We start from the raw sequence: 57,671 nt of genomic DNA on the forward strand, positions 1-57,671 counted from the left end.
CCAGCTTATCAGATGTTTTCCGTGCCGTTCCCGGCGCTTCCTTCGTCCAACTCGCTGGTGTCTTCTGCGGCTTGACGCCCCGTCCGACGTTTCAAACTCTAGCCGATCCCCGCTCCGAAAAGCGAATCCGGCCGCAATCCTTGAAAACAGGCACACCTAATAGACCCTGAGCCGGAACGTATCGAAAGAAATAACGACACGCCTCGGCCCGCGATGCGTGTCCGGTGCTCCCTGCCGAGCGACTACAGAACACTACGCCCGTTCGGAGGCAAAGGCAAACAGTCCGTCCGGACGATGCGGGTGCAGACGGCACGGCCGGCCTTCACGTACTCGCCGTTGGGGTGGTCGTTGCCGGTGACCCAGCGGCGGGCGGTGGCCTCGTCCCGGCCGCCGGCGCGGTGGCGGCCGAGGAGGCGGGCCTCCCGGACGGCGTCGTCGGCCTCGACGTACCAGAGTTCGCGCAGCAGTCGGCGGGCCTCCGGCCAGGGGTGGTCGGCGGAGGCGAGGTAGTTGCCCTCGGTCACGACCAGGCGGGCCCGCGGGTGGACGACGTGGCGGGCGGCCACCGGTTCGTCGAGGTCGCGGTCGAAGTCGGGGACGTAGATGTCCTGGAAGCGCTCGGTGGCGACCCGGCGCAGCAGGGCGACGTAGCCGTGCGCGTCGAAGGTCGCGGGTGCGCCCTTGCGGTGGCCCAGGCCGAGGCGGTCGAGCTGGGCGGCGGAGAGGTGGAAGCCGTCCAGGGGGAGGTAGGCGGCGCTGCCCGGGCCCTCCCGGCGCTCGACCTCGGCGACGAGGTGCCGGGCCAGGGTGGACTTGCCGGCGGCGGGCGGGCCGGCGAGACCGAGGATGGTGCGGGCCTCGCTCCCGGGGCCTCGCAGCAGGCCGAGGGCGAGGGCCGTCAGGCTGTCGGCGCCGGGGGTGTCCCCCGTGCGGTCCCCGGTGGTGCGGTCCGCGTTCATGGGCGAACCCTACTCAGCGGGCGAGCGCGGCGGGCCGACCCCGGCGACCGATCCCGGGGGACGGTCCTGCGGGCGGCCCCGGCTACACGGGGCGTTCGGCGAGGGCGGGCAGGTCCAGGGTGAGGGTGCCGGCGTCGGCGTCGAGCAGGGCGGGGACGCCGAGCGGGACGGTGAGGGTGGACGGGCAGTGGCCGAAGCCGAGCTCCCAGACGACGGGGACGCCGAGCGGGCCGAGCCGGTCGAGCATGACGTCGCGGACCCGGTCGAGCGGGCCGCAGCCCTCCCAGGAGCCGAGGGCGATCCCGGCGACGCCGTCGAAGGCGCCGGAGCGCAGGAACTGGGTGAGGAGCCGGTCGAGCTGGTACGGGTGCTCGTTGACGTCCTCGAGGACGAGGATGCTGCCGGCGTAGGAGGGGCGGGCGGCGGGGGTGCCGCGCTCGGCGGCGAGGACGTGGGTGCAGCCGCCGGCGGTGACGCCGCGGGCCCGGCCGGGGACGAGGGTGGCGGCGGTGGGCGAGGTGATGACGGTGGTGGCGGCGGGGTCGAAGAGGGTGCGGCGCAGGTGTTCGGCGGTGCGGGCGTCGCCGATGAAGCCGGCGGTGGCGCTCATCGGTCCGTAGAGGGTGGCGAGGCCGAGTTGCTGGGCGAAGGCCTCGTGCAGGGAGGAGACGTCGCTGAAGCCGATGAGGATCTTGGGCGGGACGGCGCGCATTGCGTCCCAGTCGAGGAGGTCGACCATGCGGTGGACGCCGTAGCCGCCGCGGGCGCAGATGACGGCGTCGACGGTGGGGTCGAGCCAGGCGGCCTGGAGGTCGGCGGCGCGGTCGGCGTCGGTGCCGGCGAGGTGGCCGAGGACGGGGTGGGTGTCGAGGACGTGCGGGGCGACGGTGACGCGCAGTCCCCAGGAGCGGAGGACGTCGGTGCCGGCGCTGAGCCGCTCCGGGTCGATGGGGCCGCTGGTGGCGACCACGGTGATGTGGTCCCCGGGGCGGAGGTGCGGCGGGCGGGTCAGCCCTCGGCCGGGGGTGGTCGGGTGCTGGTCCATGGCCGGGTTCCTTCCGGGACGGGGGGCTCTCGGGGCCGGCGCGGGACCGGCCCCGAGAGGTTACGCCCCTGACGCGTTCACAGCGATCCCATGACGGCCCGCACTTCGGTGAGGGTGGCGTCGGCGATCGCGTTGGCGCGTTCGGAGCCGGTGCGCAGGACCTGGCGGATGTGGCCCCGGTCGGCGGCGAGTTCGGCGCGGCGGGCGCGGATCGGGCGGAGGTGTTCGTTCACGGCCTCGGTGACGGTGCGCTTGAGGGCGGCGGCGCCGCCGTCGCCGATCTCCTCGGCGAGTTCCTCGGGGGCGCGGTCCTGGCAGAGGCCGGCGAGCAGGAGGAGGTTGGCGACCTCGGGGCGGCCGACGGGGTCGTAGGTGATGCGGCGGTCGGCGTCGGTCTTCGCGCCCTTGAGGAGGCGGGCGGTGGTGTCCTCGTCGGCGGCGAGCGGGACGGAGTTGCCGCGGCTCTTGCTCATCTTGCCGCCGTCGGTGCCGAGGAGCAGCGGTGCGGCGGAGAGCAGGGCGCGGGGGCGGGGGAAGACGGGGGTGCCGTCGGGGTGCGGGTAGCGCTCGTTGAAGCGGCGGGCGACGGTGCGGGCGACTTCGAGGTGCGGCAGCTGGTCCTTGCCGACGGGGACGAGGTCGGCCTTGCAGAAGAGGATGTCGGCGGCCTGGTGGACGGGGTAGGTGAGCATCAGTCCGTTCACGGCGGCCTGGCTGGAGTGGGCGATCTCGTCCTTGACGGTGGGGTTGCGGTGGAGTTCGGCGACGCTGACCAGGCTGAGGAAGGGCAGCAGCAGTTGGTTGAGGGCGGGGACGGAGCTGTGGGTGAAGATCGTGGCGCGGTCGGCGTCGATTCCGGTGGCGAGGTAGTCGACCACGAGGTTCTCGGTGTGTTCGGCGAGGCGGTCGGCGAGGTCCCGGTCGGTGATGACCTGGTAGTCGGGGATGACGAGGAGCATCTCGACGCCGAGGCGCTGGAGGTGGACGCGGTTGCGGAGGCTGCCGAAGTAGTGGCCGAGGTGGAGCGGGCCGGTGGGGCGGTCGCCGGTGAGGACGCGGTGGGCGGCCGGGTCGGCGCGGATGCCCTCGTCCAGGTCGGTCAGGTGGCTCGGGTCGGCGGGGGCGGTCGCGGCGGTCGCGGCGGTCGCGGCGGTCGCGGTGGTCACGGTGGTCACGGGGTTTCTCCTCGGTACGGCGGTGGTCGCGGCCGTCCGGGGCTCGGGGCCCGTCCCGTCGGAGAAACGCAGCAGGGCCGTCCATCCCGGACGGCCCTGGTCAGGCGTGGCTGGTGGCCGTCCTAGGACGGCCACCAGTCGAGACCTGCGAAGCGCTTCATGGGTTCGAGGGTAGCGGTCGCGGGTGCCGGACCGCCGCCGGTTTTCCGCTTCCGCGCCGCGGCTCTCCGTGCTGCCGCTTTCCGCGCTGCTCCGTCGCCCGTCAGTCCTCGACGACGAGGGCGGGGGTGTCCTGGCGGAGGGTCTCGCCGCGGAAGAACGCGGGCCGGTAGGCGCTGTACACGAACATGAGGACGGCGCCGAGCAGCAGGATTCCGACGCCGATGACGAACACCGAGCCGATGCCGAACACGGCGCCGCTGCCGTACTCCGGGTCCCAGGCGTCGGTGAGGGTCTGCAGGAAGACGCCGGCGAGCAGGAGGCCGCCGAGCAGGGGGGCGAGGCCCTTGAGGACGAGGTCACGCAGGCTGTCCCGGAGCGAGTGGCGGAAGTACCAGACGCAGGCGAAGGCGGTCAGCGCGTAGTAGAAGCAGATCATCAGGCCGAGGGCCAGGATGGTGTCCTGGACGACGTTCTCGCTGATCACGCTCATGCCGACGTAGAACACGGCGGTGGCGGCGCCGGCGGCGAGGGTGGCGAAGCCGGGGGTGCGGTGGCGCGGGTGGACGGTGCCGAAGCGGGGCGGCACGGCCCGGTAGGCGCTCATCGCGAGCAGGGTCCGGGCGACCGGGATGAAGGTGGTCTGCAGGCTGGCGGCGGCGCTGGCGACGACGGCCAGGAAGAGCAGGATGCTCCACGGCGAGCCGAGGACCGGGCGGGCCAGGGCGGAGAAGACGTTGTCGGCGGTGTCCGGGTTGCCGAGGCCGTTGCCGGTGCTGCCGACGCCGGCGAACATCTGGGCGGCGACGGCGACCAGCAGGTAGGAGCCGACCAGGGTGACCATCGAGATCATCGCGGCCCGGCCCGGGGTCTTGGCGCTGCCGCTGGTCTCCTCGTTCATGGTGAGGCAGGTGTCCCAGCCCCAGTACATGAAGATCGAGAGCGACAGGCCGGCGGTGAAGGCGCTGAACGAGCCCACCTCGAGCGGGTTGAGCCAGGAGGCGGAGAAGCCGATGGAGTCGGGCAGGTCGCCGGTGGCGGCCTTGCCGATGGCGATGCCGGCGAACAGCAGCAGGACGGCGAGCTGGAGCCCGACCAGGCTGTACTGGAACCACTTGGTGGCCGTCATGCCGCGGTAGCTCATCGCGGTGGCGGCGGCGATCAGGACGACGACGGTGGCCAGATGGACGGCCTTGTTGTCGTTGAGGTCGGCGACGGCTCCGCTGCCCGTCATCTCGCCGAGCATCAGGTAGAGGAAGTCGGTGGCCACCCCGGCGAGGTTGGACAGCACGATGATGGTGGCGACCGTCAGGCCCCAGCCGGCCATCCAGCCGACGCGGGGGCCGAAGGCCTTGACCGTCCAGGTGAAGGACGTGCCGCAGTCCGGGAAGTCCTTGTTCAGTTCCTTGTACGCGAACGCGACGAGCAGCATCGGCAGGAAGCCGGCCAGGAAGACCGCCGGCATCTGGACGCCGACGGCGGTGACCGTCGGTCCCAGGGTGGCGGTCAGGCAGTAGACCGGGGCGACCGTGGAGACGCCCAGGACCACGCTGCTCAGCAGGCCGACGGAGTTGCCCCGTAGGCCCTTGTCCCCCGCTGCCCCCGTCGCCCCCGCCACCCCCGGGTCGGGGGCTCCACCACTGGCACCACTGACCGGGGCACCCTGCGGAGCGGCGGGCGCCGTTGCCCGGCCGCTGCTTCCGTGCTCTGAGAGCTGCTGATCAAACACCTGCGCACCCTAGGTGCGGGTACCGAAGGTTGAGTAGGCCAACCCTTGGTGATTTGAACCACTCCCTTCGATTCACCCCTGCAGAGCCGGACGTTGGCCGATGATGCATGGGGTGTTAAGGCGTGTACCTTTATTTCAAAGGGTTGTTACCGAATTGATTTGCCCGCTGTGTCACGTTTTGAGACGTTTTGCCATCGGCCCGGCGGGCCCGGTGGACGCGGCGCGGGATCGTTCGGGGACGTCGGATAGGTTTGCCTTGCCTCACCACATTCCGCCCCCGAAGGAGCGCCGCGTGTCCCCCACTCCCGGCCACCCGACCACCCCCCGCCCCGGCCGACGGGCCCTGCTCACCGCGGCGCTCACCGGCGGCGCCGTCCTCGGCCTCGGCGGACTCCTCACCGCCTGCGGCGGCTCGGGCGGCTCCGGCGGATCGACCGGATCGGGCGGCTCCGGCGGCGGCGCGGCGAAGCCCTCCGGCGGCTCCGCGCCCGACCAGAAGTCCGTCAAGCAGGGCGGCGACGACTACGCCACCGTGATCGAGAAGATGAAGGGCTTCGGCACCGACGCCGCACCCGGCGTCTACCCGCGGACGATCAGGCACGCGCTGGGCGAGACCGTCCTCCCGGCGAAGCCGACCCGGGTCGTCGTCCTCGACACCGGCGAGCTCGACAACGTCGTGTCGCTGGGCATCCAGCCGGTCGGCGTGGTCCACACCGACGGCTCCAAGAACATGCCGTCCTACCTCAAGGACAGGGCCGGCAGCCCCGCCGCCGTCGGCACCATCAACAGCCTCAACCTGGAGGCCATCGCCGCACTCAAGCCGGACCTGATCCTCGGCAGCCAGCTGCGCGCCCAGGACCAGTACCAGCAGCTCTCCAAGATCGCGCCGACCGTCTTCTCGCTGCGCCCCGGCTACCCGTGGAAGCAGAACTTCCTGCTCAACGCGAGCCCGTTCGGCCTGGAGGCGGAAGCCAGGGCCCAGCTGGACGCCTACCAGGCGGCGGCCGCGGCGATCGGCGCCGCGCTCGGCGACAAGCGGCCCACCATCACGCCGCTGCGCTTCATGCCGGGCAAGACCCGGCTGTACGCGGAGCTGTCCTTCATCGGCACCGTCCTCACCGACGTCCGGCTGCCGCAGCCCGCGATCGAGCAGGTCAAGGAGCTCGCGGTGGAGATCGGCCCCGAGCAGATCGACAAGGCGGACGCCGACTGGATCTTCTACGGGGTCTACGGCACGCCCAGCTCCACCAACCAGGACGCGGTGCTCGGCGGGGCGCTCTGGAAGACCCTGGGCGCGGTCAAGTCCGGCCAGGCGCGGCCGGTCCCGGACGAGACCTGGTTCCTCGGGCTCGGCGTGGCCGCCGCGAACGTTGTCCTGTCCGACCTGAAGGGCTTCGTGGCACCCGGCGCCTGACCGGCACCCTCCGGGGGGAGGGCCGGGCGGGAGGCCGGAAAGGCAGACCGGGCGTGGGAACCGGGGAGCCCGATGGGACGTCAGGGTGTTGTGCAGGTGGGACCGGTGGTACGAGGGGGACTCGTGGGGCGTGACGGTGTTGTGGGGCGCAGGGGGCGGAAACGCGCTTGGAGCACGTCGCCCGGTGCGGGAGGATCGACGGGACCGTACCCCGAAGGGCCCGTGCCAATGACCACGCTCGACCGGACCGCCGCCGACCGGCTGCCGTCCGCCCCACCCGCTCCCCCGGCGCTCGACGCCGCCGCCCCGGTGGACGGGGCGACCCGCTGCTCGATCACGGCGACGGGCACCGACGGCCGGACGGGCGGCGCGACCGGCGTCCTGCCGGGCGGCTCGGTGCCGCGGCCGCGCGCCGGGGACGCCGACGGCGGGTCCGAAGCGTCCGACCCGTCCCCGGCTGCCGAGGCGGGCGGGACGAGCGCGACGGGCGGGTCGGCCGGGGCGGGCAGGTCCGGCGAGGCGTCCCCCTGGCTCCGGCAGCCGCCGGCCGTCCAGGAGCGGACGGTCCCGGTGCTGCGGGCGCCCCACGAGGAGCCGCGCACCGCCGTCAGCCGGCGGCCCTCGCCGTCGCGCCGCCTCCGCCTGCTGCATCCGCAGACGGTGGCCGCCCCCGTCCGGCCCGACAGCGCGCGCACCGGTCCGGCGCCGGCCACCGGCGCGCCGGTCGTCCCCGGACCGCGCACCGACGGCGACCGGGACGCTCCCCGACCGAGGACGGCTGCGGCCGAGGCCCCGTTGGGCGTGCTGATCGGTGGCACCCCCCAGCTGCCCGACGCCGGCGGGCGCCCGGGCCGCGCCGAGGAGCGGCCCGCCGTCCGGGCGACCGCCGAGCTCCTCCGGCTCGGCCGGGGGACCTGTCTGGTCGTGCTGCCCGCCTGGCGGCCCGCGATCGCCGTCTCGGTACCGACCGAGCTGCTGCTGAGCGCCACCGGCCTCGCCTTCGACCAGCTCACGGAGGCGCGGCTCTCCGTCGTGATCAACCCCGGCGCCCTGCACGACCGGGAGCTGGAGCTCCGGGACTGGCGGGTCGGCCCGCCCGGGCGGCCGGGCCGACGCGGCCGGCGGCGCCCGCTCCAGGCGTTCGGGGCCGACGGGACCGCCGCTCAGGAGCGGACGGACCCACCGTTCGGGATGTAGCCGAGATCGACGGGCCGGGGTTCGCGCCGCTCGGTGAGCCAGCCCTCCCGCACCTCGGCCAGCAGCTCCGGCAGCCGGGGCGGCCAGAGGGCGTCCGCGTTCTCGTCCGCGAGGTCCGCCGGGGTCCACCAGCGCCAGTCGAGGATCCGGTCGGCGGCGTGCACCGCGCTGACGTCGCCGACCGGGCCCCGGTGCGGGCCGTCGGTGAGGTAGATGTGCTCGTGCTGACGGACCGGCGTGCCGTGCCAGGTGAAGTCGTGTTCCCAGGTGCAGAGCAGCGGACCGGGTTCGAGGTCCGACCAGCCGGTCTCCTCCCAGAGTTCGCGGCGCGCCCCCGCCCACGGCGTCTCGTCGGCCTCGATGCCGCCGCCCGGCATGGTCCAGTGCACGCCGACCTCGCTGTTGTCCGAACGCAGGAGGAAGACGGAGCCGTGCTCGTCCAGGACGACCGTCCTGGCGGCCCGGCGTGGGGTCCTTCGCGCGTTTCGCCACAGGTTTCGCATCGGGTCACTCTGCCAGCGGTGCGCTGCGGCCGTCGAACGGATTCCGCCGCCCTCCCGGCCGGTGGCGGCGGCCGGTGGCGACGACGGCCCGGCCGGGCCGGTCAGGGCCGGTCAGGGCCGGTGGCGTCGGGGTTTTGACGGCTCGACGGGCTGCCCCTGGCCGTACCCTGACGCCCATGCCCGCACCCGCGTTCCTCCTCCCCTCCCATCCGCTGGACCCGCGCCGGATCGATCCCCAGTTCGTCCGGGAGGCCCGGCTGCTGCGGGACCTGGGCGGTGAGCACCACCTGGTCGACCACGACGCGCTGCTCGCCGGTGACGCCCGCGCGGCCGTCGACCGGGTCCCGGCGGGCCGCGGACCGTTCTGGTACCGGGGGTGGATGCTCCCCTCGGACCGCTACGCGGCCTTCGCCGCCGCCCTGGCCGAACGCGGCGGGCATCTGCTGACCAGCCCGCCCGGGTATGCCTCGGCACACGAACTGCCGGGCTGGTACGGGGTGTTCGAGGGGGCGACGCCGCAGAGCGTCTGGCTGCCGCTGGCGGGGGCCGGCAGCGGCAGCGGAGCGGCGGGCGGCGGTGGGGAGGCGAGCGATGGTGCGGACGGGAGCGGCGGTGGGGACGGGGCCGGGATCGCGCCGCCCGGTCCGGAGCGGCTGGCGGCGGCCGTCGCCCGGCTCGGCGGGCGGGGACCGGCGATCGTCAAGGACTACGTGAAGTCCCGCAAGGACGAGTGGGGCGAGGCCTGCTTCGTCCCGGAGCTGGCGGACCTTCCGGCCGTGGCCCGGGTGGTCGCCCGGTTCGTGGAACTGCAGGGCCCCTACCTGGCCGGGGGCGTGGTGCTGCGGCGGTTCGAGGAGTTCACCCGGGTGGTGTGGGACGCCGACGACGCGCCGTCCGGTGGTTCCGGGCGGCTCCGGGCCCAGGACCCCGGGCTGCCGGACGACGGCCGGGGCGGGCGACGGCGGGCCGTGGAGTCGCGGGTGTGGTGGCTGGACGGCGAACCGGTGCTGGTCGGACCGCATCCGGACCTGCCCGGCTGCCCGTCCGCCCCCGACCTGTCCGGGGTGCGGCCGCCGGTGCGGACGCTCGGCTGCCGGTTCGTCACCACCGACCTGGCCGAGCGGGCGGACGGCTCCGGCTGGCGGGTGGTCGAGGTCGGTGACGGGCAGGTGAGCGAGCTGCCCCGGGGGATCGATCCTTCGAGGCTGCTGATCGCGCTGCTCGCGGCGTGAACGACCGGGGGCGGGTGGCCGGGGAAGGTGGTTGGGGTGCGTTCGGGGCGGGGCGGGCGGTCGTGAGGACCGCCCGCCCCGCCCCGGCCGCTCACGCTCCGGCGATCACGTCCGGGACAGGGGCGGACGCCGTGGCGGACCGGTGGTGCCCCTCCGCCACGAAGGCCTGCCAGAGCCGGGTGTACGCCCCACCCCGGGCCAGCAGTTCCTTGTGCGTACCGTCCTCGATCACCCGGCCGTGGTCCAGCACGACCACCCGGTCCGCGCGCTCGGCGGTGGTCAGCCGGTGCGCGATGACCAGGGTGGTGCGTCCACCGCTGAGCCGGTCCGCGGCGTGGTTGACCGCCGCCTCGGTGGCCAGGTCGAGCGCCGCGGTGGCCTCGTCCAGCAGCAGGATGTCCGGATCGACCAGTTCGGCCCGGGCCAGCGCGATCAGCTGGCGCTGACCCGCCGAGAGGTTCCGCCCCCGGCCGGCGACCTCGTGCTCGTAGCCGCCGGACAGCCGGAGGATCATGTCGTGCGCGCCGACGGCACGGGCCGCCTCCTCCACCTCCTCCGGCGAGGCGCCCGGGCGGCCGTACGCGATGGCCTCGCGCACCGTCCCGGCGAACAGGTAGGCCTCCTGCGGCACCACCCCGAGCCGGTGCCGGTACTCGGCGAGGTCGTAGCGGGTCAGGTCGACGCCGTCGACCCGGACGGTGCCGGACGTCGCGTCGTAGAACCGGGCGACCAGCTTGACCAGGGTCGACTTGCCGGCCCCCGTCTCGCCGACCAGCGCCACCGTCTGCCCGGCCGGGATCCGCAGGCTGATGTCGGTGAGGACGGCCGGGGCGCCGTCCGCGCCGCCGTTGTAGGCGAAGCCGACGCGGTCGAACTCGATCTCGCCGCGGAGCCCGGCCGGGACGGGCACCGGGTCGGCCGCCTGCGCGGTGCTGGTCGGGGTGCGCAGCAGCTCGCGGATCCGGCCGAGGCCGACCGCCGCCTGCTGGTAGCCGTCGAACACCTGGGAGAGCTGGTTGACCGGCGCGAAGAACAGGTCGATGTAGAGCAGGTAGGCGACCAGCGCGCCGACGGTGAGCGTCCCGGCGTCCACCCGCGAGGCACCCATGATCAGCACCAGCGCGGCGGCCACGCTGGAGAGGAACTGCACGAACGGGAAGTACAGCGAGATGTAGAGCTGCGCCCGGACCCGGGCGTCCCGGTAGGCGATGCCCCGGGCGACGAAGCGGTCCGTGTTGGCGTCCAGCCGGCGGAACGCCTGGACGATCCGCATGCCGGCCACGTTCTCCTGGAGGTCCGCGTTGACCGTGCTGATGAGGTCCCGGGAGATCTCGTACTGGGCCTTGGACTTCCGGCGGAACACCAGGGTCGCGACCGCCAGCAGCGGCAGCACCGCGAAGACCGCCAGGGCGAGTCCGGCGTCGATCACCAGCAGGGCGGCGAAGATGCCGAGGAAGGTCAGCAGGCTGACCACCGCCGTGACCACGCCGGTCTGCAGGAACGAGGTGAGCGAGTCCAGGTCGGTGGTCATCCGGGTCATGATCCGGCCGGAGAGTTCACGCTCGTAGTAGTCGAGGCCGAGCCGGTTGAGGTGGGCGAAGATCTTGAGCCGGAGCGAGTAGAGCACCCGCTCGCCGGTGCGGCCGCTGACCCGGTTCTCGGCGCCCTGCACCAGCCAGTCCAGCAGGACGATCACCAGGGCGGCGAGCGAGGCGACGGCGACCCCGGTCATGACGCCCTTGCTGACGCCGTCGTCGATGCCGTGCCGGATCAGGATCGGCAGCACCAGGCCGGCGCCAGCGTCCAGGGCGACCAGGAGCAGCGCCAGGGCGAGCGGGAGCCGGAAGGGGCGCAGCAGGCGGCGGAGGCTGAAGTCGGGGTCTCCCCGCTCGGCCTCGGCGCGGGGGATCTCCGGGTGGTCGGTGGCCGGCGGGAGGGCGGCGACCCGGGCGAGCAGTTCGGGTGCGGCGGTGCGGGCGGCCTTGGCCAGGGCCGGGGTGGGCATGGCGGGGGTGGGGGTGCTCGGGTCGGTGCCGGCGGTGGCGCCGGTGTCCTGGGTGGGTTCCGCGGCGGCAGGCTCTGCGGCGGCGGTTGTGGGCGGCTCGGCCGCTTCGGGTGCCGCCGGGGGTGCGGCGGGGGTGGTCCGGCCCGCCTCGGGGTCGGTGATCAGGGCCCGGTAGCGGGGACATCGGGCGTCGAGTTCCTCGTGCGTGCCGATGTCGAGCAGGCGGCCGTGGTCCAGGACGGCGATCCGGTCGGCCAGCTGGAGGGTGGAGCGGCGGTGGGCGATCAGCAGGGTGGTGCGGCCGGCCATCACCGAGCGCAGCGCGTCGTGGATCTCGGCCTCGATCTGCGGGTCCACGGCCGAGGTGGCGTCGTCGAGCAGCAGGATCCGGGGGTCGGTGAGGATCGCCCGGGCCAGGGCGATGCGCTGGCGCTGGCCCCCGGACAGGGTGAGGCCCTGTTCGCCGACCTTGGTCTCGTAGCCGTCGGGCAGCGCCCGGACGAACTCGTCGGCCTGGGCGGCGCGGGCGGCCGCGACGACCTGCTCGTCGGTGGCGTCCGGGCGGCCGTAGGCGATGTTGGTGCGGACGGTCTCGGAGAAGAGGAAGCTCTCCTCGGGCACGATGCCGACGGCCGACCGGACCGAGTCGAGGGTCAGGTCGCGCAGGTCGTGGCCGTAGAGGCGGACGGCGCCGTCCGCCGGGTCGTAGAACCGGGGCACCAGCTGCGCGACGGTGGACTTGCCCGAACCGGAGGAGCCGACCAGGGCGAGGGTCTCGCCGGGGGCGAGGCGGAGGCTGAGGCCGTGCAGGACCGGGGCCGGGTGCTCGGGGTCGTAGCGGAACTCGACCCGGTCGAACTCCAGCGCCACTTCGGTGGTGAGCGGTCCGACGACGCGCGGGGCGGCGGGCGTGGTGGCGTCCGGACCCGCGGGCGTGGTGGCGTCCGGACCGGCGGGCGTGGTGGCGTCCGGACCGGCGGGCGTGGTGGCGTCGGGTGCGGCGGTGCCGGCGGCCGGTTCCGCGGCCAGGTCGAGGACGACCGCGTCCGGGCGTTCCCGGACCAGCGGCCGCTCGTCGATCAGCTGGAGCACCCGCTCCACACCGGCCCGGGCCTGCTGGCCGACCGTGATGACCATGGTCAGCATCCGGACCGGGCCGGTCATCTGCGCGACGTAGGTGGAGAAGGCGACGAAGGTGCCGAGCGAGACCTGCCCCTCGACCGCCAGCCAGCCGCCGAAGGCCAGCACCGCCACCTGGGCGAGCGCCGGAACGGCCTGCATGGCGGGGTTGTAGCGGCTGTTGAGCCGGATCGAGCGCAGCCGGGCGGCGAAGAGGTTGCGCGAGGCCGTCTCCAGCTTGTCCAGCTCCTGCCCCTCCTGGCCGAAGCCCTTGACCACCCGCACGCCGCCGATCGCGCCGTCCACCACCCCGGCGACGGCCGCGGCCTCCTGCTGGGCGGCCCAGGTGGAGGGGAACAGCCGCTTGCGGCTGAGCGTCGAGATCCAGCACAGCACCGGGGCCATCACCAGCGCGACCAGGGTGAGCGGCGGCGAGAGCCAGAGCATCACGCCGAGCGACATGACGAACATGAGCAGGTAGCCGGTCATCATGGGCAGCATCGAGAGCAGCCCGTTGACCAGTTGGAGGTCGGAGGTCGCGCGGCCGACCACCTGTCCGGTGTCGAGCCGGTCCTGGCGGTGGCCGTCGAGTCTGCCGAGCGAGCGGAAGAGGTCCGCGCGCAGGTCGTGCTGGACGTCGACGGCCAGCTGTCCGCCGTAGTAGCGGCGGACCTGGGTGCAGCCGAACACGACGGCGGCGGCCAGCAGCAGGACGACGGCCCACGGGGCCAGCGGCCGGGAGTGCGCGGTGATGACGTCGTCGATGATCAGCTTGGTGACCAGGGGCACCAGGGCGGTGACGGCCATGCCGAGCAGCGAGGCGCCGAAGGCGAGCAGCACCGCGCGTCGGGAGCGCCAGCAGTAGCCGAGCAGCCGTCGGAGCCAGCCCGCGCCCTCGGGGTCGTCGGCGCCGACCGGCGCGCCGGAGTCGTCGGGGGCGGTCGTGGACGGTCCGTGCTTCCGGTCCGCCCGGGCACGCCCGGCCCCGGGCCTGTCCGGCGAGGTGCCCGCGTCGTTCGTGGCGCCGTCCGCGCCCGGGGTGCCGGTTCGGGTGCCGCTCGGGGAAAGCTCCACCGTAGATCCGTGAGTCTCAGGCATATTTAGGGATGCTAACCATTCCGTCGGGTGACCGCCATGGATTTTCAGGCCAGGACGCGCCGGGGGTCCCGGCCCGACGGACGGGCCAACAGCCTGCGGCCTGCGGTGATTCCCGCCGGGCCGGACCGGCGCTCGTTACCAGGGTCGCCGATGGAGCGGGCGCCGCCCACCGTCCACCGACGCAGGGGGCGGACCGCCCTTGGTCCTAGGCCGGACGTCCGACCCGGCCTGCCCCCGAATGGAGCAACGGCCCCGAGGGGCGGGCGGGGCGGCCGGGCCGGCCGGTCAGGCCCGTGCGGCGTCGGCGGTGTCGGCGGTGGGGTCGGCGGCGGCGTCGGCGGGGGCCGGATTGCCGAGGCCGCTGCGGGCGGCGACGGAGTCGGCGGCCGCCGAGAACGCGCCGTGGGCGAGGTCGTGCAGCAGGGCGGCCATCGCGTCGCGGGTGAGCCCGACGCGCTCGTCCCCCTGGGCGGGGTTCGGGCCGTGGCTGTGCGGAGTCGAGTTGATCAGCCCGAAGACGGCGTGCACGGCCGCCCGGGCGACCGGCTCGGCGGTGGGGGCGGCGAGCGGCGGACAGGCCTGGCGGACCACCTCCACCCAGAGCTCCACGTAGGCGCGCTGGAGGCGGCGGACGGTCCTGCGGTCCTCGTCGCGGAGGTTGAGCAGTTCCCGGTCGTGCAGCGTGATCAGGTCGCGGTCGTCGAGCGCGAAGTCGACGTGGCCGCCGATCAGCGCGTCCAGGGCGGCGGCCGGGCCCTCGCTGCCGCCCGCCCGGCGGCGCCCCTCCTCCAGCAGTCGCTCGCTGATGCCGACCAGCAGGTCGGCGAGCATCGCGTCCTTGCCGGCGAAGTGCCGGTAGAGGCCGGGGCCGCTGATGCCGACGGCCTTGCCGATCTCGTCGACGCCCACGCCGAGGAAGCCCCGGGCCGCGAACAGTCGGGCGGCCTCCCTGCGGATCTGGTCGCGGCGTGCGAGCCCGGAGGCGGATGGGACGTTCGGCATGCCGACCATCGTAGACAGTCGCGTTATCGGTGGTTAACCTGGGCGACGGAAGTTAACGTTCATTAACGTGTGGGGGTCGCGGGCTCACCGGCCCTGTCGGCCCACCTGCCGCCGAGGGCAAGGGAGCTCTTGGGATGGTCATCTCCACTGTCGGCGCACCCACCGGCATCAATGGCAGCGCGGCGGCCGGCACCCCGGCGGGCGGCGCGGCCCACGGCCGCGGCGCACCGGGCGCGGACGCACCGGCGCCCCGGCTCGACACCGCCGCCGACCCCGGGTCCGAGGCGTTCCGGACGAACACCGACGCCCACCGGGCCCTGGTCGCCGAACTCCGCGAGAAGCTCGGCACGGCCGCGCTCGGGGGCGGCGCCAAGGCCCGCGCCCGCCACACCGCGCGGGGCAAACTGCTCCCCCGCGACCGGGTGGACACCCTGCTAGACCCGGCCTCCCCCTTCCTCGAACTCGCCCCGCTGGCGGCCGACGGGATGTACGACGGCGCCGCCCCGGCCGCCGGGGTGATCGCCGGGATCGGCCGGGTCGCCGGGCGCGAGGTGGTGGTGGTCGCCAACGACGCCACCGTCAAGGGCGGCACCTACTACCCGATGACGGTCAAGAAGCACCTGCGCGCCCAGGAGGTCGCGCTGGAGAACCGCCTCCCCTGCGTCTACCTGGTCGACTCCGGCGGTGCCTTCCTCCCGATGCAGGACGAGGTCTTCCCGGACCGCGACCACTTCGGCCGGATCTTCTACAACCAGGCTCGCCTCTCCGCCGCGGGCATCCCGCAGATCGCCGCCGTGCTGGGCTCCTGCACGGCCGGCGGCGCGTACGTCCCGGCGATGAGCGACCAGGCCGTCATCGTCCGCAACCAGGGCACGATCTTCCTCGGCGGACCGCCGCTGGTGAAGGCGGCGACCGGCGAGGTGGTGACCGCCGAGGAGCTGGGCGGCGGCGATCTGCACTCCCGGACCTCCGGCGTCACGGACCACCTGGCCGAGGACGACGCCCACGCCCTCTCCATCGTCCGCACCATCGTCGCCGGGCTCGGCCCGCGCGCCGCCCGCCCGTGGCCGCTCGCCCCGGCCGAGCCGCCGGCCGTCGACCCGGCCGGCCTGTACGGGGCCGTCCCGGTCGACCCGCGCACGCCCTACGACGTGCGCGAGGTGATCGCCCGGCTGGTCGACGGCAGCCGGTTCGCCGAGTTCAAGGCCGAGTACGGCGCGACCCTGGTGACCGGCTTCGCCCGGATCCACGGCCACCCGGTCGGCATCGTCGCCAACAACGGCGTGCTGTTCGCCGAGTCGGCCCTCAAGGGCGCCCACTTCATCGAGCTGTGCGACCAGCGCGGCATCCCCCTCCTCTTCCTGCAGAACATCACCGGCTTCATGGTCGGCCGGCAGTACGAGGCGGGCGGCATCGCCAAGCACGGCGCCAAGATGGTCAACGCCGTCGCCTGCACCCGCGTCCCGAAGCTGACGGTGGTCATCGGCGGCTCCTACGGGGCCGGCAACTACTCGATGTGCGGCCGGGCCTACTCACCCCGCTTCCTGTGGATGTGGCCGAACGCCAAGATCTCGGTGATGGGCGGCGAGCAGGCCGCGTCGGTGCTGGCCACCGTCCGCCGCGACCAGCTGGAGGCCCAGGGCGAGGAGTGGGCCACCGAGGCGGAGGAGGAGTTCAAGCGCCCCGTCCGCGAGCAGTACGAGCGCCAGGGCAACGCCTACTACGCCAGCGCCCGGCTCTGGGACGACGGCGTGATCGACCCGATGGACACCCGGACCGTCCTCGGCCTCGCCCTCACCGCCTGCGCCAACGCCCCGCTCCCGGCGCCCGGCCCGTTCGGCGTCTTCCGCATGTAGCGCTCCGCCCGGGGCGGCGGCCCACCCGCTCCGCCGCCCTCCCCGGTGCCCGGCACCCACCCGGTGTCCCGCCACCTCCTTCGTACGGCCCCCTCGACCCGGAGGAACGCCTCCCATGTTCGACACAGTTCTGGTCGCCAACCGCGGTGAGATCGCCGTCCGGGTGATCCGCACCCTGCGGCGGCTCGGCGTGCGCTCGGTCGCCGTGTTCAGCGACGCCGACGCCGACGCGCCGCACGTCCGCGAGGCCGACGTCGCGGTCCGGCTCGGCCCGGCCGACCGCAGCGACAGCTCCGCCGCCGAGACCTACCTGCGGACCGACCAGATCCTCGCCGCCGCCCGCCGGACCGGCGCCCAGGCCGTCCACCCCGGCTACGGCTTCCTCGCCGAGAACGCCTCCTTCGCCCGCGCCTGCGCCGACGCCGGCCTCGTCTTCATCGGTCCTCCTCCCGCTGCGGTCGAGCTGATGGGTGACAAGATCAACGCCAAGGAGGCCGTGCGGACCGCCGGCGTCCCGGTGGTCCCGGGCAGCCAGGCCGCCGCACCCACCGACGAGGACCTCCTCGCGGCGGCCGACGTGATCGGCTACCCCGTACTGCTCAAGCCCTCCGCCGGCGGCGGCGGCAAGGGCATGCGCCTGGTCCGCGACCCGGCCGAGTTGCCGACCGAGATCGCCGCCGCCCGGCGCGTCGCCCGTACCGCCTTCGGCGACGACACCCTGCTGCTGGAGCGCTGGGTCGACCGGCCGCGCCACATCGAGGTGCAGGTGCTGGCCGACGCCCACGGCACCACCGTCCACCTCGGCGAGCGCGAGTGCAGCCTGCAGCGCCGCCACCAGAAGCTGATCGAAGAGGCTCCCTCCGTCCTGCTCAATGCCGAGACCCGCGCCGCCATGGGCGCCGCGGCCGTCCGGGCCGCCGAGTCCTGCGGTTACACCGGCGCCGGCACCGTGGAGTTCATCGTCCCCGGCATCGACCCGGACTCCCCCACCCCCACGGAGGGCGTGCGGGACTTCTTCTTCATGGAGATGAACACCCGTCTCCAGGTGGAACACCCCGTCACCGAACTCGCCGTCGCCGTGGCCGGCTCGGGGCAGCTCGACCTGGTCGAGTGGCAGCTGCGGGTCGCCGCCGGCGAACCCCTCACCTTCACCCAGTCCGACATCTCCTTCCAGGGCCACGCCATCGAGGCCCGGATCTGCGCCGAGGACCCGGAACGGGACTTCCTGCCCACCGGCGGACGCATCCTGCTCCTCGACGAACCGCGGGGCGAAGGCATCCGGGTGGACTCCGGGGTCGCCCCCGGGACCGTGATCACCAGCTCCTACGACCCCATGCTCGCCAAGGTCATCGCCTACGGGCCCGACCGCCCGACCGCGCTGCGGCGCCTGCGCGCCGCCCTCGCGGACACCCGGATCCTCGGCGTCACCACCAACACCGGCTTCCTGCGACGGCTCCTCGCACACCCCGAGGTCGCCGCGGGACGACTCGACACCGGCCTGGTCGAGCAGACGGCGCAGCTCGATCCCGGACTGCTCGCCTCGCCGTACTCCCCGGCCACCGCGGCCGCGGACCCGGCGACGAGCCCCGAGCCCGCCGGCTCCCTGCCGCCGGAGGAACCGGCACCGGCCCACCTCCTCTACTACGCGGCCGCGCTCGCGCGGCACCTGGACCTCACCCCCGCCGCCGACGCCGACGGCTGGACCGACCCGTTCTCCCTTCCCTCCGGCTGGCGCCTCGGCGGCGACCCCGCCTGGACCACCCACCGGCTCCGCGTCCCCGGCCAGGACCCGGTGTCGGTGAGCATCCGTCCGATCACTGCGAGCAACGTAGCGGAGGCCACCGACAATCCGTCCGGGGCCGCCGCCGAGGTCGAGATCAGGCTCGGCTCCGGACCGGTCCGGCGGGCCCGGGCCGACAGCTCCGACGACGGCCTCCGGCTGACCGTCGACGGCCTGCGGACGGGCTTCGCCCTCGCCGAGGACCGCACCGCCGCGGCCGCCGGAGCGGTGACCTGGCTGGGCGTCGACGGCGACGCGTGGCCGGTGCACCGCCACGACCCGGTCGGCGAGGGCGCCGCCGACGGCGCCGCCCACCACGGCGCCCTGACCGCGCCGATGCCGGGCACCGTCACGGTCGTCAAGACCACCGCCGGGGAGTCGGTCCGCAAGGGCCAGCCCCTGCTCGTCCTGGAGGCCATGAAGATGGAGCACGTGATCTCGGCCCCGCACGACGGCACGGTGAGCGAGCTCCGGGCCGCCGCCGGCGCCACCGTCGCGATGGAGGAGCTGCTGGTCGTCGTCACCCCCGCGGAGGCCGCGGCCGAGTCCGGCCCGGCGGCCGACGGGCCCGTCCCGGCGGTGCGGTCGTGACCGCCACCGCGCCGAGAGGCGCCGGCCCCGCGCGCGAACCCGACGCCCTCGACCTGGGCCTGCCCGCCCCGGTCCGCGCCCCCGGCCTGCCCGAGGAGGTCCGGATCCACGAGGTCGGTCCGCGCGACGGACTGCAGAACGAGAGCGCCCTCGTCCCGGTCGGGGTCAAGGCCGAGTTCATCGACCGGCTGGCCGCCGCCGGGCTGCGCACCGTCGAGGCCACCAGCTTCGTCCATCCGAAATGGGTGCCCCAGCTCGCCGACGCCGAGGAGCTGATGCCCCGGCTGGCCGGCCTCCCGGACCGCCACCCCGGGCTGCGGCTGCCGGTGCTGGTGCCCAACGAGCGCGGGCTCGACCGCGCGCTGGCCCACCACGCCACCGATGTCGCGGTGTTCGCCAGCGCCACCGAGACCTTCGCCCGCCGCAACCTCAACCGCTCGGCGGACGAGGCGATGGCGATGTTCCGCCCCGTGGTGGAGCGGGCCTCGGCGGCCGGGGTCCCGGTCCGCGGCTACCTGTCGATGTGCTTCGGCGACCCCTGGGAGGGTCCGGTCCCGGTCGCCCAGGTGGTCCGGTCCGGTCTGCGGCTGCTGGAGATGGGCTGCGCCGAGCTGAGCCTCGGCGACACCATCGGCGTGGCCACCCCGGGCCAGGTCACCGACCTGCTCGACGGGTTCGCGGCGGCGGGCGTGCCGGTCGACCGGCTGGCGGTGCACTTCCACGACACCTACGGCCAGGCGCTCAGCAACACCCTGACCGCGCTGCGCGCCGGGGTCACCACCGTGGACGCGTCCGCCGGCGGGCTGGGCGGCTGCCCCTACGCCAAGAGCGCCACCGGCAACCTGGCCACCGAGGACCTGGTGTGGATGCTGCACGGCCTCGGCATCCGGACCGGCGTCGACCTGCGCGCCCTGGTCGCCACCAGCGGCTGGATGGCTCGCCGGCTCGGCCGCCCGAGCCCGTCCCGCACGGTGCAGGCCCTGCTCGACGCCGCCGAGGCCGGCGCCTCGGACTGACCCCGCACCGACCGCACCGACCGTCCCGCCCGTCGGCCGGGCGACTGCCCGCCCGGCCGACGCACCCGGTGGACCCGGCCGTTCGACCGCCGACCGGTCCACCCCCGTTCGTCCGCTCTTCGCACTGCCGGCCGTCCGTCACACCCGCACGGACGGCGGTCGCCCCGACCACGCCCGCGCCCACCCCGGCGGGGCACCAGGAGGATCACCATGCTCGACCACCGGTTGAACACCGAGTACGAGGAACTGCGGCGCACCGTGGCCGAATTCGCCCAGGACGTGGTCGCGCCGAAGATCGGCGACTACTACGAGCGGGGCGAGTTCCCCTACGAGATCGTGCGGGAGATGGGGCGGATGGGCCTGTTCGGCCTGCCGTTCCCGGAGGAGTACGGCGGCATGGGCGGCGACTACTTCGCGCTCTGCCTGGTGCTGGAGGAGCTGGCCCGGGTCGACTCCTCGGTCGCGATCACCCTGGAGGCGGCGGTCTCGCTCGGCGCGATGCCGATCTTCCGCTTCGGCACCGAGGAGCAGAAGCGGGAGTGGCTGCCCCGGCTGACCTCCGGCGAGCTGCTCGGCGCGTTCGGCCTGACCGAGCCCGAGGGCGGCTCCGACGCCGGGGCGACCCGCACCACCGCCCGCTACGACGAGGCCACCGACGAGTGGGTGATCAACGGCACCAAGTGCTTCATCACCAACTCCGGCACCGACATCACGGGTCTGGTCACCGTCACCGCGCTCACCGAACCGCTCGCTCGTTCGAGTGAAGAGGGCGAATTCTCCTCGCCCCGGCGCGAAATCTCCTCCATCATCGTGCCCACCGGGACTCCCGGGTTCCAGGTGTCGAAGAAGTACTCGAAGGTCGGATGGAACGCATCCGACACCCGCGAACTGTCCTTTACCGACTGCCGCGTTCCCGCGGCCAACCTGCTGGGCGAGCGAGGTCGCGGCTACGCCCAGTTCCTGCGGATCCTCGACGAGGGCCGTATCGCGATCGCCGCCCTGGCCACCGGCCTGGCCCAGGGCTGCGTCGACCAGTCCGTCCTCTACGCCGGTACCCGCCGCGCCTTCGGCCGGCCCATCGGCGCCAACCAGGCCATCCAGTTCAAGCTCGCCGACATGGAGATGCGCGCCCACACCTCCCGCCTCGCCTGGCGGGACGCCGCGTCCCGGCTGCTGCACTCGGAACCGTTCAAGAAGGAGGCCGCGATCGCCAAGCTGTACTCGTCGGAGGCCGCCGTCGACAACGCCCGCGAGGCGACCCAGATCCACGGCGGGTACGGCTTCATGAACGAATTCCCCGTCGCCCGCTTCTGGCGGGACTGCAAGATCCTGGAGATCGGCGAGGGCACCTCGGAGGTGCAGCGCATGCTCATCGCGCGGGAGCTCGGCGTCTCCTGAGGCTGCGGCAGGTCCCTGTCCGGCCCTCCGCGTCGTCCGCAGGGGACGACGCGGAGGGCGGGCACCACGGTCGAGAGGGCGCCCAGCGGGGCGCCCGGAGAGAGGAAGGAGTCACCACCGCCGCACCGACAGGGCGGCGGTCAGCACCCCCGGAGTCGGCAGGGCGTCGACCGACCCGGATCTCGGGCCGCTGCGGGCTGCTGCGGGCTGCTGCAAGCCGGGATGGCGACCGAGCAGTCGGCCGTGCCCAACGGCGTTCGCACAAGCGGCTGTTCACCACCGCAGACCATCGGCGCGCCGAGGACCTGAGCGCCCTGAGGGTCATGACGGTCGGCCGGTACTCGGCCTGGTTCGTCAACCGGTGCGGCGGCCGCCCACGACGCCGCGGCCCAGGAGCGGCACCCCGGGCCTCAGGGGATCACGATCACCGGGCGGTTGGCGCGGCGGGCGAGGCGGCCGGAGACCGAGCCGAAGATCTTGCCGAGCAGGCCGTGCGTCGTGCCGACCACGATCGCGTCGGCGGCGAACTCCCGGCCGACCTCCTCGATCTCGTGGCAGATGTCGCCACCCCGCTCGACCAGGATCCAGGGCACTCCGGAGAGGAAGTCCGCGCAGGCGAGCTCCAGGCCGAGCACCTCCGTCCGGTGGTCGGGGAGGTCCACGAAGACCGGCGGTTCGCAGCCGGCCCACACGGTGGCGGGCAGCCGGTTGGCGACGTGCACGATCACCAGCCCGCACTGCGAGCGGCGGGCCATGCCCACCGCGTAGGCGAGGGCGCGCTCGCTGGACAGCGAGCCGTCGAAGCCCACCACCACACCGTGCTGGAAGGCGGGGTCGCAGGCCTTGGCGGGCGCCTCCCGGACGGCGGCCTCTCCGGCCGCGCCGGGCAGGCCGGCGGTGTCCGGGCGGTCGGCGCCCGGTCCCGGCCGGCCGGTCACCGAGGGCTCCTGGGGGCCGGACCGTCGAGCGTCCCGCCGCTGGCGGGAGCCGGAAGCGGAGCGGCCGCGGCGCGCGAGGTTGCGAAGGGGTCGGGCGAAACCACCGCTCCGGGCGTCCGCGCCCGGTTCCCCCGGTCGGGAGTGCTCAGAACCAGCCATGGCACAAGGCTCTTCGAAGGAGATGGGCCGACAGGAGAGGACAACGCTGCCCGAGCGGCAGGCCCGCCCACGGGAAGTCGTCGGTCTGCACCGAGCACCACCGTTTGTGACCTGTTCCTTTCAGAGTACGTCGGGCGGGGCGTACCGCCCACCCACGCGGCCTCGGGGCGACACTCTTCCCGCGAACGAGGGATGCGCGTGCCGACGGCCGTGCGCCCCTTGCCCGAGCGCGAGAACGCCCCTCCGGCGAAGGAGGTTCCCTGGAGCTTGACTGAGCGGACCGGGTGGCGCAACAGGACTCCGGGACACCGTGACCGGACTGTCATGGATCGATGACGATCCGTTGCGGGCCCGTCACCGGGCAGTGAGGCGGCGCGGGCCGCACGCCGACGCTCGGGACCGTGCGGAGCCGAACGGTCCCGGCACCCGTTTCAGCCAATACGTACGGGTTCGCGACGGCGCCGGGCATTTGCCAGATGCATAGGCACGGCCGCTGGCACCATGCTCGACATGCCCCTGCTCCTGCTCGACCTCGACAACACGCTGCTCCCCAGGGACGCCGCATTCCGGGCCTGGGCTCAGGATTTCCTGCTCGAACGGGCCCTGCCGCCCTCCGACGTCGAGTGGCTCGCCACCATCGACGGCGGCGGCTACGTGCCGCGCAGCACCGTACTGTCCGCCGCCCGCCGCCGCTACGGCCTGGACGAGTCGCTCGACCGGCTGCTCGCGCACTACCGGCGCGGCATCAACGCCCACATCCACTGCCCGGCGCGCAATCTCGACGCGCTCCGGGTCGCGCGCGCCGCCGGGTGGACGCTGGGCATCGTCAGCAACGGCGGCACCGGGGCCCAGTTGGAGAAGATCCGGCGGACCGGCCTCGGGCCGATGGTCGACGGCTGGGTGATCTCGGAGGAGGCCGACTGCCTCAAGCCGGACCCGCTGATCTTCGAGATCGCGGCGCAGCGGTGCGGCGTCGCACCGACCGGGGACTGGGCCTCGCACACCTGGATGGTCGGGGACCACGCCCCCGCCGACATCGCCGGTGCCGAGCTGGCCGGGCTGCGGAGCGTCTGGCTGCACCACGGCCGCCCCTGGGCCGAGCCCGGCTACCGGCCCACCCTCAAGGCGGCCGGTCTGCCGGAGGCGGTCGGGCAGGTGCTGGCCGCCCGCGGTGCCCCGTCGCCCCGGCCGGCGGTGCGGGCCGGGGCGACGGGTGGGCGGCGCGGGTCGTTCGCGAGCCGGCCGGCCGTGGGCCCGTCGGTCGCGAACCGGTCGTCCGTGAGCCGCTCGGTCGCGAGCGCGGCTGCCGTGGAGCCGGGTCCGACGGCGCAGAGCGGCGCGCACCACGGCGTGCAGTTCTTGCCGTCCGCCCTGGACGGCGGGCATGCGCCTTCTGTCGCGCACGCCGACGGCGATGCCTCGTCCGTCGCGGCGGCCGGATCCGCTGTCCGAAACCGGTCCGACGGGTTTGCCCGGCGGCCCGACAGCCGCCCCGGAACGACGCCGCCGCCGGTCCCGCTCCCCGTCCGGCCGGCGTCGCCGCCCTCGCCGCCGGCTCCGGACGCTTCGGAGCCGAGCCCGGCCCGCGCCGGGTAGCGCCTCACGCGTCCCGGCGGCACCCCGGAGCCCACAGCTCGACCGACCCGCCGACCGACAGGCCGACCGATCCGCCGCCCCGGTCGGCCCGAGGGCGGACGACCTCACCCTCCGTCAGCAGTTCGATCCGGAAGCGGCCACCGGTCCGGCGGGAGCCCGGGGTCGGGCCGGCGCCGGCCGGACCGGTCACGCCCCGATCGACCGGGCCGGGGTCCCGCCCGGCCCCGCCCGCCGACTGCCTTCCGACCGCCCCGCCGAACCGGGATCGACACCGTCAGTTCCGGTTCCGGTACGGCCTGTTCGTGTACGGGCAGGCCGACCCGAGGTCGCCCCTCACCGCAGACCGGCCTCCGCGCGGACATCGTGGCCGGTCCGGCGCCCGCACGAGGCCGCCGCCGTTGGCCGGTTCGAGCCGGCGGCGATCTCTGCGGGAGCCCGGTGACGCGACGTCACCAGTTCCCGTTTCCCGGCCCCGGCACTGGCCGAATGAAGCCTGGGCGGCGCATGCTCCGGGGCTGTGCGCCCCTTGCGTGCACCGCCGATTTTCGGTCAATCTCGCCCGGGTCCCCTGCCCTTGGGCAAATCCGCAGCCCAGGCGCACCGGCCGGGTGCGTCGGAGCCGGACGCCCCAGGACCCGTCCCGCGACAACCAGCCACCGTTGCACCGACCCTCTTCCCAGAAGGGTCGACGGGTGCCACGCTTCGTGATCGAATGCATCACGCCAAATTGCCATGTCGACATAGCGTCGGATGGTGAACTTGTCACAACGGCAACGGTCCACCCGATAGATTCGATCTTGGCCAGCAGTGCCGCACCACCACACCACACCACCGAGGGGGCTTGAGCGCCTTGAGCAGGGTGAGCAGGAGCGACGCGGGTCCTGACAGCGGCCAGCCCGTGGCCGGCATCGTGGGTCGTTCCGCGAGAGGCACCGGCTCCCAGGCCTCCACCGCCAACACCCGTCACTCCGGCACCGCCTCGTACCCCTCCTATTCCACTGCGGCCCCGGCAGCCCCTGGCGCACCTTCCGCACCAGGCGCCACAGCCGGTCCGGGCGCACCGTCGGGCGCGGGTTCCCCGTCCTTCCCGGTCACCCCGGAGCACGGCGGACGCCCCGTCAGTCGATCCGGCGTCAGCCACGGGGGCGGGTACGGAGCGGGTCCGGACGGCCGGACCGGGGCGTCGGTTACCGGCCATTCCGGCAATCACCAGACCGCCCACCAGAGCGCCCACCAGAGCAGCCACCAGAACGGGCACCCGGGCGCCCACCAGAGCGGCGGCGGCCACCCCGGCAACGGATACGGCCACGCCGGCCCGGAGGGCGGCTACGCGACCTTCGCCGCCACGGGAGCGCCCGGACAGGGCCTCGGCGCGGTCGCCCACGGCATGGTGGGCGCGGCGGCCTCCGCCGGGCCGCTCGGCCTCGGCGCGACCGGTCACGGCGGCACCGGCCACGGCCCCGGCGGCCACGGTGGTGCCTCGGCCGGCCTCAACGGCTCCTCGACGCCCGCGATGGCGTCCTCCCCGCGCAAGCTCTCCGGCCGTCGGCGCCGGGAGACCGTCGCCGTCCTGATCTTCGGCGGCGCGCCGATCTTCGAGAGCTCGATCCCGCTCTCGGTCTTCGGCGTCGACCGCCAGGACGCCGGGGTGCCCCGGTACCGGCTGCTGGTCTGCGCCGGCGAGGAGGGCCCGCTCGCCACCACCGGCGGCCTCACCCTCTCGGCCCCCTACGGGCTGGAGGCGCTCGCCCGGGCGGGCACGATCGTCGTCCCGGCCTGGCGCTCGATCTCCCAGCCGCCGCCGGTCGAGGCGATCACCGCGCTGCGCAAGGCGCACCACGAGGGCGCGCGGATCATCGGCCTGTGCACCGGCGCGTTCGTCCTGGCGGCCGCCGGCCTGCTGGACGGCCGCCCGGCGACCACGCACTGGATGTACGCGCCGACCCTGGCCAAGCGCTACCCGCGGGTGCACGTGGACCCGCGCGAGCTGTTCGTCGACGACGGCGACGTGCTGACCTCGGCCGGCACCGCCGCCGGGATCGACCTCTGCCTGCACGTGGTGCGCAGCGACCACGGCGCCGAGGCGGCCAACGCGCTCGCCCGCCGCCTGGTGGTGCCGAGCCGGCGCAGCGGCGGAGGACAGGCCCAGTACATCGATCAGTCTTTACCTGAGGAGATCGGCAACGACCCGCTGGCCGAGGTGGTCACCTGGGCGCTGGAGAACCTCAACCAGCAGTTCGACGTCGAGGTGCTGGCGGCTCGCGCCTACATGAGCCGGCGGACCTTCGACCGGCGGTTCCGGACGCTGACCGGCAGCGCCCCGCTGCAGTGGCTGATCACCCAGCGGGTGCTGCAGGCGCAGCGGCTGCTGGAGACCTCGGAACTGTCGGTGGACGATGTCGCGCGCCGTTGCGGCTTCCGCTCGCCGGTGGCGCTGCGCGGGCACTTCCGCCGTCAGCTCGGGGTCTCGCCGGCCGCGTACCGGACGAGCTACCGGGCCCGTCGGCCCGGTGCGTCGGCGCAGGTCCCCGCCGGGTCGGCGGGCGGCGACCTCCGGTCCGCCGGTTCGATCGCCTCGGCGGCCGCCCTCGGCGGGACGGTGCCGGGCCAGCACGGCGCGCTCGGCGGGCATTCGGCGCTGGGCGGCCACGGTCTGCCGGGCGGGCACGGCGCCGCCTCGGCCCCGGGCTTCCCGGGCGGGCCGGGTGCCACCGCGCACCCGGGCCAGCAGGGGCAGCCGTCCGGCCAGGGCGTCCACGCGCGGGCCGGGCAGCCGTACCCGCACCAGGCGGCCGGGCACCAGTCGCACCCCGGGCAGCCGGGGACCGGGCGCGGTCCGGCGCGGCCGCCGATCGTCCCGGCCCAGCCGGGGCCCGGCGCGGGCCGGCCGCCCCGGACTGCGGAGCACGCCGCCGCCGAGGACGGGCACCCCCAGCCGGGGGCGCGCGGCCAGGGCCAGGGGCACCGGAGCGCGGCCGACCGGCCGCAGGAGGAGTCCGCGGCGGGCGGCTCCGGCCGGGTGCACGGCGCTCCCGGCGGGCGGCTGCCGGCCGCTGCCCCGGGCGGGTCGGCGGAGGCGCGGGCCCGGCAGGCCCGGGCGGGCCAGCTGCGTCCGCAGGGCGGTCGGAGCGCCGCGGCCGAGGCCAGGGAGCCCCGTGAGGCGCGGTCCGCGCGGGACGGCCGGCCGGCGCACCCCGGCGGCCACCCCGGCCGGGACGCCAGGGAGGTCCGGGAGGCCCGCGAGGTGCGGGAGACGGACGGCCACACGCCGGACGAGCACGGCTCCGAGGGTTACGCCCCGGCGCCCCGCTCGGCTCCATCGGTGCCCGCGGCGCGTGATCGCGCCGTAGGGTGAGTGGCGTGAATGACCGTTTGGTATGGATCGACTGTGAAATGACAGGCCTCGACCTCGACCGGGACGCCCTGGTCGAGGTCGCGGCGCTGGTGACGGACTCCGAGCTGAACATCCTCGGCGAGGGTGTGGACGTCATCGTCCGCCCGCCGGCGGAGGCGCTGGCGAACATGCCGGACGTGGTGCGGGCGATGCACACCTCGTCCGGGCTGCTGGACGAGCTGGAGCACGGCGTCACCCTGGCCGAGGCGGAGGCGCTGGTGCTCGCCTATGTGCGCGAGCACGCGCCGGAGGCCGGGCGCACGCCGCTGTGCGGGAACTCGGTGGCCACCGACCGGGGCTTCCTGAGCCGGGACATGCCGGCCCTGGAGGGGCACCTGCACTACCGGATCGTGGACGTCTCCTCGATCAAGGAGCTGGCCCGCCGCTGGTACCCGAAGGCGTACTACAACAGCCCGCAGAAGGGCGGGAACCACCGCGCGCTCGCCGACATCCGGGAGAGCATCGACGAACTGCGCTACTACCGCGAGGCGGTGTTCGTCGCCCAGCCCGGCCCGGACACCGACACCGCGCGCGCGATCGCCGAGAAGTTCCAGCCCCCGGCGGGCTGACCCACCGGCCGCGACCCGTCCCGGTCGGTGCTCCGGACACCCGGACCACCGGCCGCGGCGGGCGACGGAAACCCTGGCGCGAGCACCCTCTCGGATCCTGTAGAGTTCTTCTTGTCGGAACGGGAACGCCGAAGAGCGCGAACGGTCCGGACTGATGGTGGGTGTAGCTCAGTTGGTAGAGCACCTGGTTGTGGTCCAGGTGGCCGCGGGTTCGAGTCCCGTCACTCACCCCATGACCCCGGGGGTCGGTTTCGTCAAGAGACCGGCCCCCGGGGCTTTTTCGCGTTCCCTCACATCCGCGGCGGCGCCGGGGGCGGTGTGACCCGGGTCGCACCGTGGCCCGCGTCTCATCTTTTTCCCCGGTCAGGGGCCTGCCGCCGAAAGCTACCGGCTAGTAACGTTGCCGCCATGACGACACCTTCGATCGGCCAGCTGCTCGACTCCACCGTGCCGATGGCGCGGACCCTCAAGCTGGAGTACCTGGAGACCTCCCCCGAGCGCGCCGTGCTCCGGCTGCCGGACCAGCCCGAGTACCACAACCACGTGGGCGGCCCGCACGCCGGCGCGATGTTCACCCTCGCCGAGTCGGCCAGCGGCTGCATCGTCCTGGCCGCGTTCGGCGACCAGCTCTCGCGCGCGGTGCCGCTCGCGGTGAGCGCCGAGATCGCCTACAAGAAGCTCGCCATGGGCGTCGTCACGGCCACCGCGGTGCTCGGCCGTCCGGCCGCCGAGATCGTCGCCGAGCTGGACAAGGGCGAGCGCCCCGAGTTCCCGGTGACCGTCGAGATCACCCGCGCCGACGGCGCCGTGACCGGCGTCATGACGGTGATCTGGACGCTGCGCCCGAACTCCTGAGCACCGGCGCCGCCTGACGGCCGGGCCGGAGCCTCGGAACGGCAGCACCGCACGGGCGGGGACGGCGGGCGGATCGCGATGACTGTCCGTGACGATGCGGCCGTGACCTCACGGCCCGTCCGCTCGTTCTCGATTCACGTGCGAGCCAATCACGCGACCAGTGGCCCGGAACCCGCCCGACGGACCGTCGGCGCCCGGTGGCGTCCCGCCGGGTGGCGCCCGGCCCGGCGGTGGCTGCCCGGCCCCCGGGCCGTCGCGGCCGGCGGGGCGCTGCTCGCACAGCTCTGGGGCTTCGGTGCCCCCGGCGCCTGTGCGGCCGGCGCCGAGGCGCTCCCGGAACCGGCCAGCCGGTCCGTCGGCCGGGCAGTGCCCGGGGGCGGGACACCGGCCGACGGACCGTCGGCCGGACACCCGGGCGGAGTCCGGGGCGGCGGCGCCGCGGACGGGACCGTCCCCGGTCGGACGGCGGCACCCGCTCCCCGCGCCCCGGCCGCCGCGCCCGGCCCCTCCCCCGCTCCCGACCCGTCGTCCGGGGCCGAGCGGCCGGGACAGGACCCCACCGCCGGACTGCTCGACCCGATCACCGGCCCGGCTCCCACGGACGCGCCCGGGCCGGGCAGCGCGAGCACCGTCCCCGCGGCCGTCGGCGCCGTACCGGAGCTGAACGGCGCGACCGCCGCCGTCAACAGCGCGCTCCAGGACCGGATCCGGGCCGGCGGCCTCCCGCTGCCGGGGCAACGGGCCGCCGTGCCCGACGCGTTCGCGATCGCCTCCGGACTGCTCGGCGCCGTACCCGCCCAGGCCCGCCCGGCCGAGGCGCGCACGACCCGGGGCGAGTCGGCCGACGGACCCGCGGGCGGTTCCGCCGGCACCGGCGGGAGCGCGGGGACCGGCCGGTCCGACGGCGACCAGCGCCACCCGGCGGCCCCGCCGCCGGCCCCCGCCCCCTCGGGTCGGCCCCAGCAGCCCGCCCCCGGACATCCCGACACCGCCGGCGCCGGGAGCACCCCGGCAGCCGGACCCGCACCCGGCCGGCCCCTGGCCGACACCCCGGCGGCGGCGGTCGCGGCCCCGGCGACCGCCCGGCCCGCGGCCACGACGGCCGTGGTCACCGTCGCGCACGACGCCGCGGGCACCGCGACCGCCGTCCTCGCCCCGATCGCGGCCGGGCTGGCCCTGACCGGGGCCGCGATGTACAAGCACCGGGGCCTGCCGAAGGGGCACTGAGCACGCTCGGCGGGACGGGCGGCGCGCCATCCGCGCCGCCCGCGCCGGTCAGCGGCCGGGGGCCGTCCCGGTCAAGTGCAGGGTGAGCACCGGCAGTTCCCGGCCGGGAATGGACCCGGACGCGACGGTGCCGGTCCGGACGGCGCCCACGGCCAGGTAGAACGGCTCGGCGTGCGGGTCGGACTCGACCACGATCCGGGTGAAGCCCTGGGCGGCGGCCTCCGCGCACAGGTGCTCCACCAGGCGGCGGCCGATCCCCCGGCCGACGGCGTCCGGCTCGACGAAGAGCATGTCCATCTCGCCCTCCGGCGGCGCCCCGGTGAGGGTGACGAAGCCCAGCACCCGGCCGCCGTCCTCGGCGACGGTCGTGCGGTCGGCCTCGATGCGGTCCGGATCCAGGGTGAGTTCGGCCCGGCAGGCCGCCATGAAGGCGGCGTCGTAGCCGAGATGGGCCTTGGATCGCAGGGCCAGGGCACTGAGTGCCGCCGCCTCGCTGGGCCGGGCCGGTCGGATCGGCATGACGTGTGCGCCCTTCCTGGTCGGGTCGGCGCGACCGGTTCCGCGCCGCGCCGGTCCCATTCTCGGCGGCCCGGCCGCACGACTTCCAATTGGGCGTCAGGACGACGGCGCACCAGGCGAATCGGCCACCGGACCAACCGAACGGGCTTGCGGCGAAGGCCCGTTCGACCAGGGTCCGCCGCGACTACCGGAAGACGCCCGGGGGCGGGGCCGGGGACGGCGCGGCGGCGGCGTCGGTCACCGGGGCCGCGCCGGCCGCGAAGTCGGCCAGGGCGCGGCCGTGTTCGACCCGGCCGAGGGCCGCGTCGGAGGCCACCCGGCGGGTGAGGTCGGCCAGCGGGAGCGGGGTGTGCGCGGCGGCCAGGATCAGATTGCCGAACCGCTTGCCGCGCAGCACCGCGGGGTCGGCGACCAGGCAGAGTTCGGGGAAGACGGCGCCCAGGGTGGCCACCTGGGAGCGGGCGAACGCCAGCGTCGCGCCGTCGGCGATGTTGGCGGCGTACCAGCCGCCGGGGGCCAGGGCGCGCGCGGCCAGCGCGGTGAACTCGACGGTGGTGCAGTGCGCGGGCACCCGGGCGCCGGAGAAGACGTCGGCGATCACCAGGTCCACGCCGCCCTCGGGGGTGCGCTCCAGCACGGCGCGGGCGTCGGCGCCGCGCACCTTGACCTGCCAGCCGCGCTCCAGCGGGAGTTCGGTGCGGACCAGGTCGGTGAGCGCGGTGTCGATCTCGGCGACCTGCTGGCGCGAGCGCGGGCGGGTGGCGGCGACGTAGCGGGCCAGGGTGAGGGCGCCGCCGCCGAGGTGGAGCACGGTGAGCGGACGGCCGGGCGGGGCGACCAGGTCGACCAGGTGGCCGAGCCGGCGCTGGTACTCGAAGCCCAGATGGGTCGGGTCGGCCAGGTCGACCAGCGACTGCGGCGCGCCGTCGACCAGCAGCGACCAGGCGGCGGGGCGGTCGCGGTCGGGGCGGAGTTCGGCGAGGCCGGAGTCGACGGCGCGGGTGAGCGGCCCCTGCGCGTGGGTGCGGCCCCCGGGGCCGGTGGCGGCCGGGTCGTCCGCGGCGGCGGCGCGGCCCCGGTCCGTGGTGCGGCCGGCTCGGTTGCTTCGTCCCATACCGGCCATTATCGCCGCAGCTCGGAGAGGTCCGGCGGCCCGGCCCGGGCGGCGGCGGCCCCGACCCGGGCGACAGCGGCCCCGGAACGGGCGACGGCGCCCCCAGGGACCGGCGGCGGCGGCCTCAGAACGGGCCGAGGCCGCCCGCGGTGAGGGTGCAGGCGGCCTCGCAGAGCGCCGAGCGGAGGACCCAGGCGTCGGTGGGGCGGGCGGTGCAGTCGGCGCCGGCCGGGGGCATCACCCAGCGCGGGTCGGTGGCGGGCGGCAGCTGGGCGCCGGCGGTACAGGAGCTGCCGGGCAGGTGCCAGGTCGCCGAGGTGCCGGCCGGGACGAGGAAGGAGACGGTGGCGCCGTTGCGGCTCTGCAGGACGGCGCCGCAGGCCCGTCGCAGGCGCAGGATGTCGACCGCCTCCAGGCCGTGCCGCAGGGCGACGGTCACGGTGTCGTGGGTGGCGACCGGGGCGCGGTCCCGGTCGGCGGGAGGGCGGCGGGAGGGGCCGCCGCCGGACGGCGGGCGGGCGGGGCCGCGGTCGTCGGCGGACTCGGGCAGCAGCGCGGGGGCGGCGGCGGCCGGCATCCCTCCGGCGACCAGGCGGCGGTACTGCGGTACTCCAGTGGCCGGCATCGGCCCTCCTGTCACCTCGTCGGGGTGGAAGCCGCGCCGCCCGGCGTGGGGGGGTGCCGCTGGGGCTGCCGCCGGGGGGTGCGGCAGGGACGGCGGACGGGGCTTCCACGTAACAGGACAACGCCGGGCAGGCCCCCGAGGCCACGGGGCGCCTTACAGCAAGGCATGGCATTTCATGGCGGATCCCGGCAACTACGCCCGTTTTGCCCGGTATTGGTGGCACATCATCCCCCAACACACTGTGGCCGACCGGTGACTCCGGGTACTGTCGTGCCTCGCCCGGCGGTCCGTCGGGCCGCAGGACACGCCCCAGCGGACCCATTCGTGGCCGGGCGCCCCACCGCCCCACCGCCGCCCGACCAGGCACCACCACCCCGCACCACCACGGAGCGCACCATGGCAGCCACCCCACCGGCCGAGCCGAACCGCCCGTCGCCCAACGCCGTGATGCGCGCCCTGCGCGGCGACCGCTCGCCGGGCGAGTTCGCCATGACGGTGCGCCGGGCGGCCCGGGAGATCGGCGAGCACGTCTCGTGCGACGCCCGGTACATCGGGCGGGTCGAGTCCGGCGAGATCCGCTGCCCCAACTACGCGTACGAGCGGGTGTTCCGGCACATGTGGCCGGAACGGTCGCTCACCGAACTGGGCTTCGCCCCCCGTACCGCCGTCCGGCGCCGCTCGACGGACGGCGGTACGGGGAGCGAGGTCGAGGGCGAGGGCGTCCGGCCCGGCGCCGCCGCCGGGCACATCCCCGGGCGGTTCCCCGGACAACGCCCGGACCCGGACCCGCACACCGGACCGGACGCCGGACCACCACCGCTCCTCCACCCCCCGTTCCCGCCGCTGCCCGCCCCCCGCTCTCCGCTCTCCACCCAACTCCCGTACGCTGCCTGGCCGTACGCGGAACCGCCCCCACCGGAGGGGCCCCCGGCACCGAGGTCCGCGACGGCGCCCCGGGGGTCCGCCGCACCGCACCATCCCGACGAGGAGAACGACGACGTGCGTCGCCGTACGTTCCTGGCCGGCGGCCCTGCCGCGCTGGCCACCGTGATCGGCATTGACCGGCCCGCCCCGGCCGCCGCGGCCGATGCCCCCCGCACGGCGGGCACCCGCCCGGGACCGGGCCCCCGCCCCGGCCCCGGTGACGGCCTCGCGCCCGGCGACGGCTTCGTGCCCGGCCGGCCCCGGGCCGTCCCGCCGCCCCGCAAGGTCGGCGCGGCCGAGGTGCTGGGCGTCGAACAGGCCGTCCGGGAGATCCGGTTGGCCGACGACGCGCACGGCGCCGACGCGCTGTTCGAGCAGGCGGGCCGCTCGCTGCGGGCCGCCTACGTCCTGCTCGACGCGTGCGAGTACTCCACCGAGACCGAGCGCAGGCTCCAGGCCGGCGCCGGCGAACTGGCCGTCTCGGTCGGCTGGTTGGCCCACGACTCGAACCGGCTCGCGGACGCCCGCTCGTACTACGCCGAGGCGCTGGCCACCGCGCGGATGGCCGGGGACGCCGCGCTGGAGGCGCACGTCTTCTGCAACAGCGCCTTCCTCGCCCGCGACGCCGGCCGCCCCCGGGAGGCGCTGCGCGCGGCCCAGGCCGGGCAGTCCGCCGCCCGGGAGCTCGACTCGGACCGGCTGCTCGCCCTGCTCGCGATGCGTGAGGCCGGCGGCTGGGCACTGCTGCAGGACCGCGCCGCCTGCGAGCGGGCGGTCGCCCGGGCCTGCCGGCACTTCGACCGGGGCCCGTCCGACACCGACCCGGAGTGGATGTCGTTCTTCGGCGAGGCCGAACTCGCCGGGCTGCAGGCCCAGTGCTGGTCCGCCCTCGGGGACTGGGAGCGGGCCAGCGAGCGCGCCGGACTGGCCATAGCGCTGCAGAAGCCGCACTTCGTCCGCAACCGGGTGCTGTACACCGCCGAGCTCGCCCACGACCGGCTCGGCCGCGGCGATCTGGCGGGCGCGGCCGAGCACGGCTCGGCCGCCGTGGCGCTGTTCGGCGACGTGCGCTCGGCGCGGATCCGCTCGATGCTCGCGGACACCGCGCAGCGGCTGCGGCAGCACCGGCGGGTGCCGGAGGTCGGGCGCTTCCTGGCCGCGTACGGCGCGGCGACGGCGGCCGCCTGAGCCCGCCCGCCGTCGGCCGCCCGCCGCCCGCCGCCCCGCGGGACAGGGACGACGGACGGCCCGGGCCGGTGCCGGGGTCAGGCCTTGTGGGTGAGGGTCTCCAGGTGGCCCTGGTCGTTCCAGAGCTCGACCGCCGGGGCGCCGTACTCCCAGGAGAGGATGCAGAGCGCGGCCGTGCCGAGCTTGAACCGCTGGGCGAACTCAGGCGGCAGGCCCAGCCAGCGGGCGGTCAGGATGCGCAGCAGGTGGCCGTGGGCGAAGAGCACCACGTCGCGGTCGGCGCAGTGCATGACGGTGGTGTCCGCCTCCGGCACGCCGTGCTCGGTGTTGAGGTCGGCGAGCAGGGCGTCGACCCGGGCGGCGACGTCGGCGAGCTTCTCGCCGCCGGGGACGCCGTCGCGCCAGATCAGCCAGCCGGGGTGGTCGGCGGCGCGGATGTCGGCGCCGGTGCGGCCCTCGTACTGGCCGTAGTCCCACTCCATGAGCTCGGGGCGTTCGACGGCCCGGTCGCCGAGGCCGGCCAGCGCGCAGGTCTCCTTGGCGCGGTCGAGCGGGCTGGTGTACACGAGGGCGTCGGGCAGGCCGTTCCAGGGCGCCGCGGCGAGGCGGACGCCGAGCGCCCTGGCCATCGCGCGGCCCTCCTCGGTCAGCGGGATGTCGGTGCGGCCGGTGTGGCGGCCGGTCGCCGACCACTCGGTCTCACCGTGGCGGACCAGCAGGATTCGGGCGGGCATGGCAGGCTCCTCGCGATCGGGGCGGGTGTCGACGTCGGCCTCGCCATCGAGCACCGGCCTCCATGATCCCCCACCTGCCGAGCGCCCACGATCCCGGCCTCCCCCACCCGCGGAGCGCCCGCGGTCCCGGCCTCCGGCTCCCGCGCCGCCCGGCCCGCCGCCGGGCCGGGCGGCCGCCCGTTCCCCACCCGTTCGTCGCCAACGGCCGGTTCCGGCCGGATTGTCGGAGCCGGATGCGACACTGGGCCGCACCATGAACGTCTCGACGAACGCCCCGCTCCGCGGGCCGGCGGAGCCGCTCGCCCAGCGGCTCGCCGAGCTGCGCGGACCGGCGCCGCAGCGCAGTCTGAACGCCCGTGCCCTCGCCGCCCTGGCCGCCAATCCGGGGTGCCACCGCCGCGCCGTGCTGGACGCCGCCGGGGTGGACAAGACGGCGCTGGCCGCCCGTCTCGGCCGCCCCGCCCCCTTCGGCCGCTCGCCGCTCGCGCTGGCGCGCGGCGTCGTGTTCGAGGCCCGGCTGAAGGAGAACGGCTACGCGGCCCTGCTGGAGCCGCTGCGCAGCCGGCTCGGGCCGGCCGGTGAGGACGGCCCGCTGCTCGTGCCGGACCTGCTGCGTTCCTCCGGTCCGGCCGTGCGGGCCGACCGGACGGCGGCGGCGCTCGCGGAGGCGGCCGCCGAGGAGCACGCCTGGACCCTGCTGGACCATCCGCTGCTGCGGCTGGACGTGGCCGGTTCCACCGCCTACCTGGAGCCGGACGCCGTCGTGGTGCACGGCGGCCGCTGCACGGTGGTCGAGATCAAGTCCTTCCCGGTGCTGGACGGCACCGCGGACCCGGGCAAGGTGGGCGCCGCCGCCCGCCAGGCGGCGGTCTACGTGCTGGCGCTCCAGGAGGCCGCGGCGGCGCTGGCCGGGCGGGCGGTGGACCCGGACCCGTACGCCGAGCAGCGGTTGCCGGGCAGTCCCCGGACGACGGTGCTGCTGGTCTGCCCGGAGGACTTCGGCAGCCGGCCGACCGCCGTGCCGGTGGACGTCCGCCGCGAGCTGGCGACCACCCGCCGCCAACTGAGCCGGATGACCGGCATCGAACGGCTGCTGGCGGTGCTGCCGCCGGGGGCGGACTTCGACCTCTCCCCCGACGCGGACGGCGCCCCCGTCCGCTCCACCGAGGAGTTGGAGAAGACGGTCGGGACGGTGCCGGCCGCGTACAGCCCGGACTGCCTGTCGACCTGCGAACTCGGCTTCCACTGCCGGGCGCAGGCCCGCTGCGGGGACCGGGTCGAGCAGCTCGGCCGGGGCGTCCGGGGCGAGCTGGGCAGCATCCGCACGGTGGGCGAGGCCCTGGCGGTGGCCCGCACCGGCCCCGTCGGCGACAGCGGCATCAGCAGCGGCGAGGACAGCGAGGACGACGACGGCGACGGCAGCGGGGCCGACGAGGCCGCCGCCCGGCTGGCCTACGCCGCCGCCCTGCGCGCCGAGGCGCTCGGCCGCCCCCACCCGGCCGGCCCGGAGGGCGGGCGATGAGCCTGCTGACCACCCTGGCCCGGCTGGAGGCCGTCCGCGGCGGCCGCGCCGAGCCGCTGGCCACCGTCCGCCACCGGCACCTGTCGGAGCGCCCGATGGTGCTCGTCCCGCTCACCTCCGCCGGTGAGGACGGCGCCCCGCTGGCCGTACTGCTCGGCACCGACCGGGACGCGCCGGTGCTGCACATCGTGCCGCAGCCGCTCAACCGCACGCTGCGCTCCGAGTTCCTGGCCGATCTGGCCGCCGACCTGCTGCCCTACCTGGAGTCCTTCGGCGACGAGGTCGAACTGGTCGAGGGCTCCGAGAAGGACCCGGAGACGGGTGCGAAGTCCCCGGTGGTCCGCGAGCTGTGCGCGGACGCGCCGCAACTGGTGGTGCCCAACACCGGGGGCGTGCGCCACCTGGCGCTGCTCGGCCGCTCGACCCGGTTCCGCCGCACCGCCGAGGACGAGGACCCGGGCCCGTTCCCGGCCCCGGCCCGGGTGCCGCTGCTCGGCCGCTGGCTGACCCACCTGGCCGAGCGCTCGGCCGTGCCCGGGTCCAGCCTGCTGCTGCCGATGACCGGGCTGCTCGCCCGGCACTGGGCCACCGGCCAGAGCCACCTGGAGGACCAGCACCTGGCCGCCCTGCTGGCCTGGCACGCCCCGCCGGAGGGGCAGACCGGCGCGGAGGCGGCCGAGCGGGCCGAGACCGAGCGCAACGCCGAGGGCCGGCTGGTCCGACCGCCGGCCGGCCCGACCACCGACCCGGTGTTCGACACCAAGGTGCTCGCCCCGGCCATCGCCCGCTACGACGCGGCCGCGGCGGCCCTGCGCGAGGCCGAGGGCCCCGGCGGCGGGGACGTCGCGGCGGCCCGGCAGGCCGTCCGGGTCTCCGTCGACCGGCTGCGCGCCGTGCTGCGCGCGGAACTGCTGCCGGCCTGGCACGACGTCTGGCACGGCCTGGACCTGCTGCGGGCGCTGCCCCCGGCCGGCCACCTGGCCGAGCGCTGGACCGGCGACCGCTGGTCGTACACCGGCCACCGGGACCGGCTGGCGGCCGGGGAGCCGCCGCAGCCCCGGGTCGACGACGCCGTGACGGCCGCCCGCAAGCTCGCCCAGCGCGAGCGCGAGCAGACCAGGCTGGACGTCCAGGAGGCGCTGGACGACCCGCTGGCGATGGCCGAGCACCGGCTCTCCGGCGAGGCGTTCAGCGGAGTGGTGACCGAGGTGGTGCCGGACTACGACACCACCGGCCGCTCCCCCAAGCCGCGCCCGCTGGTGACGGTGCGCACCGGTGACCGGCCGCACGCCGACCCGGGCCGGGAGGTGCACCGGGTCCGGGCGGCGCCCGGGCCCGAGGCCGGACCGGCGCCGGCGGCGCAGAAGGCGGTGATCGCCGCCGTCGACCCGGAGGAGGGCACCGTCACCGTACGGGTGCTGTCCGGCATGGGGCGCAAGAAGGAGCCCGAGCCGGGGAGCCTGCCCGAGCCGGGCGAGCGGGTGACCTTCACCCTGTTCGAGCTGACGGTCCGGCAGGCGGCCCCGCTGCCCGATCCGGACGACACCCCGTGGACGCACGGCGGCCCGCCCGGGGCCGTCGTCACCGTGCTGCCGGCCGTGACCGGTACCGACTCCGGCACGGACACCCGTACCGACGCCCGTACCGACACCGGCACCGGCACCGCCGAGGACTGGGAGTGATCCGGCCGATGAGCAGCACCGAGCAGACCTCCCCGACCGGCGACCCCGGCGGCCCGGTCGCCGACCCGCCCGCCGACCCGACGCCCGGGGCGGCGGCCGACGCGGCGGTGGCCCGGATCCTGGAGGCGACCGTGCGCCCGGCCGTCGGCGCGCCGCGCGGGGTCGTGGTGGACTCGCCGCCCGGGGCCGGCAAGTCGACCCTGGTGGTGCGCGCCGCCCGGGAGCTGGTGGCCGCCGGCGAGCGGCTGATGATCGTCGCCCAGACCAACGGCCAGGTGGACGACCTGGTCGACCGGCTGGCCGCCAAGGCCCCCGATCTGACGATCGGCCGGCTGCACGCGGCGGACGCCCGCCCGGGCCCCGAGGTGCTGCGCCACGCCAATGTGACGCCCTCGGACAAGGTCGCCGAGCTCGCCGAACTGGACGTGGTGATCTCCACCTCGGCCAAGTGGCAGTGGGTGCGGACCGAGCAGCCGTGGCGGCACGCGATCGTCGACGAGGCGTACCAGATGCGCTCGGACGCGCTGCTGGCGGTGGCCCGGCTGTTCGAGCGGGCGCTGTTCGTCGGCGACCCGGGCCAGCTGGACCCGTTCACCGTGGTCGGCACCGAGCAGTGGGCGGGCCTGTCCTACGACCCCTCGGGCAGCGCGGTGGTCACCCTGCTCGCGCACAACCCGCAGATCCGGCCGCACCGGCTGCCGGTGTCCTGGCGACTTCCGGCCAGCGCGGCGCCGCTGATCTCCGGGGCGTTCTACCCGTTCACACCGTTCCGCTCGGGCACCGGGCCCGGGGACCGGCAGCTGACCGCGGCGGTGCGGCCGGACGGTTCGGCCCTGGACGCGGCCATCGACCGGGCGGCCGAGCACGGCTGGGCCCTGCTGGAGCTGCCCGCCCGGCACACCGTGCGGACCGATCCGCAGGCGGTCGCGGCGGTGGCGGCGACCGTGCGGCGGTTGCTGGACCGGGGGCTGACCGCCCACTCCGAGCAGGGGTCGACCCCGCTCACGGCGGACCGGGTCGCGGTCGGCACGGCCCACCGGGACCAGGCGGCGGCGGTCCGGGCGGCACTGACCAAGGTCGGGGTGCCGGTGGACGGGGCGGCCGGCCCGGCGGTGACGGTGGACACCGCGAACCGGCTGCAGGGCCGGGAGTACGACGTCACGGTGGTGCTGCACCCGCTCTCCGGGCGGCCGGACGCGACCGCGTTCCACCTGGAGACCGGCCGGCTTTGCGTGCTCGCCTCCCGGCACCGGCACGCCTGCATCGTGGTGGCCCGGGCCGGGATCGCGGAGCTGCTGGACGAGCATCCGGCCACCGAACCGGTGCAGTTGGGTGTCCCGGTCGCCTTCCCCGACGGCTGGGAGGCCAATCACCGGGTGCTGCACCACCTGTCCGGGCACCGGGTGCGGCTGGGCCGCTCCTGAGGGCGGGCGGCCCGGCCCGCCCGGCGCCGCCGGGAGCAGCGCCCGGGCCCCGCGGACGCACGGCGGGGGACGCGGTCGGGACGCGGTCGGGACGCGGTCGGCGGACGGCGGGTGCCCGGCGGACGCACGCCCCCGGCGCGTCTGCCGGGAATAGCGCCCAGACGCGCACCGTTCCGTTACCGGCCGCCGGCGCGAGACAATGGACGGCGGCCACGACCGGGCGGCGCCCGAGCAGCTGTCGCCCGCCCCCATCGAGCACCCGGAGGTGTCCGTCCATGCCCGACCCCCAGGCGCAGGCGTCCGACCCGAGCGGCCCCGCCGCGGCGGCCGGTCCCGGTGCGGGCGCCGGTGCGGCGCCCGGCCGGCGGCAGCGTCCGGTACAGCTGCTGTTCGAGCCGCAGGCCGACGAACCGGAGCCGGAGCGCTTCTTCGACCTGGAGTCGATCGACGACCCGGCCGAGCTGCTGCGCCGCTCCACCGAGCTGGCCCTGGCCTTCCGGGCGGCCGCGGAACGGGCGACCGACTTCCAGGCGGTCGCGGCCGCGCAGCTGGCCGATCCGCGCCGTTTCGACGCGCTGCCCGAGACCGAGATCGCGGCCCGGGCGGACTGGACCCCGGACTACGCGGCCAAGATGATCGAGTACGGCCGCGGCCTGCTCCAGCCCCGGCGGCACGAGGACTGACCCCGGCGCGGGCAGCCTTCCGGCCCGGGCCGCCGTCCGCCCCCGGACCGCCGCAACCGGCGTCCGGCGCCTCTGGCATATGCCGGAGGAAGCGGAAGGGTACGCCCGTGCCCGCCCCGCTGTCCGGCGAACCGGAGTTTCCCTCCCGGTCATGGCCCGGACACCCCAGGCTGCTGTCCGTGGACATCTGGACCTATCAGTCGGTGGAGTACGTGACCGTGGCCGGGGAGGCCTGGCTCGCCTCCGCCAGCGAGTACCCCCGCAGCATGCGCGCCCTCTGGGAGTCCCGGCCGTGGGCGCCCTCGGTACTGCCCTGCGGCCGGGCCTTCGACGTGATCAGCATGCCGTCGCTGTTCGGCCGCCGGGTGCTGGACGAGCTGTGGGCCTCCGGTCCCGGCTGCGGGCCGGTGGCGGTCTTCCGGGGGCGGACCCTGCTGTTCGTGCAGCCCGGGGCGGCCCCCCGACTGCGCCGGCTGCTGGCCTGGGAGGAGTGGGCCCGGGACGTGCCGCCGCTGCTCTGCCACGGCAAGGGCGACACGGTGACCGTGCCGCCGGTGCAGCGGATGGTGAACAGCCCGGACTCGCCCGGACTGGGCTCCGGGCGGTGGATCGTCGCCCCGGAGAGCCGGGAGCCGTGGCTGCCGGGTGCCTCCGTCGTCCTCTGGGCCTGCGTCCGGGCGGCCCGCGAGCCGGTCGGCGCGGTCTAGCCGGCCGTCCGACCCCGAGGCCGGACGGCCGCCCGGGAGGTGCGGGTATTCGATTTTGGCCGGACCGCGCCCCGCTGCTAGAGTCCTCTCTGTCAGCAGGCGCCGCTAGCTCAGTTGGTTAGAGCAGCTGACTCTTAATCAGCGGGTCCGGGGTTCGAGTCCCTGGCGGCGCACAGACAACCTGAAGGCCCCTCGCGCGAGCGGGGGGCCTTCAGGCGTTTCCAGCACCCTCGGCGCCGCCGAAAAGCGACCGGGCCGCCGCCCGCCGGAGCGGACGACGGCCCGGAGGAGTCCGGACACCGGACCGGCGGGCCTCAGCGGCCGCGCAGCTCCCGGTAGCGGGCCACCAGCGCGGCGGTGGAGCTGTCCAGCTGCTCCGTGCCCTCACCGGTCAGCAGCACCGGCTCGATCCGCTTGGCGAGCACCTTGCCCAGCTCGACGCCCCACTGGTCGAAGGAGTCGATGTTCCAGATCGCGCCCTGCACGAACACCTTGTGCTCGTAGAGGGCGACCAGCTGGCCGAGCACCGAGGGGGTCAGGGCGCCGGCCAGCACGGTGGTGGTCGGGTGGTTGCCCCGGAAGGTCTTGTGCGGGACCAGCTCGGCCGGCACGCCCTCGGCGGCGACCTCCTCCGGCGTCCGGCCGAAGGCCAGCGCCTGGGTCTGGGCGAAGAAGTTGGCGAGCAGCAGGTCGTGCTGGGCGACCAGGCCGGGCAGCAGGTCGGCGACCGGCTCGGCGAAGCCGATGAAGTCCGCCGGGATCACCTTGGTGCCCTGGTGCAGCAGCTGGTAGTAGGCGTGCTGGCCGTTGGTGCCGGGGGTGCCCCAGACCACCGGGCCGGTCTGCCAGCTCACCGGCTTGCCGTCGCGGTCCACCGACTTGCCGTTGGACTCCATGTCCAGCTGCTGGAGGTAGGCGGTGAACTTGGACAGGTAGTGCGAGTACGGCAGCACCGCGTGCGCCTGGGCGTCGAAGAAGGCGCCGTACCAGACCCCGAGCAGGCCGAGCAGCAGCGGGACGTTCTCCTCCGGCGGGGCGGTGCGGAAGTGCTCGTCGACCAGGTGGAAGCCGTCGAGCATCTCCCGGAACGCGTCCGGGCCGATGGCGATCATCAGCGAGAGGCCGATCGCCGAGTCGTAGGAGTAGCGGCCGCCGACCCAGTCCCAGAACTCGAACATGTTCGCGGTGTCGATGCCGAAGTCCGCGACGCCCTCGGCGTTGGTGGAGAGCGCGACGAAGTGCTTGGCGACCGCCTCGGTGCCGGCGCCCAGCTCGGCGAGCAGCCAGTTCCGGGCCGAGACCGCGTTGGTGATGGTCTCGATGGTGGTGAAGGTCTTGGACGCGACGACGAACAGCGTCTCGGCGGCGTCCAGGTCGCGGACGGCCTCGTGCAGGTCGGCGCCGTCCACGTTGGAGACGAAGCGGACGTCGAGGTCACGCCGGCCGAAGGAGCGCAGCACCTCGTGGGCCATCGCGGGGCCGAGGTCGGAGCCGCCGATGCCGATGTTGACGACGGCGCGGATCCGCTTGCCGGTGTGGCCGCGCCACTCGCCGCCGCGGACCTGCTCGGAGAAGGCGGCCATCCGGTCCAGCACCGCGTGCACGGCGGGGACGACGTTCTCGCCGTCGACCTCGATCACGGCGTCGCGCGGGGCGCGCAGCGCGGTGTGCAGGACGGCCCGGTCCTCGGTGGTGTTGATCCGGTCGCCGCGGAACATCGCGTCCCGCAGGGCGGCGACGCCGGTGGCCCCGGCCAGTTCGCGCAGCAGCGCCAGGGTCTCGTCGGTGACGAGCTGCTTGGCGTAGTCGACGTGCAGGTCGCCGACCTGGAGGGTGTAGCGGCGGCCGCGCTCCGGGTCGGCGGCGAACAGCTCGCGCAGGTGCGTGTCGCCGAACTCCTCCCGGTGCTTGGCGAGGGCGGCCCACTCCGGGGTGCGGTCCAGGGGGGTACGGGCGTCGGCGCGGGTCTCCGACATCGGTGGCTCCTCGTTTCCTCGGGTGCAGATACCGGCAGGACCGGGCGGGAGGGTGTCGCGCGGCCGTGCGGGTCCTGGGGGGTGCGCCGACTCCGTTGACGGCCTTGCCCGGGGTCAGCCTATGCAACGCCGGGGGCCCCGGCGCACATTCCGTTCGTCGGCGGCCGGTCGGGGTTCCGGCTGTTCGGGCGGGCTTCGCGGGGTGTCCGTCCGGCCGTCACGGTCCGTCCGTCCGACCCGCCGCGGGGTCGCCCGGACGGACGGGCCGTCACTTCCGTTCGGACCGCAGGTCGAGGCCGCGCAGCACCCGGTCGACGAGTTCCGGGTCGGCGCCGGGCTCGGCGCGGGCGACCAGCATCTCGCGCCGGGAGGCGGCGATCATCTCCTGTTCGACGCTGTGCGCCGCGCGCCACTGGGCGAGCCGCAGCTTGGCCTCGCTGGCCTCCTCCTCGGCGTAGTTCTCGGGGCAGAGCCGGGCCAGCCGGTCGTGCTGACGGTCCCGCAGGCGGTCGGCGACCTCGGCGGGCAGCTTGTCGGCCTCCTCCAGTTCGCCGAGCCGGCGCAGTCCGGCCTTGGCGGCCCGCCACCACAGCAGCCGGACCTCCTGCTCGTGCCGGTCGTGGTCGATGTCGAGGTGCAGCCGCTTGGCCATCCAGGGCAGGGTGAGGCCCTGGACCAGCAGGGTGAAGAGCACCACGCTGAAGGCGATGAAGACCAGTCGGCCGCGTTCTGGGAAGGGCTCGCCGGTGTCGACGGTGAGCGGGATCGCGAGGGCCAGGGCGACGGTGGCGACCCCGCGCATCCCGGACCACCAGAGCACCACGCTCTCCTGCCAGCTGATCGGGGTGTCCTCCTCGGAGTCGGCCCGCAGCCGCCGGGAGAGCCAGCCGGCCGGGAGCAGCCAGAGCAGCCGGACCGCCACCACGACGGCGATCACCACGGCGGCGTCGCCGAGCATGCCGGTCCAGCCGGAGCCGGCCTCCTTGAGGACGGTGGCGAGTTCGAGGCCGATCAGGCCGAAGGCGACGCCGGTGATGAGGATCTCGACGATCTCCCAGAAGGCGTTGCCGACCAGCCGGTAGGCGACGGCGTCGGCGTCGGCGGCCCGTTCGGCGAGGTAGAGGCCGCAGACGACCACGGCGAGCACGCCGGAGCCGTGGATCTCCTCGGCCAGGCTGTAGGCGGCGAACGGCACCAGCAGGTTGAGCGCGACCTGCTGGGTGGGGTCCTCCAGGTAGTTGGCGAGCTTGGTGTTGGCCCAGCCGAGGGCGACGCCGATGACGACCGCGAGCACGGCGGAGAGCACGAAGCGCAGCACGGCGCCGCCGCCGGAGAAGTCGCCGCCGACCACGGCGTCGATGGCGAGCGAGTAGACGACGATCGCGGTGACGTCGTTGAACAGGCCCTCGCTCTCCAGGATGGCGACCAGCCGGCGGGGCAGTCCGACGCTGCCGGCCACCGCGACGGCGGCGACCGGGTCGGGCGGGGAGACCAGGGCGCCGACGGCGATGGCGGCGGCGATCGGCAGGCCGGGCAGCAGCCAGTGCACGGTGCCGGCGACGGCCACGGTGGTGACCACGACCAGGGCGACGGCGAGCAGCAGGATGGAGCGGATGTTGGCCTTGAAGTAGCGGACCGAGGAGCGCCGGGCGACGGCGAAGATCAGCGGTGGCAGGACCAGCGGCAGGATCAGCTCGGGTTCGATCGCGATGTCCGGGATCTGCGGGATCAGCGCCATGGCGATGCCGAGCAGGGTCATCAGGACCGGCTGCGGCACCCCGGTCCGGCGGGCCAGCGGCATGGTCACCACGGAGGCGAGCAGCACCAGGAAGAGCAGGGGCAGCTGGCCCACGGGGAGGTCCTCTCGACGGCGGGCGGATGGTCGAACGCGGATGCGAGCCGGACTGCGGACGCGGATGCGTACCGGAGCACGGACCCGGACATGGCCCGGGCCGCCGTCGAGGATAAATCTGACAATGATCTCAACTCGGGCGACACGCCGGAGCGGGGTTGACCTCAAGCGCGCTTCAGATTCGATGATCGGAGCCTCGCGGTTCGGACCGACAGGCCGCGGCACCCGGCACGACCCGACAGCACGTGACAGGAGCGCCCGGCATGAAGGCAGTGACCGTCCCCCGGTTCGGCGGCCCCGAGGAGCTGCGGGTGACCGCCGTGCCCGACCCCACCCCCGGCCCGGGCCAGGTCCGGATCCGGGTCTACGCCGCCGGGGTGCAGCCGGTGGACCTGGCGATCCGGGAGGGCCGGGCGCCGTACGGCGTCGAGCTCGTCCCCGGGCTGACCCCGGGCAACGAGTTCGCCGGGGTGGTCGACACCCTCGGCCCCGGCGTGGACGGCTGGGCGGTCGGCGACGAGGTGCTGGGCTTCCGGGTGCTCGGCTGCGCCGCCGAACTGGTCGTCGCCGACGCGGAGCGGCTGGTGCGCAAGCCGGCCGGGATGCCGTGGGAGCACGCCGGGGCGCTGTCGGCCTCGGGGCAGACCGCGCACGTCGGGCTCACCGTGCTGAAGGTCGGCGAGGGCGACACCGTGCTCGTCCACGGCGCCGCGGGCGGGGTCGGCACGGTCGCCGTCCAGCTGGCCCGGGCCTGGGGCGCCACGGTGGTCGGCACCGCGAGCGAGCGCAACCACGAGTATCTGCGGACGCTCGGCGCGATCCCGGTCGGCTACGGCGAGGGGCTGGTCGAGCGGGTCGGGGCGGTGGCGCCGCAGGGGGTGGACGCGGCCTTCGACCTGGCCGGGCGCGGGGCGCTGGAGGCCTCCGTCGAGCTGGTCGCCGACCGGTCCAGGATCGGCACCGTGGTCGACTACCCGGTGGCCGCGCGGCTGGGCGCCGTCGGCATCAGGGGCGAGCGGACGGCGGCCCGGCTGGCCGAGCTGGTCGGGCTCTGGGAGGCGGGCGGGCTGCGGCTGGAGATCGCCGAGACCTTCCCGCTGGAGCGGGTGGCCGACGCCCACCGGCTGGTGGGCACCGGGCACGTCCGGGGGAAGGTCGTCCTCGTCCCCTGACCCGGCACGGCGGTCCGGACCGCCGGAGGGGTGCGGTCCGGACCGATTGTGTGTTTCCGCCGCTGACCAGGTAATGTTTCTCCCGTCAGCACGCGCCGCTAGCTCAGTTGGTTAGAGCAGCTGACTCTTAATCAGCGGGTCCGGGGTTCGAGTCCCTGGCGGCGCACAGACGGTCGAAGGCCCCCTCGCAGCAGCGAGGGGGCCTTCGGCGTTCCGGCCCGGTCCCCCGGCCGGAGCCGGGGAACCGGGCCACCGCGTCAGTGCGGGATCGCGGCGATCAGCTCGGAGGCGCCCTGCCGCTTGAGGGCCAGGGCGGTCGCGGTGCCGAGGTCCTCCGGGCTCAGCGAGCCCGCCCACTCGTGGGCGTCCAGGACCTGCTTGCCGTCCGGGGTGAAGACCCGGCCGCGCAGCGAGAGGCGACCGTCCTCCTCGGCCTTGGCCCAGCCGGCGATCGGCGAGTTGCAGTGGCCCTGGAGCACGTGCAGGAACATCCGCTCGGCGCTCGCCTCGCGCCAGGTCGCGTGGTCGCCGAGGCCGGACACGGCGTCGATGGTGGCGGCGTCGTCGGCGCGGCACTGCAGGGCGAGGATCCCGGCGCCGATCGGCGGGCACATCACCTCGACCGGCAGCACCTCGCTGATCCGCGCGGTCTCGCCGATCCGCTCCAGTCCGGAGAGGGCGAGCAGCAGGGCGTCCGCCTCCCCCGCCGCCAGCTTGGCCAGCCGGCTGTTGGCGTTGCCGCGGATCGGCACGTACTCCAGGTGCGGGTGGGAGGCCGAGAGCTGGGCCCGCCGGCGGACCGAGGAGGTGCCGATCCGAGTGCCGGGCGGCAGCTCGTCCAGGGTCAGTCCGCCGGGGTGGACCAGCGCGTCCCGGATGTCGTCGCGGCGCAGGTGGGCCGCGAACACGGTGCCGGCCGGCAGCGGGCGGTCGGCCGGCACGTCCTTGAGGCAGTGGACCGCGAGGTCCGCCTCGCCGGCGAGCAGCGCGGCGTCCACCTCCTTGGTGAACGCGCCCTTGCCGCCGAGCCGGGCGAGGTCGCCCATCCAGCGGTCGCCGGAGGTGGTCACCGGGACCACCTCGGTGCGCACCCCCGGGTGCAGGGCGGCGAGTTCGGCCCTGACCCGCTCGACCTGGGCGAGCGCCATCGGCGAGGAGCGGGAGACGATCCGGATCAACTCTGCGGTGGTCATTGCTGGATGATAGGTCGTCAGCGCGCCCGCCCCGGAATCGGGTCACCCGGCCGGCGGTGCCGCCGGAACGCGGCCGGTGCGGGCGGGCGGGGGCAGTCCCGGGAGTCGGGCTATCAGGTGCTCGGCGACCACCAGGTTGATCAGCCAGCAGGTCCAGGCGGCGGTCGCGTAGGCCTGTTCGAACGGGACTCCCGCGAGGTCCATCACCGGCAGCCAGATCCGCAGCGTCGCGGCGGCCATGATCAGCGCGAAGGAACGGATCGCCCAGGCGCGGTGCCGGAGGATGTCGCGGCGCCGGCCGGCCCGCCAGGCCAGGGCCGAGGAGAGCAGCAGCAGGACGGCCAGCCCGGTGAAGCCGATCGGCGCGACCGGGCCGACCAGGCCCCTGGGCGCCATCAGCAGGCCGCCGGTGCCGGCGGCCAGGACGGCGAGCAGGTAGATCCGGCCGGTCAGCCGGTGCAGTCCGGGGCGGCGGGCGCGCAGCCGGGGCAGGAACTGCCACGGGCCGAGCAGGATCGCCAGCACGCCGCCGCCCACGTGCAGCACGAGCGAGCCCCGGTGGGCCAGGTAGACGGCGCGCTGCTGGTCGAGGAAGACCTCCGGGTCGAGGGTCAGGTAGCGGGCGGTGAACAGGGCCGTGAGGAAGGCGAGCGCGGTGACCGTCCACCAGCCCGCCCGGCGGGCGGAGCCGGTGTTCGGCACGGCGGCGGTGTTCGGAGCGGCGGCGGTGTCGGGGGCGGCGGCGGTCGGGACGCGGGGGTCCGGAGCGTTCATGGCCCGGACGCTACGGACCGGGCCCGCCCGGCCGCGTCCGCCCGCCGGGGTCCGCCGGCCTGCCCCTCGCGGGCGGCCGGGCACCCCGGGCGGGGGCGGCGGGCGGGCGTCCACCCCCGGTCGGGCGGGTCCCGAATACCCCACCAGGGCGATGCGCGGGGCCGACGGCCGCCGTTACCGTACGGCCCGGCGCCCGCACCACCGCGCGGCGGCCACTCCCCGCGAATCCCCCGATTCCCCCGATTCCCCCGAACCGGAGCCGCCATGAGCCCGCCGCCCCGCACCCGGGCGATCCGGACCGCACCGGTCCCCTCGGCCCCCTCGGTCCTCTCTGCCCCCTCTGCTCCCCCTGCTCCCGACGGGCCCGGGTCCTGGTCGGCCGGAGCCCGGGTGGCGCGGAGCCTGCGGGCGGTCCGGGCGGTGCCGGGCGGGCACTGGGACCTCGTCCTGGCCGGCGGGTTCCTGCTGCTGATGGCCGTCGAACGGACCGGCGCGGCCGACGAGTTGCACGGCGGCCTGCTCGTGGCGCTGGCCCTGAGCGCGGCGGTGGCCGCCCCGCTGGCGGTCCGCCGGACCAGGCCGCTGGCCGGCTACCTGGTCGGCGCGGCCGCGCTGTCGGTGGAGGCGCTGTTCGTGCTGCCGAGCCCGGTCTCCCCGTACGCCGACCTGGTCGGCCTGTACTCGCTCGGCCTGTACGCGCCCCGGCGGCGGGCCTGGTTCGGGCCTTTCGCCGCCCTGCTCGGGATGGCCGCCTACTTCGCCGACCTCGGGCACGACTACCCGGTGATCCCGGCCGGGGTGCTCTTCCTGTGGCTGCTCGGCTGGGCGTTCGGCTACGGCACCGCGCGGCGGACCGAGGAACGGGAGGCCGCCCGCCGGCGGCTGCGCCGCGAGGTGGTCACCGAGGAGCGCGCCCGGCTGGCCCGCGAGCTGCACGACTCCGTCGGGCACACCCTCAACGTGGTGCTGGTCCAGGCCGGGGCCGCCCGCAGGCTGCTCGACCGCGACCCCGAACGCACCCGGGAGCTGCTCTGCGGGATGGAGCACACCGGACGGGACGCGCTCGACGACCTCGACCGGGTGCTCGGCCTGCTGCGGCGCGACGGCGAGTACGGCGAGTACGGCGACGACGGCGAGGGGGCGGCCCCGCAGCCGGGCCTCGCCGACCTGGAGCGGCTGGCCGGGCGGCTCGGCCGAGCAGGGCCGAGGGTGCGGGTGCGGATCGACCCGGCGGCCCGGCGGGTGCCGCGCAGTCTGGACGTGTCGGCCTACCGGATCGTCCAGGAGGCGCTCACCAACACCGTCAAGCACTCGGGCGCCCGGACCGTCGAGGTCACCGTCCGCTGCGCCGGCGGGCGGCTCGCCGTCGAGGTGTGCGACGACGGGCGGGGCGCCCCGGCCGGGTACACGCCCGGCCGGGGGCTGCTGGGCGTGGCCGAGCGGGTGTCGATGCTCGGCGGCCGGGTGGAGCACGGGCCGATCGGCTCCGGCGGGCCCGCCGGGCCGGGCGGGTTCCGGCTGCGCGCCGAACTGCCGGTCCCGTGACGGCCGCCGACGGACCGGGCGGGCCCGGCGTCCCGAAGGTGCGGGTCGTGGTCGCGGACGACGACGCGCTGCTGCGGGCCGGGGTCTCGCTGGTGCTGGAGACGGACGACCGGATCGAGGTGGTCGGCCAGGCCGCCGACGGGCTGGCCGCAGTCGGCCTCTGCCGCGCGCTGCTGCCGGACGTGGTGCTGATGGACGTCCGGATGCCCGGGGTCGACGGGGTGGAGGCGACCCGGCGGATCGTCGCCGCCGGCCTGCCCACCCGGGTGCTGGTGCTGACCACCTTCCACCACGACGACTACGTGTGGGGCGCGCTGCGTGCCGGGGCGGCCGGCTTCCTGCTGAAGCGGGCCTCGGCCGAACGGCTCGTCGACGCGGTGCACACGCTGGCCGGGGGCGAGTCCGTGCTGGACCCGGCGGTCACCCGGGACCTGGTCGCCCAGGTGGTCGGCCGGGGCGGCGAACGCCCCCCGCCGGAGCCGGAGGACACCCGGCTCGCCCAGCTGACGGCGCGGGAGCGGGAGGTCCTGCGGCTGGCCGCCGAGGGGCGTTCCAACCAGGAGATCGCGGCGCTGCTGGTGCTCGCCGAGTCGACGGTGAAGACCCATATGAAGCGGATCCTGGCGAAGATCGACGCCCGGGACCGCGCCCAGGCGGTGGCCATCTCCTACCGCGGCGGCCTGATGCCGCACCGGGGTCCGGCGGGCGGGTACTGAACGGGCCCTGGGGCTCCTGCGGCCGCGCGCTCCGGCCGGCACCGGGCGGTCGGGGCCCCGCTCCGGCCCGCGCTCCGGCACGGACCCGCGTCAGCCCTGTTCCGACGGTGCGGCCAGCTGGGCCGACGCGCGGCCGAGCAGCTCGATCAGCCGCTCCCGCTCCTCTTGGCTGAAGCCGTCGGCGATCCGCCGCTCGACGGCGACGGCCTCCACGTCGGCCAGCGCGAGCAGTCGGCGGCCCTCGTCGGTGAGGTGCACCTCGGTCACCTTGCGGTGCCAGGGATGCGGCCGGCGGACGACCAGGTCCTTGGCCTCCAGGTTGGCGAGCACGGTGGCCACGGTCTGCGGGGTCACCAGGCAGGCACGGGCGAGCGCGGCCGCGGAGAGTCCGGGCCGGTCGGCGAGCGTGTACAGCGCGGCGTACTGCGGGACCGTCAGCCCGAACGGGCGGAGCGCCGCGTGCTTGGCGGCCATCAGCTCCTGCTCCACCCGCTTGATGTGCAGTCCGAGGCGTTCGGTGACCGGCATCTCCATGCGCGCCATCGTACGCCGGAGGATCGAACCCTGATGAATGACAGAGTTCTGCTACATGACAGAGCTCTGCTACCTTGATGCCCCGTCACCCGGTCCCGCACCACTCTCGGAGGCACTCCTTGGTCCGCACCGAACCCGTCCGCACCGCCCCCGTCCGCACCGAACTGGCCCGCATCGCCCCGGCCCGCGCCGAACCGCTCGACCGCACCGTCGCGGGGACCGGCCCGGGCCTGGTCCTGCTCCACGGCACCGGCGCCGACGCGGTCTCGAACTGGGGACCTCTCGTCGATGCCGCGCGCGACCGCTACACCGTCGTCGCCCCCAACCTGCCCGGCGCCGGCGCCACCCCGGTCGACCTCGGGCCGATCGACCTCGACGCCCTCGCCGACCGGGTCCTCGCCACCGCCCGGAACGCCGGACTGGAACGGTTCCACCTGGTCGGCCACTCGCTGGGCGCGGTCGTCGCCACCTCCGTGGCCGCCCGGCACCCGGCCGCCGTGACCTCGCTCGCCCTGCACGCCGGGTGGGTCAGGAGCGCCCCGCGCGAGGCGTTCATGTTCGACCTGTGGGCGCGGCTGCTGCGCACCGACCCGGCCCTGCTGGCCCGGCAGCTGATCCTCACCGCGATGGGGCCCGGCCTCCTCGGCGCTCTGGACGACGCGGGGTTCGCCGAGCTGGCCGCGGGGTTCGCGGCCATGCTCGACGACCGCATCCTCGGGCAACTGGAGCTCGACGCCCGGGTCGACCTGCGGGACGCCGTCGGCCGGGTCGTCGCGCCCGCGCTGGTCCTGGCGAGCGCGGACGACCAGGTCGTACCGCCCCACCACCAGCGCGAACTCGCCGGGGCCCTGCGCGGGGCCGAGTACCTGGAGGTGCCCGGCGGCCACGGCCTGCCGTTCGAGGACCCGGCGCGCTTCTTCGCGATCGTCACCGAGTACGTGGACCGGCAGCAGGCCCGGGCTCGCGGCTGAAGGCCGGGCCCGGACCGGGGACCTGCCGGCCGGACGGGAGACGGCGCCGCTCAGCCGGCGGGGCCGGGGCGGCGGGCCGGGAAGCCGTGGGTGCGGGCGGCCAGCACCACCGCGAGCACGGCCAGCAGCAGGAGCAGCACCGCCCACGGGAAGGAGCCCGCGCCGAGCCCGTCCAGCAGCAGGCCGCCGGCCACGCCCCCGCCGGCCATCGCCGCGTTCCACAGGGTGACCAGCACCGTCTGCGCGGCGTCCGCCTGCTCGCCGCCCGCGTCGCCGACGGCGGTCTGCAGCAGGGTGGGCATGCCGCCCCAGCCGAGTCCCCACAGCGCGGCGGCCGCGTACACCGCGAGGGTGCTGCCGGTGGCCAGGCCGAGCACGGCGGCCGCGGCGGCGATCAGCAGGGTGGCGCCGACGGAGAGCGCGCGCAGCCGGCGGTGGATGTGCGCGCCGGTGAACCAGATGCTCAGCAGCGAGGCCGCGCCGAAGGCCAGCAGCACCGCGTCGGTGGCGCCGCCCATGCCGCGCCGGTCGAGGAAGGGCGCGATGTAGGTGTAGAGGACGGTGTGGGCGAGGACGACCACGACGGTCACGGCGAGCACCGGGGTCACCCCGGGGACGGTGAGGGAGCGCAGGACCGGGGTCCGTTCGCCGCGGGCCCGGCCGGGCACCTCGGGGACGGCCGCGGCGATCCAGCCGGTCACGCCGACCGCGACCCCGGTCATCAGCAGGAACGGCACCGTCCAGTCGAGCGCCTCGCCGAGGAAGGTCCCGGCGGGCACGCCCAGCGACAGGGCGAGCGGCACCCCGGTCATCGCGACGGCGATCGCCCGGCCCTGGAGCTCCGGCGGCGCGAGCAGCCGGGCGTACCCGGCGAGCAGGGCCCAGGCGAGGCCGGCGGCGACCCCGGCGAGGAAGCGGGCGGCCATCGTGAGCGGGTAGCTGGTGGACAGCGCGGTGACGGTGTTGGCGGCGGCGAAGCCGACCATCGCGGTGAGCAGCAGGCGCCGGCGGCCCCAGCCGGCGGTGGCCGCGGTGAGCGGGACGGCGGTGAGGGCGGTGCCGACGGCGTAGACGGTGACGGCCTGGCCCGCGGCGGACTCGCCGACACCGAGGTCGGCGCTCATCGCGGGCAGCACGCCGGCCGGCAGGGTCTCGGTGAGGGCGGTGACGAAGACGGCGGTGGCGAGGGCCAGCAGGGCGGGCAGCGGCAGGGCCGCCGGGGCCGTGGCGGTGGGCGGGGTGGTGGCTGAGGCGTTCCGGACGGTCGTCCGTGGCGTGGTCGGCATGCCGGTTATGCTCGAACCCTCACATTGATGTGAGGGTCAACGCGACCGGCTGTGAGGTGGGGCACATGCGGATCGGCGAGCTGTCCGAGCGGACCGGGGCGTCCCGGCGGCTGCTGCGGTACTACGAGGAGCAGGGGCTGATCGTGGCCGGGCGCTGCGCCAACGGCTACCGCTCCTACGACGAGCCGACGGTGGACCGGGTGCTGCAGGTCCGGGGGCTGCTGGACGCGGGACTGCCGACCAGGATCATCAAACAGATCCTGCCGTGTCTCGACAAGCCCCGCACCATCCACTTCGAGCACGCCACCCCGGAGATGATCGCCACCCTGGAGCGGGAGTTGTCCGGGATGAGCGAGCGGATCTCCTGTCTGACCCGCAACCGGGACGCGATCGCGGAGTACCTGGAGGCGGTCCGGGTGGACCGCTGAGCGGCGGGTGCGTCCGACCCACCGCCGCCCAGCGGTCGTTCCGGTGCGGCCCCCGCCGACCGCGGTCGGGCCGCGGTCGGCGGGCTGCCGTCAGCTGTCAGCCGTCAGCGGCGGAAGTAGGAGTCGAAGTTCTTCGAGAACTCCCGGCCGCCGAACTGGTCCCAGTTGATGGACCAGGTCATCAGACCGCGCAGGCCGGGCTGGGCGCCCGCCTTGGGGACGTAGCTCCCGCAGTTGGCGAGCTTGGTGAGGCAGTCCAGCGCCTTGTTGACCTCGGCCGGGGCGACGTAGCCGTTGCCCGCGTTGGTGGTGGCCGGCATGCCGATGGCCACCTTGGAGGCGGGGAGCGCCGGGAACACGTTGTTGGTGTTGCCCGCGACCGGGAAGCCCTTGAGCAGCATGTCGGTCATCGCGACGTGGAAGTCGGCGCCGCCCATCGAGTGGTACTGGTTGTCCAGGCCCATGATGGAGCCGGAGTTGTAGTCCTGGACGTGCAGCAGGGTCAGGTCGTCGCGCAGGGCGTGGATGACCGGCAGGTAGGCGCCGGCCCGCGGGTCCTGGCCGCCCCAGGGGCCGGAACCGTAGTACTGGTAGCCGAGTTGGACGAAGAAGGTCTCCGGCGCCATGGTCAGCACGAAGTTCGGGCCGTACTTGGCCTTGAGCGTGCGGATCGCCGAGATCAGGTTGACGATGACCGGGCTGGTCGGGTTCTTGAAGTCGGTGTCGCCGGTCTGGAGCGACAGCGAGTGGCCCTCGAAGTCGATGTCCAGGCCGTCCAGGCCCCACTTGTCGATGATCGCCGAGACCGAGCTGACGAAGGTGTCCCGGGCGGCGGTGGTGGTGAGCTGCACCTGGCCGTTCTGGCCGCCGATCGAGATCAGCACCTTCTTGCCCTTGGCGCGCTTGGCCGCGATGGCGGCCTTGAAGTCGGCGTCGGACTCGACGGTCGGGCACTCGGTGGCCGGGCAGCGGTTGAACCGGATGTCGCCCGAGGTGACGGAGGTCGGCTCGCCGAAGGAGAGGTTGATGAAGTCCCACGAGTCGGGGACGTCCGCCACCTTGGTGTAGCCGGCGCCGTTGGCGAAGCTCGCGTGCAGGTAGCCGACCAGGGCCTTGGAGCCGGGCGGCGGGGTGGTCGGGGTGCCGGTGGGCGTGACGGTCGGGGTCACCGTGGGGGTGACCGTCGGCGTCACGGTCGGCGTCACCGTGGGGGTGACGGTCGGGGTGACCGTCGGGGTGGCGGTGGGCGTCGCGGTCGGGCTGGGGGCGCCGGGGCCGTCCAGCGAGACGTCGTCCGCGTAGTAGGTGCCCTGGCCGTACCAGCCGTGGGTGTAGACGGTGGCGCTGGTCTGGGTGGCGCCGGTGGTGAAGGCGACGCTGAGCTTCTGGTAGGCGCCGCCGGTGCCGGGCGTCCAGGTCGAGGTGCCGCCGTCGACACCGAGGTAGACGTACGAGCCCTTGACGTAGGCGCTGAGCGTGTAGGCGGTGTTCGGCGCGACGGTGACGGTCTGCGCACAGCGGGCGGTGTCGCCCGCCGAGGCGGCCCCGGCGAGGGCGTAGGTCCCGCCGTGGGACTGGCCGGTGACGACGCTGCCGGTGCCGCCGGAGCAGCTCCAGGGGCCGAGGGCGCCGCTCTCGAAACCGCCGTTGACCAGGAACTCCCCGGCCGAGGCGCTGGGCGCGAGGCCCAGGGTGAGGCCGACCATGGTGGCGGCGGCGACGGCCGAGGCGGTGCCGGCGGCCAGCAGGGCGCGCGGCCGGCGGCGAGCGGGCGCGGGCAGGTTGACGGTTGATCTGCGCATGTGGGGGACTCCTCGCGGAGGCGCGGGTGTGGGGGTGTACGGGCATGCCCGGTCGCGCACCGGTGGTGGGGGAACGGTGCGGCCGGGCAGGAGAGTTGGACTAGACCACTGAAGTGGATCCGGCCGTACGGTGTCAATGGTCCAGACCGGTTCCGGACCCCGGGAGCGGCAGGTCGGGGCCGGTCCCGGGAGCCGGGAACGGCAGGCCGGGGCGGGTACCGGGGGGACTCCGGGCGGGTTCCGGCGATGTGGAACACCGGGTTCCGGTTGCCGGGCCCGAGCCCCGGCCGAAGCATGGAAGGGTGACGTCGTCCGGCTACCTCCGCCACCCCCACCTGCGCGGGGGCCTGCTGGCGTTCACCGCCGAGGACGACGTCTGGATCGCCCCGCTCGACCCCGACGCCGCCGGCACCGGCCGGGCCTGGCGGATCAGCTGCGACCGCACCCGGGTCAGCCACCCCAGGCTCTCCCCCGACGGCCGCACCCTCGCCTGGACCGGCTGGCTGAGCCTCGCCCCCGAGGTGTGGACCGCCCCCGTCGACGGCGGCGAGGCCCACCGGCTCAGCCACTGGGGCAGCCAGGACACCCGGCTGCGCGGCTGGCTGCCCGACGGCGAACTGCTCGCCGTCACCTCCTACCACGAGCCCTTCGGCCACTACACCTGGGCGCACGCCCTGCCCGCCGACGGCAGCCCCGCCCGCCGGATGCCCTGGGGACCGGTCGGCGACGCCCAGGTCGGCCCCGCCCACACCGTGCTGCTCACCGGCGCCGCCCCGCACGAACCCGCCGCCTGGAAGCGCTACCGCGGCGGCGCCACCGGCCGGCTCTGGGTCGACGGCGAACGCATCCTCGCCGACCTCCCCGGGCACCTAGCCTCCCCGATGCCCGTCACCGCCGCCGACGGCGACCGGATCGCCTTCCTCTCCGACCACGAGGGCATCGGCAACCTCTACTCCTGCCGCCCCGACGGCACCGGACTGCGCCGCCACACCGACCACGCCTCCTACTACGCCCGCGAGGCCGCCACCGACGGCACCCGGATCGTCTACCAGCACGCCGGTGACCTCTGGCTGCTGGACGGCCTCGACGCCCCCGCCCCGCGCCGGCTGCACGTCCCGCTCGGCGGCGCCCGGGCCGGCCGCCGCCCGTACCGGGTCACCGCCGCCTCCCACGTCAAGGACCTCGCCTGCGACCGCACCGGCCGGGCCGGGGTGATCACCGTCCGCGGCAGCCAGTACTGGCTCACCCACCGCGAGGGCCCGGCCCGGGCGCTCGCCGACACCCCCGGCGTCCGCACCCGGCTGCCGGTCGTGCTCGCCGGCACCGGCGAGGCCGCCTGGATCACCGACGGCGAGGGCGAGGACGCCGTCGAGATCGTGCCGCTGCCCGGCCACGAACAGGCCCCCTCGCAGCACGGCCACCGGGTGCTCGCCGCCGGGCGGCTCGGCCGCGTCCTGGAACTCACCGCCGCCCCCGACGGAGCCCTCCTCGCCGCCACCTCCTCCGACGGGCGGCTGCTGCTGATCACCGCCGCCGACGGCACCGTCCGGGAACTCGCCGCCTCCGGCCACGGACCGGTCACCAGCGCCCGCTTCTCCCCCGACTCGCGGTGGATCGCCTGGTCCCAGCCCGCCGCCGGCCGCTCACTGCGCCGGATCCGGCTCACCCGCACCGACGCCCCCGCGCCGGTCGTCGACGTCACCGACGGCCGGTTCGAGGACGAGCAGCCCACCTTCACCCGGGACGGCCGCTACCTGGCCTTCCTCTCCTGGCGCGGCTTCGACCCCGTGCACGACGTGCACACCGGCGACCTCTCCTTCCCGCTCGGCTGCCGCCCCTACCTCGTCCCGCTCGCCGCCGGCACCCCGTCCCCGTTCGCCGCCCCCGACGAGGACCCCGCCCCGAACGGCGACGGCGGCGGCGACGGCACCGTCCACGTCGACCCCGAGGGCATCGGCGGGCGGCTGATCCAGTTCCCCGTCCTGGCCGGCAAGTACTCGGCCACCGACGCCGTCCGGGGCGGCCTGGTCTGGCTGCGCTGGCCGATCTCCGGCACCCTCGGCCAGACCTTCACCAACCCCGACGACACCTCCGGCCGCCCCTCCCTGGAGTACTACGACCTGGCCCGCGGCAGCCGCTCCACCCTCGCCGACCGGCTCGACGGCTTCGCGGTCTCCGGCGACGGCGGCTCGGTCGCCGTCTACTCGGCCGGCACCCTGCGGATCCTCCCGGTCACCGCGCCCTCCGCCGCCACCACCGTCGACCTGCGGCGGATCACCCACAC

General features: G+C 75.4%; 42 protein-coding genes, 3 tRNA genes and 1 pseudogene (1 of these 46 running past the window's edge). 27 read left to right on the forward strand and 19 right to left on the reverse strand.

Annotated features, from left to right (window positions below; translation table 11 throughout):
* Nucleotides 1-242 precede the first annotated feature (242 nt).
* The 4 genes from IF01_RS0116130 to IF01_RS0116145 all read right to left on the reverse strand — a co-directional run bounded on the left by IF01_RS0116130 (nt 243) and on the right by IF01_RS0116145 (nt 4,956).
* Nucleotides 243-959 (reverse strand): nucleoside/nucleotide kinase family protein, encoded by a 717-nt coding sequence (locus IF01_RS0116130; protein WP_051755449.1) that lies wholly within the window; start codon nt 957-959, stop codon nt 243-245.
* 82 nt (nt 960-1,041) lie between these two features.
* Nucleotides 1,042-2,004, reverse strand: coding sequence for a S66 peptidase family protein (locus tag IF01_RS0116135; RefSeq protein WP_030394115.1), 963 nt, complete (start codon nt 2,002-2,004; stop codon nt 1,042-1,044).
* Nucleotides 2,005-2,081: 77 nt separating this feature from the next.
* A complete protein-coding gene (trpS, locus tag IF01_RS0116140; RefSeq protein ID WP_030394116.1) occupies nt 2,082-3,179 on the reverse strand; it encodes a tryptophan--tRNA ligase in 1,098 nt (365 codons plus the stop codon).
* Nucleotides 3,180-3,441: 262 nt separating this feature from the next.
* Nucleotides 3,442-4,956: an APC family permease gene (locus IF01_RS0116145; protein ID WP_051755451.1), complete on the reverse strand. Its 1,515-nt coding sequence runs from the start codon at nt 4,954-4,956 to the stop codon at nt 3,442-3,444.
* Between the two features lie 403 nt (nt 4,957-5,359).
* Between IF01_RS0116145 and IF01_RS0116150 the strand changes: the two genes are divergently transcribed.
* Nucleotides 5,360-6,481, forward strand: coding sequence for an ABC transporter substrate-binding protein (locus IF01_RS0116150; RefSeq protein WP_244215526.1), 1,122 nt, complete (start codon nt 5,360-5,362; stop codon nt 6,479-6,481).
* A gap of 228 nt (nt 6,482-6,709) precedes the next feature.
* The gene (locus IF01_RS0116155) at nt 6,710-7,678 is read left to right on the forward strand and encodes a hypothetical protein (RefSeq protein WP_030394119.1); all 969 of its coding nucleotides are present in this window, start codon (nt 6,710-6,712) and stop codon (nt 7,676-7,678) included.
* Here the strand turns inward: IF01_RS0116155 and IF01_RS0116160 are convergent.
* Complete coding sequence (locus IF01_RS0116160) at nt 7,645-8,181, reverse strand: NUDIX hydrolase (protein WP_030394120.1); 537 nt, start codon at nt 8,179-8,181, stop codon at nt 7,645-7,647. The genes IF01_RS0116155 and IF01_RS0116160 overlap by 34 nt on opposite strands.
* 176 nt (nt 8,182-8,357) lie before the next feature.
* Between IF01_RS0116160 and IF01_RS0116165 the strand changes: the two genes are divergently transcribed.
* The gene (locus IF01_RS0116165; protein ID WP_030394121.1) at nt 8,358-9,413 is read left to right on the forward strand and encodes an ATP-grasp domain-containing protein; all 1,056 of its coding nucleotides are present in this window, start codon (nt 8,358-8,360) and stop codon (nt 9,411-9,413) included.
* A gap of 91 nt (nt 9,414-9,504) precedes the next feature.
* On the opposite strand, the gene IF01_RS41810 is transcribed toward IF01_RS0116165, so the two are convergent.
* Both IF01_RS41810 and IF01_RS0116175 read right to left on the reverse strand, forming a co-directional pair.
* Nucleotides 9,505-13,635: an ABC transporter ATP-binding protein gene (locus tag IF01_RS41810; protein ID WP_244215527.1), complete on the reverse strand. Its 4,131-nt coding sequence runs from the start codon at nt 13,633-13,635 to the stop codon at nt 9,505-9,507.
* A 285-nt stretch (nt 13,636-13,920) separates the two neighbouring features.
* Nucleotides 13,921-14,637: an SACE_7040 family transcriptional regulator gene (locus tag IF01_RS0116175; protein ID WP_030394123.1), complete on the reverse strand. Its 717-nt coding sequence runs from the start codon at nt 14,635-14,637 to the stop codon at nt 13,921-13,923.
* A 134-nt stretch (nt 14,638-14,771) separates the two neighbouring features.
* Between IF01_RS0116175 and IF01_RS0116180 the strand changes: the two genes are divergently transcribed.
* From IF01_RS0116180 to IF01_RS0116195, 4 genes are all read left to right on the forward strand, one after another.
* Nucleotides 14,772-16,493 carry a carboxyl transferase domain-containing protein gene (locus IF01_RS0116180; protein WP_233290405.1) on the forward strand — a complete coding sequence of 574 codons (1,722 nt, stop codon included), beginning with the start codon at nt 14,772-14,774 and terminating at the stop codon, nt 16,491-16,493.
* 115 nt (nt 16,494-16,608) lie between these two features.
* Nucleotides 16,609-18,864 (forward strand): acetyl/propionyl/methylcrotonyl-CoA carboxylase subunit alpha, encoded by a 2,256-nt coding sequence (locus IF01_RS0116185; RefSeq protein ID WP_051755452.1) that lies wholly within the window; start codon nt 16,609-16,611, stop codon nt 18,862-18,864.
* Nucleotides 18,861-19,880 (forward strand): hydroxymethylglutaryl-CoA lyase, encoded by a 1,020-nt coding sequence (locus IF01_RS0116190; protein ID WP_094745571.1) that lies wholly within the window; start codon nt 18,861-18,863, stop codon nt 19,878-19,880. Before IF01_RS0116185 ends, IF01_RS0116190 begins: the two co-directional genes overlap by 4 nt.
* Before the next feature lie 210 nt (nt 19,881-20,090).
* Entirely contained in the window at nt 20,091-21,278 is a 1,188-nt protein-coding gene (locus tag IF01_RS0116195; protein ID WP_030394127.1) for an acyl-CoA dehydrogenase family protein, read from the forward strand.
* Nucleotides 21,279-21,688: 410 nt separating this feature from the next.
* On the opposite strand, the gene IF01_RS0116200 is transcribed toward IF01_RS0116195, so the two are convergent.
* Nucleotides 21,689-22,168, reverse strand: a complete 480-nt coding sequence (locus tag IF01_RS0116200; protein ID WP_051742585.1) for a universal stress protein — start codon at nt 22,166-22,168, stop codon at nt 21,689-21,691.
* A gap of 717 nt (nt 22,169-22,885) precedes the next feature.
* Between IF01_RS0116200 and IF01_RS43940 the strand changes: the two genes are divergently transcribed.
* The 6 genes and pseudogenes from IF01_RS43940 to IF01_RS46850 all read left to right on the forward strand — a co-directional run bounded on the left by IF01_RS43940 (nt 22,886) and on the right by IF01_RS46850 (nt 30,016).
* Complete coding sequence (locus IF01_RS43940; protein ID WP_094745576.1) at nt 22,886-23,971, forward strand: HAD family hydrolase; 1,086 nt, start codon at nt 22,886-22,888, stop codon at nt 23,969-23,971.
* A gap of 1,513 nt (nt 23,972-25,484) precedes the next feature.
* A pseudogene (locus IF01_RS41815) lies at nt 25,485-26,645 on the forward strand (helix-turn-helix domain-containing protein); the annotation flags it as partial.
* Between the two features lie 686 nt (nt 26,646-27,331).
* A complete protein-coding gene (orn, locus tag IF01_RS0116220; protein WP_078880011.1) occupies nt 27,332-27,934 on the forward strand; it encodes an oligoribonuclease in 603 nt (200 codons plus the stop codon).
* Nucleotides 27,935-28,091: 157 nt separating this feature from the next.
* Nucleotides 28,092-28,167, forward strand: a tRNA-His gene (locus IF01_RS0116225).
* Between the two features lie 175 nt (nt 28,168-28,342).
* Nucleotides 28,343-28,789, forward strand: a complete 447-nt coding sequence (locus tag IF01_RS0116230; RefSeq protein WP_030394133.1) for a DUF4442 domain-containing protein — start codon at nt 28,343-28,345, stop codon at nt 28,787-28,789.
* A gap of 138 nt (nt 28,790-28,927) precedes the next feature.
* Nucleotides 28,928-30,016 (forward strand): hypothetical protein, encoded by a 1,089-nt coding sequence (locus IF01_RS46850; RefSeq protein ID WP_157855246.1) that lies wholly within the window; start codon nt 28,928-28,930, stop codon nt 30,014-30,016.
* A gap of 48 nt (nt 30,017-30,064) precedes the next feature.
* Here the strand turns inward: IF01_RS46850 and IF01_RS0116240 are convergent, their stop codons facing one another.
* From IF01_RS0116240 to IF01_RS49965, 3 genes are all read right to left on the reverse strand, one after another.
* Nucleotides 30,065-30,535 (reverse strand): GNAT family N-acetyltransferase, encoded by a 471-nt coding sequence (locus IF01_RS0116240; RefSeq protein WP_030394135.1) that lies wholly within the window; start codon nt 30,533-30,535, stop codon nt 30,065-30,067.
* Between the two features lie 184 nt (nt 30,536-30,719).
* Nucleotides 30,720-31,649: a spermidine synthase gene (locus tag IF01_RS0116245; protein ID WP_030394136.1), complete on the reverse strand. Its 930-nt coding sequence runs from the start codon at nt 31,647-31,649 to the stop codon at nt 30,720-30,722.
* Between the two features lie 124 nt (nt 31,650-31,773).
* Nucleotides 31,774-32,274: a hypothetical protein gene (locus IF01_RS49965; RefSeq protein WP_233290404.1), complete on the reverse strand. Its 501-nt coding sequence runs from the start codon at nt 32,272-32,274 to the stop codon at nt 31,774-31,776.
* Nucleotides 32,275-32,670: 396 nt separating this feature from the next.
* On the opposite strand from IF01_RS49965, the gene IF01_RS49970 reads away from it, so the two are divergent.
* Nucleotides 32,671-34,386, forward strand: coding sequence for an NsdA family TPR-like regulatory protein (locus IF01_RS49970; RefSeq protein ID WP_037779987.1), 1,716 nt, complete (start codon nt 32,671-32,673; stop codon nt 34,384-34,386).
* A 77-nt stretch (nt 34,387-34,463) separates the two neighbouring features.
* Here IF01_RS49970 and IF01_RS0116260 read toward each other — a convergent pair whose 3' ends face one another.
* Nucleotides 34,464-35,120, reverse strand: a complete 657-nt coding sequence (locus tag IF01_RS0116260; RefSeq protein ID WP_030394139.1) for a histidine phosphatase family protein — start codon at nt 35,118-35,120, stop codon at nt 34,464-34,466.
* Between the two features lie 253 nt (nt 35,121-35,373).
* Here IF01_RS0116260 and IF01_RS0116265 point away from each other — a divergent pair, with 253 nt between their 5' ends.
* The 6 genes from IF01_RS0116265 (at nt 35,374) to IF01_RS0116290 (ending at nt 41,311) form a co-directional block, all read left to right on the forward strand.
* Nucleotides 35,374-36,642 (forward strand): hypothetical protein, encoded by a 1,269-nt coding sequence (locus tag IF01_RS0116265; protein WP_051755456.1) that lies wholly within the window; start codon nt 35,374-35,376, stop codon nt 36,640-36,642.
* Nucleotides 36,639-38,324, forward strand: coding sequence for a hypothetical protein (locus IF01_RS0116270; protein ID WP_063764226.1), 1,686 nt, complete (start codon nt 36,639-36,641; stop codon nt 38,322-38,324). Before IF01_RS0116265 ends, IF01_RS0116270 begins: the two co-directional genes overlap by 4 nt.
* Before the next feature lie 8 nt (nt 38,325-38,332).
* Nucleotides 38,333-39,748: an AAA family ATPase gene (locus IF01_RS0116275; protein WP_030394142.1), complete on the forward strand. Its 1,416-nt coding sequence runs from the start codon at nt 38,333-38,335 to the stop codon at nt 39,746-39,748.
* 275 nt (nt 39,749-40,023) lie between these two features.
* A complete protein-coding gene (locus IF01_RS0116280; RefSeq protein WP_030394143.1) occupies nt 40,024-40,431 on the forward strand; it encodes a DUF8844 domain-containing protein in 408 nt (135 codons plus the stop codon).
* Between the two features lie 179 nt (nt 40,432-40,610).
* Complete coding sequence (locus tag IF01_RS0116285) at nt 40,611-41,138, forward strand: bifunctional DNA primase/polymerase (RefSeq protein ID WP_051755458.1); 528 nt, start codon at nt 40,611-40,613, stop codon at nt 41,136-41,138.
* A gap of 99 nt (nt 41,139-41,237) precedes the next feature.
* A tRNA-Lys gene (locus tag IF01_RS0116290) sits at nt 41,238-41,311 on the forward strand.
* A gap of 141 nt (nt 41,312-41,452) precedes the next feature.
* Here the strand turns inward: IF01_RS0116290 and pgi are convergent.
* Both pgi and IF01_RS0116300 read right to left on the reverse strand, forming a co-directional pair.
* Nucleotides 41,453-43,114, reverse strand: a complete 1,662-nt coding sequence (gene pgi, locus IF01_RS0116295) for a glucose-6-phosphate isomerase (RefSeq protein ID WP_030394145.1) — start codon at nt 43,112-43,114, stop codon at nt 41,453-41,455.
* A 268-nt stretch (nt 43,115-43,382) separates the two neighbouring features.
* Nucleotides 43,383-44,966 (reverse strand): Na+/H+ antiporter, encoded by a 1,584-nt coding sequence (locus IF01_RS0116300; RefSeq protein ID WP_030394146.1) that lies wholly within the window; start codon nt 44,964-44,966, stop codon nt 43,383-43,385.
* Nucleotides 44,967-45,229: 263 nt separating this feature from the next.
* Between IF01_RS0116300 and IF01_RS0116305 the strand changes: the two genes are divergently transcribed.
* A complete protein-coding gene (locus IF01_RS0116305) occupies nt 45,230-46,138 on the forward strand; it encodes an NADP-dependent oxidoreductase (protein WP_030394147.1) in 909 nt (302 codons plus the stop codon).
* A 92-nt stretch (nt 46,139-46,230) separates the two neighbouring features.
* A tRNA-Lys gene (locus IF01_RS0116310) sits at nt 46,231-46,304 on the forward strand.
* A 91-nt stretch (nt 46,305-46,395) separates the two neighbouring features.
* Here the strand turns inward: IF01_RS0116310 and hemC are convergent.
* Nucleotides 46,396-47,331, reverse strand: coding sequence for a hydroxymethylbilane synthase (gene hemC / locus IF01_RS0116315; RefSeq protein ID WP_030394148.1), 936 nt, complete (start codon nt 47,329-47,331; stop codon nt 46,396-46,398).
* A gap of 42 nt (nt 47,332-47,373) precedes the next feature.
* The gene (locus IF01_RS41820) at nt 47,374-48,105 is read right to left on the reverse strand and encodes a DUF2306 domain-containing protein (RefSeq protein ID WP_051755460.1); all 732 of its coding nucleotides are present in this window, start codon (nt 48,103-48,105) and stop codon (nt 47,374-47,376) included.
* 390 nt (nt 48,106-48,495) lie between these two features.
* Here IF01_RS41820 and IF01_RS43945 point away from each other — a divergent pair, with 390 nt between their 5' ends.
* Nucleotides 48,496-49,650: a sensor histidine kinase gene (locus IF01_RS43945; RefSeq protein WP_051755462.1), complete on the forward strand. Its 1,155-nt coding sequence runs from the start codon at nt 48,496-48,498 to the stop codon at nt 49,648-49,650.
* Nucleotides 49,647-50,366, forward strand: coding sequence for a response regulator (locus tag IF01_RS0116330; protein WP_051755464.1), 720 nt, complete (start codon nt 49,647-49,649; stop codon nt 50,364-50,366). The genes IF01_RS43945 and IF01_RS0116330 overlap by 4 nt, the downstream gene beginning before the upstream one ends.
* Before the next feature lie 90 nt (nt 50,367-50,456).
* Here the strand turns inward: IF01_RS0116330 and IF01_RS0116335 are convergent, their stop codons facing one another.
* Nucleotides 50,457-50,900: a MarR family winged helix-turn-helix transcriptional regulator gene (locus tag IF01_RS0116335; RefSeq protein WP_244215528.1), complete on the reverse strand. Its 444-nt coding sequence runs from the start codon at nt 50,898-50,900 to the stop codon at nt 50,457-50,459.
* A 119-nt stretch (nt 50,901-51,019) separates the two neighbouring features.
* Here IF01_RS0116335 and IF01_RS0116340 point away from each other — a divergent pair, with 119 nt between their 5' ends.
* The gene (locus tag IF01_RS0116340) at nt 51,020-51,871 is read left to right on the forward strand and encodes an alpha/beta fold hydrolase (RefSeq protein WP_233290402.1); all 852 of its coding nucleotides are present in this window, start codon (nt 51,020-51,022) and stop codon (nt 51,869-51,871) included.
* 50 nt (nt 51,872-51,921) lie between these two features.
* Here IF01_RS0116340 and IF01_RS0116345 read toward each other — a convergent pair whose 3' ends face one another.
* A complete protein-coding gene (locus tag IF01_RS0116345; protein ID WP_030394154.1) occupies nt 51,922-53,157 on the reverse strand; it encodes an MFS transporter in 1,236 nt (411 codons plus the stop codon).
* A 65-nt stretch (nt 53,158-53,222) separates the two neighbouring features.
* On the opposite strand from IF01_RS0116345, the gene IF01_RS0116350 reads away from it, so the two are divergent.
* Nucleotides 53,223-53,585, forward strand: a complete 363-nt coding sequence (locus tag IF01_RS0116350) for a MerR family transcriptional regulator (protein WP_030394155.1) — start codon at nt 53,223-53,225, stop codon at nt 53,583-53,585.
* A 104-nt stretch (nt 53,586-53,689) separates the two neighbouring features.
* On the opposite strand, the gene IF01_RS0116355 is transcribed toward IF01_RS0116350, so the two are convergent.
* Nucleotides 53,690-55,387 (reverse strand): chitinase, encoded by a 1,698-nt coding sequence (locus IF01_RS0116355; RefSeq protein WP_051755466.1) that lies wholly within the window; start codon nt 55,385-55,387, stop codon nt 53,690-53,692.
* Nucleotides 55,388-55,689: 302 nt separating this feature from the next.
* Between IF01_RS0116355 and IF01_RS0116360 the strand changes: the two genes are divergently transcribed.
* Nucleotides 55,690-57,671, forward strand: partial view of a S41 family peptidase gene (locus tag IF01_RS0116360; RefSeq protein WP_030394157.1) — the 5' portion only. The gene runs 1,246 nt beyond the window's last position; only the first 1,982 of its 3,228 coding nucleotides appear in the window; its start codon is at nt 55,690-55,692; its stop codon lies off the right edge, out of view.

Source organism: Kitasatospora purpeofusca (assembly GCF_000718025.1).
Classification (GTDB): Bacteria; Actinomycetota; Actinomycetes; order Streptomycetales; family Streptomycetaceae; genus Kitasatospora; species Kitasatospora purpeofusca.

Bases quoted from the DNA above. Each gene is read 5' to 3' on its own strand.
- IF01_RS0116130 (WP_051755449.1), bottom strand. From the start codon at position 959: ATGAACGCGGACCGCACCACCGGGGACCGCACGGGGGACACCCCCGGC.
- IF01_RS0116135 (WP_030394115.1), bottom strand. From the start codon at position 2,004: ATGGACCAGCACCCGACCACCCCCGGCCGAGGGCTGACCCGCCCGCCG.
- IF01_RS0116155 (WP_030394119.1), top strand. From the start codon at position 6,710: ATGACCACGCTCGACCGGACCGCCGCCGACCGGCTGCCGTCCGCCCCA.
- IF01_RS0116160 (WP_030394120.1), bottom strand. From the start codon at position 8,181: ATGCGAAACCTGTGGCGAAACGCGCGAAGGACCCCACGCCGGGCCGCC.
- IF01_RS0116165 (WP_030394121.1), top strand. From the start codon at position 8,358: ATGCCCGCACCCGCGTTCCTCCTCCCCTCCCATCCGCTGGACCCGCGC.
- IF01_RS41810 (WP_244215527.1), bottom strand. From the start codon at position 13,635: ATGCCTGAGACTCACGGATCTACGGTGGAGCTTTCCCCGAGCGGCACC.
- IF01_RS0116175 (WP_030394123.1), bottom strand. From the start codon at position 14,637: ATGCCGAACGTCCCATCCGCCTCCGGGCTCGCACGCCGCGACCAGATC.
- IF01_RS0116180 (WP_233290405.1), top strand. From the start codon at position 14,772: ATGGTCATCTCCACTGTCGGCGCACCCACCGGCATCAATGGCAGCGCG.
- IF01_RS0116185 (WP_051755452.1), top strand. From the start codon at position 16,609: ATGTTCGACACAGTTCTGGTCGCCAACCGCGGTGAGATCGCCGTCCGG.
- IF01_RS0116195 (WP_030394127.1), top strand. From the start codon at position 20,091: ATGCTCGACCACCGGTTGAACACCGAGTACGAGGAACTGCGGCGCACC.
- IF01_RS43940 (WP_094745576.1), top strand. From the start codon at position 22,886: ATGCCCCTGCTCCTGCTCGACCTCGACAACACGCTGCTCCCCAGGGAC.
- IF01_RS0116230 (WP_030394133.1), top strand. From the start codon at position 28,343: ATGACGACACCTTCGATCGGCCAGCTGCTCGACTCCACCGTGCCGATG.
- IF01_RS0116240 (WP_030394135.1), bottom strand. From the start codon at position 30,535: ATGCCGATCCGACCGGCCCGGCCCAGCGAGGCGGCGGCACTCAGTGCC.
- IF01_RS0116245 (WP_030394136.1), bottom strand. From the start codon at position 31,649: ATGGGACGAAGCAACCGAGCCGGCCGCACCACGGACCGGGGCCGCGCC.
- IF01_RS49965 (WP_233290404.1), bottom strand. From the start codon at position 32,274: ATGCCGGCCACTGGAGTACCGCAGTACCGCCGCCTGGTCGCCGGAGGG.
- IF01_RS49970 (WP_037779987.1), top strand. From the start codon at position 32,671: ATGGCAGCCACCCCACCGGCCGAGCCGAACCGCCCGTCGCCCAACGCC.
- IF01_RS0116260 (WP_030394139.1), bottom strand. From the start codon at position 35,120: ATGCCCGCCCGAATCCTGCTGGTCCGCCACGGTGAGACCGAGTGGTCG.
- IF01_RS0116265 (WP_051755456.1), top strand. From the start codon at position 35,374: ATGAACGTCTCGACGAACGCCCCGCTCCGCGGGCCGGCGGAGCCGCTC.
- IF01_RS0116270 (WP_063764226.1), top strand. From the start codon at position 36,639: ATGAGCCTGCTGACCACCCTGGCCCGGCTGGAGGCCGTCCGCGGCGGC.
- IF01_RS0116275 (WP_030394142.1), top strand. From the start codon at position 38,333: ATGAGCAGCACCGAGCAGACCTCCCCGACCGGCGACCCCGGCGGCCCG.
- IF01_RS0116280 (WP_030394143.1), top strand. From the start codon at position 40,024: ATGCCCGACCCCCAGGCGCAGGCGTCCGACCCGAGCGGCCCCGCCGCG.
- pgi (WP_030394145.1), bottom strand. From the start codon at position 43,114: ATGTCGGAGACCCGCGCCGACGCCCGTACCCCCCTGGACCGCACCCCG.
- IF01_RS0116305 (WP_030394147.1), top strand. From the start codon at position 45,230: ATGAAGGCAGTGACCGTCCCCCGGTTCGGCGGCCCCGAGGAGCTGCGG.
- hemC (WP_030394148.1), bottom strand. From the start codon at position 47,331: ATGACCACCGCAGAGTTGATCCGGATCGTCTCCCGCTCCTCGCCGATG.
- IF01_RS41820 (WP_051755460.1), bottom strand. From the start codon at position 48,105: ATGAACGCTCCGGACCCCCGCGTCCCGACCGCCGCCGCCCCCGACACC.
- IF01_RS0116335 (WP_244215528.1), bottom strand. From the start codon at position 50,900: ATGGAGATGCCGGTCACCGAACGCCTCGGACTGCACATCAAGCGGGTG.
- IF01_RS0116345 (WP_030394154.1), bottom strand. From the start codon at position 53,157: ATGCCGACCACGCCACGGACGACCGTCCGGAACGCCTCAGCCACCACC.
- IF01_RS0116350 (WP_030394155.1), top strand. From the start codon at position 53,223: ATGCGGATCGGCGAGCTGTCCGAGCGGACCGGGGCGTCCCGGCGGCTG.
- IF01_RS0116355 (WP_051755466.1), bottom strand. From the start codon at position 55,387: ATGCGCAGATCAACCGTCAACCTGCCCGCGCCCGCTCGCCGCCGGCCG.